The organism is Mesorhizobium sp. P2_H9 (assembly GCF_056403215.1).
Genome location: NZ_JBFUFX010000014.1, coordinates 113,908 through 165,110 on the forward strand (window position 1 = coordinate 113,908; position 51,203 = coordinate 165,110).

General features: G+C 62.3%; 49 protein-coding genes and 3 tRNA genes (1 of these 52 running past the window's edge). 18 read left to right on the forward strand and 34 right to left on the reverse strand.

Annotated features, from left to right (window positions below):
- The 4 genes from AC1DXN_RS24945 to AC1DXN_RS24960 all read left to right on the forward strand — a co-directional run.
- Window positions 1-384, forward strand: partial view of a cytochrome c oxidase subunit 3 gene (locus tag AC1DXN_RS24945; protein WP_477269922.1) — the 3' portion only. The gene continues 321 nt to the left of window position 1, outside the view; 384 of the gene's 705 nt are visible here — the last part of the coding sequence; the start codon falls outside the window, past its left edge; the stop codon is at window positions 382-384.
- Between the two features lie 13 nt (window positions 385-397).
- Window positions 398-1,120 carry a heme-copper oxidase subunit III family protein gene (locus AC1DXN_RS24950; protein WP_477247526.1) on the forward strand — a complete coding sequence of 241 codons (723 nt, stop codon included), beginning with the start codon at window positions 398-400 and terminating at the stop codon, window positions 1,118-1,120.
- Between the two features lie 9 nt (window positions 1,121-1,129).
- Entirely contained in the window at window positions 1,130-1,528 is a 399-nt protein-coding gene (locus AC1DXN_RS24955; protein WP_477269924.1) for a cytochrome C oxidase subunit IV family protein, read from the forward strand.
- 172 nt (window positions 1,529-1,700) lie between these two features.
- Window positions 1,701-2,174 carry an aminoacyl-tRNA deacylase gene (locus AC1DXN_RS24960; RefSeq protein ID WP_436260332.1) on the forward strand — a complete coding sequence of 158 codons (474 nt, stop codon included), beginning with the start codon at window positions 1,701-1,703 and terminating at the stop codon, window positions 2,172-2,174.
- Between the two features lie 53 nt (window positions 2,175-2,227).
- Here AC1DXN_RS24960 and AC1DXN_RS24965 read toward each other — a convergent pair whose 3' ends face one another.
- From AC1DXN_RS24965 to AC1DXN_RS24980, 4 genes are all read right to left on the reverse strand, one after another.
- Window positions 2,228-3,046, reverse strand: coding sequence for a DUF2189 domain-containing protein (locus AC1DXN_RS24965; protein WP_477247531.1), 819 nt, complete (start codon window positions 3,044-3,046; stop codon window positions 2,228-2,230).
- Between the two features lie 149 nt (window positions 3,047-3,195).
- Window positions 3,196-4,134, reverse strand: a complete 939-nt coding sequence (locus tag AC1DXN_RS24970; protein ID WP_477269926.1) for a heme o synthase — start codon at window positions 4,132-4,134, stop codon at window positions 3,196-3,198.
- Between the two features lie 52 nt (window positions 4,135-4,186).
- Window positions 4,187-4,567, reverse strand: coding sequence for a c-type cytochrome (locus AC1DXN_RS24975; RefSeq protein WP_477269928.1), 381 nt, complete (start codon window positions 4,565-4,567; stop codon window positions 4,187-4,189).
- Window positions 4,568-4,724: 157 nt separating this feature from the next.
- The gene (locus AC1DXN_RS24980; protein ID WP_477269930.1) at window positions 4,725-5,777 is read right to left on the reverse strand and encodes a LysR family transcriptional regulator; all 1,053 of its coding nucleotides are present in this window, start codon (window positions 5,775-5,777) and stop codon (window positions 4,725-4,727) included.
- A 38-nt stretch (window positions 5,778-5,815) separates the two neighbouring features.
- Between AC1DXN_RS24980 and AC1DXN_RS24985 the strand changes: the two genes are divergently transcribed.
- Window positions 5,816-6,742, forward strand: a complete 927-nt coding sequence (locus AC1DXN_RS24985; RefSeq protein ID WP_477269932.1) for a DMT family transporter — start codon at window positions 5,816-5,818, stop codon at window positions 6,740-6,742.
- 78 nt (window positions 6,743-6,820) lie between these two features.
- Here AC1DXN_RS24985 and tig read toward each other — a convergent pair whose 3' ends face one another.
- Window positions 6,821-8,293, reverse strand: coding sequence for a trigger factor (gene tig, locus AC1DXN_RS24990; RefSeq protein ID WP_477269934.1), 1,473 nt, complete (start codon window positions 8,291-8,293; stop codon window positions 6,821-6,823).
- 340 nt (window positions 8,294-8,633) lie between these two features.
- On the opposite strand from tig, the gene AC1DXN_RS24995 reads away from it, so the two are divergent.
- Window positions 8,634-8,716: transfer RNA gene (locus AC1DXN_RS24995), tRNA-Leu, on the forward strand.
- Between the two features lie 208 nt (window positions 8,717-8,924).
- Here AC1DXN_RS24995 and AC1DXN_RS25000 read toward each other — a convergent pair.
- On the reverse strand, window positions 8,925-9,509 hold the full coding sequence (locus tag AC1DXN_RS25000) for a GDYXXLXY domain-containing protein (RefSeq protein WP_477269936.1): 585 nt from the start codon (window positions 9,507-9,509) through the stop codon (window positions 8,925-8,927).
- Window positions 9,506-10,618, reverse strand: a complete 1,113-nt coding sequence (locus tag AC1DXN_RS25005; protein ID WP_477269938.1) for a DUF2157 domain-containing protein — start codon at window positions 10,616-10,618, stop codon at window positions 9,506-9,508. Before AC1DXN_RS25005 ends, AC1DXN_RS25000 begins: the two co-directional genes overlap by 4 nt.
- A gap of 237 nt (window positions 10,619-10,855) precedes the next feature.
- On the opposite strand from AC1DXN_RS25005, the gene AC1DXN_RS25010 reads away from it, so the two are divergent.
- The 3 genes from AC1DXN_RS25010 (at window position 10,856) to trmFO (ending at window position 12,989) form a co-directional block, all read left to right on the forward strand.
- Window positions 10,856-10,996, forward strand: coding sequence for a DUF1127 domain-containing protein (locus tag AC1DXN_RS25010; RefSeq protein ID WP_091596947.1), 141 nt, complete (start codon window positions 10,856-10,858; stop codon window positions 10,994-10,996).
- A gap of 48 nt (window positions 10,997-11,044) precedes the next feature.
- Window positions 11,045-11,185, forward strand: coding sequence for a DUF1127 domain-containing protein (locus AC1DXN_RS25015; protein ID WP_477247548.1), 141 nt, complete (start codon window positions 11,045-11,047; stop codon window positions 11,183-11,185).
- Window positions 11,186-11,570: 385 nt separating this feature from the next.
- Entirely contained in the window at window positions 11,571-12,989 is a 1,419-nt protein-coding gene (gene trmFO, locus AC1DXN_RS25020) for a methylenetetrahydrofolate--tRNA-(uracil(54)-C(5))-methyltransferase (FADH(2)-oxidizing) TrmFO (protein ID WP_477269940.1), read from the forward strand.
- Window positions 12,990-13,039: 50 nt separating this feature from the next.
- Here trmFO and AC1DXN_RS25025 read toward each other — a convergent pair whose 3' ends face one another.
- From AC1DXN_RS25025 to yajC, 4 genes are read right to left on the reverse strand one after another with little or no spacing between them, the layout of a single operon-like run.
- Window positions 13,040-13,888, reverse strand: coding sequence for a phytoene/squalene synthase family protein (locus AC1DXN_RS25025; protein ID WP_477269942.1), 849 nt, complete (start codon window positions 13,886-13,888; stop codon window positions 13,040-13,042).
- A gap of 1 nt (window position 13,889) precedes the next feature.
- The gene (locus tag AC1DXN_RS25030; RefSeq protein WP_477247554.1) at window positions 13,890-14,279 is read right to left on the reverse strand and encodes an Mth938-like domain-containing protein; all 390 of its coding nucleotides are present in this window, start codon (window positions 14,277-14,279) and stop codon (window positions 13,890-13,892) included.
- A 14-nt stretch (window positions 14,280-14,293) separates the two neighbouring features.
- A complete protein-coding gene (secDF, locus tag AC1DXN_RS25035; RefSeq protein ID WP_477247555.1) occupies window positions 14,294-16,846 on the reverse strand; it encodes a protein translocase subunit SecDF in 2,553 nt (850 codons plus the stop codon).
- Window positions 16,847-16,898: 52 nt separating this feature from the next.
- A complete protein-coding gene (gene yajC, locus AC1DXN_RS25040; protein ID WP_477247557.1) occupies window positions 16,899-17,249 on the reverse strand; it encodes a preprotein translocase subunit YajC in 351 nt (116 codons plus the stop codon).
- 274 nt (window positions 17,250-17,523) lie between these two features.
- Between yajC and AC1DXN_RS25045 the strand changes: the two genes are divergently transcribed.
- A complete protein-coding gene (locus AC1DXN_RS25045) occupies window positions 17,524-18,399 on the forward strand; it encodes an ATP-binding protein (RefSeq protein ID WP_477269944.1) in 876 nt (291 codons plus the stop codon).
- 147 nt (window positions 18,400-18,546) lie between these two features.
- Here AC1DXN_RS25045 and AC1DXN_RS25050 read toward each other — a convergent pair whose 3' ends face one another.
- The 13 genes from AC1DXN_RS25050 to AC1DXN_RS25110 all read right to left on the reverse strand — a co-directional run bounded on the left by AC1DXN_RS25050 (window position 18,547) and on the right by AC1DXN_RS25110 (window position 34,236).
- Complete coding sequence (locus tag AC1DXN_RS25050; protein WP_477269946.1) at window positions 18,547-20,067, reverse strand: peptidoglycan DD-metalloendopeptidase family protein; 1,521 nt, start codon at window positions 20,065-20,067, stop codon at window positions 18,547-18,549.
- Between the two features lie 116 nt (window positions 20,068-20,183).
- Window positions 20,184-20,837, reverse strand: a complete 654-nt coding sequence (locus AC1DXN_RS25055) for a protein-L-isoaspartate(D-aspartate) O-methyltransferase (protein WP_477269948.1) — start codon at window positions 20,835-20,837, stop codon at window positions 20,184-20,186.
- Between the two features lie 9 nt (window positions 20,838-20,846).
- Entirely contained in the window at window positions 20,847-21,608 is a 762-nt protein-coding gene (surE, locus tag AC1DXN_RS25060) for a 5'/3'-nucleotidase SurE (protein WP_477269950.1), read from the reverse strand.
- Window positions 21,608-22,912 (reverse strand): serine--tRNA ligase, encoded by a 1,305-nt coding sequence (gene serS, locus AC1DXN_RS25065; RefSeq protein ID WP_477269952.1) that lies wholly within the window; start codon window positions 22,910-22,912, stop codon window positions 21,608-21,610. The genes surE and serS overlap by 1 nt, the downstream gene beginning before the upstream one ends.
- Before the next feature lie 200 nt (window positions 22,913-23,112).
- Window positions 23,113-23,982, reverse strand: a complete 870-nt coding sequence (gene tatC, locus AC1DXN_RS25070) for a twin-arginine translocase subunit TatC (RefSeq protein WP_477269954.1) — start codon at window positions 23,980-23,982, stop codon at window positions 23,113-23,115.
- On the reverse strand, window positions 23,979-24,710 hold the full coding sequence (tatB, locus tag AC1DXN_RS25075) for a Sec-independent protein translocase protein TatB (protein ID WP_477269956.1): 732 nt from the start codon (window positions 24,708-24,710) through the stop codon (window positions 23,979-23,981). Before tatB ends, tatC begins: the two co-directional genes overlap by 4 nt.
- A 29-nt stretch (window positions 24,711-24,739) precedes the next feature.
- Window positions 24,740-24,961, reverse strand: coding sequence for a twin-arginine translocase TatA/TatE family subunit (locus AC1DXN_RS25080; protein WP_013895102.1), 222 nt, complete (start codon window positions 24,959-24,961; stop codon window positions 24,740-24,742).
- A gap of 179 nt (window positions 24,962-25,140) precedes the next feature.
- Window positions 25,141-25,908, reverse strand: a complete 768-nt coding sequence (gene scpB, locus AC1DXN_RS25085; RefSeq protein WP_477247570.1) for an SMC-Scp complex subunit ScpB — start codon at window positions 25,906-25,908, stop codon at window positions 25,141-25,143.
- Window positions 25,905-26,705 carry a segregation and condensation protein A gene (locus AC1DXN_RS25090; protein WP_477247572.1) on the reverse strand — a complete coding sequence of 267 codons (801 nt, stop codon included), beginning with the start codon at window positions 26,703-26,705 and terminating at the stop codon, window positions 25,905-25,907. Before AC1DXN_RS25090 ends, scpB begins: the two co-directional genes overlap by 4 nt.
- Window positions 26,706-26,768: 63 nt before the next feature.
- The gene (gene nagZ, locus AC1DXN_RS25095; RefSeq protein WP_477247573.1) at window positions 26,769-27,788 is read right to left on the reverse strand and encodes a beta-N-acetylhexosaminidase; all 1,020 of its coding nucleotides are present in this window, start codon (window positions 27,786-27,788) and stop codon (window positions 26,769-26,771) included.
- 134 nt (window positions 27,789-27,922) lie between these two features.
- Window positions 27,923-31,087, reverse strand: coding sequence for an SPOR domain-containing protein (locus AC1DXN_RS25100; RefSeq protein ID WP_477269958.1), 3,165 nt, complete (start codon window positions 31,085-31,087; stop codon window positions 27,923-27,925).
- Window positions 31,088-31,190: 103 nt separating this feature from the next.
- Complete coding sequence (gene argS / locus AC1DXN_RS25105) at window positions 31,191-32,948, reverse strand: arginine--tRNA ligase (protein ID WP_477247577.1); 1,758 nt, start codon at window positions 32,946-32,948, stop codon at window positions 31,191-31,193.
- 73 nt (window positions 32,949-33,021) lie between these two features.
- Window positions 33,022-34,236: a deoxyguanosinetriphosphate triphosphohydrolase gene (locus AC1DXN_RS25110; protein WP_477247578.1), complete on the reverse strand. Its 1,215-nt coding sequence runs from the start codon at window positions 34,234-34,236 to the stop codon at window positions 33,022-33,024.
- A gap of 76 nt (window positions 34,237-34,312) precedes the next feature.
- Between AC1DXN_RS25110 and erpA the strand changes: the two genes are divergently transcribed.
- From erpA to AC1DXN_RS25130, 4 genes are all read left to right on the forward strand, one after another.
- Complete coding sequence (erpA, locus tag AC1DXN_RS25115; protein ID WP_477247580.1) at window positions 34,313-34,660, forward strand: iron-sulfur cluster insertion protein ErpA; 348 nt, start codon at window positions 34,313-34,315, stop codon at window positions 34,658-34,660.
- Between the two features lie 2 nt (window positions 34,661-34,662).
- Window positions 34,663-35,055, forward strand: coding sequence for a VOC family protein (locus tag AC1DXN_RS25120; RefSeq protein ID WP_477269960.1), 393 nt, complete (start codon window positions 34,663-34,665; stop codon window positions 35,053-35,055).
- A gap of 7 nt (window positions 35,056-35,062) precedes the next feature.
- Window positions 35,063-35,857: an exodeoxyribonuclease III gene (gene xth, locus AC1DXN_RS25125; RefSeq protein ID WP_477269962.1), complete on the forward strand. Its 795-nt coding sequence runs from the start codon at window positions 35,063-35,065 to the stop codon at window positions 35,855-35,857.
- Between the two features lie 66 nt (window positions 35,858-35,923).
- The gene (locus AC1DXN_RS25130) at window positions 35,924-36,250 is read left to right on the forward strand and encodes a hypothetical protein (protein WP_477269964.1); all 327 of its coding nucleotides are present in this window, start codon (window positions 35,924-35,926) and stop codon (window positions 36,248-36,250) included.
- A gap of 209 nt (window positions 36,251-36,459) precedes the next feature.
- On the opposite strand, the gene AC1DXN_RS25135 is transcribed toward AC1DXN_RS25130, so the two are convergent.
- The 9 genes from AC1DXN_RS25135 to AC1DXN_RS25175 all read right to left on the reverse strand — a co-directional run bounded on the left by AC1DXN_RS25135 (window position 36,460) and on the right by AC1DXN_RS25175 (window position 49,007).
- Window positions 36,460-37,284 (reverse strand): tetratricopeptide repeat protein, encoded by an 825-nt coding sequence (locus AC1DXN_RS25135; RefSeq protein WP_477247588.1) that lies wholly within the window; start codon window positions 37,282-37,284, stop codon window positions 36,460-36,462.
- Entirely contained in the window at window positions 37,271-38,995 is a 1,725-nt protein-coding gene (gene ilvD, locus AC1DXN_RS25140) for a dihydroxy-acid dehydratase (protein WP_477269966.1), read from the reverse strand. The genes AC1DXN_RS25135 and ilvD overlap by 14 nt, the downstream gene beginning before the upstream one ends.
- A 290-nt stretch (window positions 38,996-39,285) precedes the next feature.
- The gene (locus tag AC1DXN_RS25145; RefSeq protein WP_477269968.1) at window positions 39,286-40,527 is read right to left on the reverse strand and encodes an outer membrane protein transport protein; all 1,242 of its coding nucleotides are present in this window, start codon (window positions 40,525-40,527) and stop codon (window positions 39,286-39,288) included.
- A 394-nt stretch (window positions 40,528-40,921) separates the two neighbouring features.
- The gene (locus AC1DXN_RS25150) at window positions 40,922-42,058 is read right to left on the reverse strand and encodes an outer membrane protein transport protein (protein WP_477269970.1); all 1,137 of its coding nucleotides are present in this window, start codon (window positions 42,056-42,058) and stop codon (window positions 40,922-40,924) included.
- Window positions 42,059-42,416: 358 nt separating this feature from the next.
- Window positions 42,417-45,200: a valine--tRNA ligase gene (locus AC1DXN_RS25155; protein ID WP_477421700.1), complete on the reverse strand. Its 2,784-nt coding sequence runs from the start codon at window positions 45,198-45,200 to the stop codon at window positions 42,417-42,419.
- Window positions 45,201-45,408: 208 nt separating this feature from the next.
- Complete coding sequence (locus AC1DXN_RS25160; protein WP_477269974.1) at window positions 45,409-46,359, reverse strand: PopZ family protein; 951 nt, start codon at window positions 46,357-46,359, stop codon at window positions 45,409-45,411.
- 212 nt (window positions 46,360-46,571) lie between these two features.
- A complete protein-coding gene (locus tag AC1DXN_RS25165) occupies window positions 46,572-47,960 on the reverse strand; it encodes a TolC family outer membrane protein (protein ID WP_477247602.1) in 1,389 nt (462 codons plus the stop codon).
- Window positions 47,961-48,150: 190 nt separating this feature from the next.
- Window positions 48,151-48,825 (reverse strand): protein-L-isoaspartate O-methyltransferase family protein, encoded by a 675-nt coding sequence (locus AC1DXN_RS25170; RefSeq protein WP_477269976.1) that lies wholly within the window; start codon window positions 48,823-48,825, stop codon window positions 48,151-48,153.
- A 108-nt stretch (window positions 48,826-48,933) separates the two neighbouring features.
- Window positions 48,934-49,007: transfer RNA gene (locus AC1DXN_RS25175), tRNA-Cys, on the reverse strand.
- A 206-nt stretch (window positions 49,008-49,213) separates the two neighbouring features.
- On the opposite strand from AC1DXN_RS25175, the gene AC1DXN_RS25180 reads away from it, so the two are divergent.
- A complete protein-coding gene (locus tag AC1DXN_RS25180; RefSeq protein ID WP_477269978.1) occupies window positions 49,214-49,420 on the forward strand; it encodes a hypothetical protein in 207 nt (68 codons plus the stop codon).
- A gap of 4 nt (window positions 49,421-49,424) precedes the next feature.
- Here AC1DXN_RS25180 and AC1DXN_RS25185 read toward each other — a convergent pair whose 3' ends face one another.
- Window positions 49,425-49,685 (reverse strand): hypothetical protein, encoded by a 261-nt coding sequence (locus tag AC1DXN_RS25185; protein WP_477247608.1) that lies wholly within the window; start codon window positions 49,683-49,685, stop codon window positions 49,425-49,427.
- A gap of 221 nt (window positions 49,686-49,906) precedes the next feature.
- On the opposite strand from AC1DXN_RS25185, the gene AC1DXN_RS25190 reads away from it, so the two are divergent.
- The 3 genes from AC1DXN_RS25190 to AC1DXN_RS25200 all read left to right on the forward strand — a co-directional run.
- Window positions 49,907-49,981: transfer RNA gene (locus AC1DXN_RS25190), tRNA-Asn, on the forward strand.
- A 636-nt stretch (window positions 49,982-50,617) separates the two neighbouring features.
- Window positions 50,618-50,764 carry a hypothetical protein gene (locus AC1DXN_RS25195; RefSeq protein WP_477421702.1) on the forward strand — a complete coding sequence of 49 codons (147 nt, stop codon included), beginning with the start codon at window positions 50,618-50,620 and terminating at the stop codon, window positions 50,762-50,764.
- A gap of 56 nt (window positions 50,765-50,820) precedes the next feature.
- Window positions 50,821-51,203, forward strand: a 383-nt coding sequence (locus AC1DXN_RS25200; protein ID WP_477421706.1) for a caspase family protein, incomplete at its 3' end; no start/stop codon positions are given.

Sequence of the window (51,203 nt, forward strand, 5' to 3'; positions counted from 1 at the left end):
GTCGCGGCGCGCAAAGGCCAACTGGACACGGTCCGGCTCGGCCTAGCCACAGCCGCGCTCACCGCCCTCGCCTTCCTGATCGGACAGCTTATGGCATGGCGGGAATTGAGCGCGGACGGCTATTGGCTGGCCTCCAATCCCGCCAACAGTTTCTTCTATCTGATCACCGGAATGCATGGCCTGCATATCGTGGGCGGGCTGGTGGGCTTGAGCAGAACAACCGTCAGTGCCTGGAACGGGGCACGACCGGAACGACTGCGTCTCAGCGTCGAACTGTGCGCCATGTATTGGCATTTCCTGCTTTTCGTCTGGTTCGCCATCTTCGTTCTTCTGGCCGGCTGGGCCGCGACGTTCATCGACATTTGCCGACAGTTACTGACCTAGGAGGTCTGGGAGCATGGCAGAGACGACACTAACGCATATCGGCCAGACGGAGCCGCGGCCGGCGGGCTGGCAAGGCATTGCCGCCGACTGGTCTTCGGATCAGCGGGCGTTCAAGAACGTGTCCTGGGGCAAGGCCATGATGTGGATCTTCCTGCTCAGCGACACCTTCATCTTCGGCTGCTTCCTGATCTCCTACATGACCGCGCGTATCTCCACCCGCGTGCCGTGGCCAAATCCCAGCGAGGTCTTCGCGCTGCGCATCGGCGGCCAGGAAATCCCCCTGATCCTCATCGCCATCATGACCTTCGTGCTGATCTCGAGCAGCGGAACGATGGCCATGGCGGTCAATTTCGGCTACCGCCGCGACCGCCGCAAGACGGCGATCCTCATGGTTTTGACCGCAGCACTTGGCGCGACCTTTGTCGGCATGCAGGCCTTCGAATGGACCAAGCTGATCACCGAAGGGGTGCGGCCCTGGGGCAATCCATGGGGTGCCGCACAGTTCGGTTCGTGCTTCTTCATGATCACCGGCTTCCACGGCACCCATGTGACGATCGGGGTGATCTTCCTGCTCATCGTGGCGCGCAAGGTCTGGCGCGGAGACTACGACACAGAGCGGCCCGGCTTCTTCACCAGCCGCAAGGGCCGCTACGAGAATGTCGAGATCATGGGGCTCTACTGGCACTTCGTCGACCTGGTCTGGGTGTTCATTTTCGCATTTTTCTATCTTTGGTGAGAGGACGATATGGCTGAAGCAACCGCAAACGGCCTGGGGCAACACGCTCTTCACCCTGCTCATGACGCGGCAGCAACCGGCGGCGCCCATGCAGAGGTTCACCAGGAACACCCGATCAAGCTCTACATGGTGGTCTGGGCATGGCTGTTCATCCTCAGCACCTGCTCCTATCTGGTCGACTATTTCGGCCTGCACGGCTATCTCAGATGGTCGCTGATCCTGATCTTCATGATCCTGAAGGCCGGGCTGATCGTCGCCGTGTTCATGCACATGGCCTGGGAGCGGCTGGCACTGATGTACGCGATCATCCTGCCGCCGGTTTTCGTGCTGGTGTTCGTGGCACTGATGCTGTTCGAAGCGGATCACACGCTTCTCACCCGTGTGACGTTTTTCGGCGCCGGGCCCTGATACGCAAACTGGATTTGGGGCTTGGTCGACCGAGGCTGCCTGCAGTTGGGGTCGGGCCGTGCTGCCTTGAAACAAGGGGCGCCTGATCCATCTTGCTATTGTCGGAAACGATCGGAGGAGAATGATTGCCCTCGTTTCCGATCCGCCGCGAACTCCAGCAGGGAGGCCGAAGATGACGATCGCAAACAGACTGAAGGACTACATTGACGGGAGAGGAATCTCCTACGACACCGTCGCCCACCATCGCACATCGACGAGCAGGCAGTCCGCTATTGCCGCGCATGTGCCCGGCAGCATGATGGCCAAATCGGTGGTCGTTCACCACGAACTCGGCTATGCGCTGGCCGTGGTCCCAAGCACGCACAGAATCGAGCTCGGTACACTGCAGGACGTGATGGACAGGCGTCTTGGGCTCGCCTCCGAAGACGAGGTGGTCTCACTCTTCGGCGATTGCGACACCGGCGCCATTCCGCCGATCGGCGCGGCCTACGATGTCCCGGTGATCCTCGACGACAGCCTCGGCGAGGCCGCCGACATCTATTTCGAGGGCGGCGACCACAGGACTCTGGTGCATGTCAGCGGCAAGGATTTCCGCAACCTGACCATGGACGCACGTCACGCCCGCTTCAGCCACGCTGCCTACTGAAAAATCAACCGGCTGCACCGGAACTCTCGCCGGTGCAGCCGAGCCGGATATCGTCAACTCGTCGGCCTGACCGGCGCCGGGGATTCCACGACCTTGCGGTAGACATGCCAGGTGGCGTGACCGAGGATAGGCAACACCACCGCCAGACCCGCGAACACCGGTATCGAGCCGATGATCAGGCAGACGGCGACGATCACCCCCCAGACAGCCATCACAATCGGGTTGGCCAGGACCACGCGCACCGAGGTGTGGATGGCCTCATAGGCGCCCACGTCGCGGTCGAGCAACAGCGGGAAAGCGACGACTGTGGTGCACAACACCACGGCGGCGAAGACGAAGCCGATGGCATGACCCAGGATAATCAGCGTCCAGCCCCGGCCGGTGGCGAATATCTCATTGATGAAACCGGATATCGATGTCGGCGGCGCCGGGCCGAAGAGAGACTGGTAGAACAGCTGCGCCGTCAAAAGCCAGGCGATGAAGATCGCAAACAGCATGATCCCGACCGCCGCGATGGATGGCAGCGCCGGAGAATTCCTGATCTCGAAAGCGTGCTTCCAGGAGGCGTCGATCCCGGCTTCCCGTCTGCGGCTGATTTCATAGAGGCCGATCGCCGCGAACGGACCGATCAGCGCAAAACCGGACACCAGCGGAAACAACAACGGCAACGCATTGGCGCCCGACGTCCAGGCAGCCAGCACGACGCCGACCAGCGGATAGATCAGGCAGAGAAAAACGATGTGAGACGGTTTGACCATAAAATCGTCGACGCCGCGCTTGAGCGCATCAAAAAGGTCGGAAACGCCGATTTTTCGAATTTTAGTGTGTTCCAGCGTCTCGCTGGCGCCTGCTATCACGTGAAAACTAGTCATGCCCGTTCCTCCAGATCAGGTCCGGTTAGGTCGCGGTTTCACGGTGCCGCCGTTTTGCATGACTGGCCACGCAAACCGCGACCTGCACCGTCATCAACATACTCTTTTGCATGGGGTTTGTCGCCCTTTTGTCGGAAGGGCCGGCAGGGTCATGCACCGGCTGCAACCGGCATGAAGGCGCGCATGGCGATGGTGTCGGCAAGCAGCATGGCAAAGATCGCGAACAGATAGAAAATCGAATAGGCAAACAGCGCCTTTGCCGGTTTCATGTCCTGGTCGGCAATGACCAGAACCTTCCAGGCCTGCCAGATGAAACCCGCGCCCAAGGCAGCCGAAGCAATCCCGTAGAATCCGCTGGCGAACCCAAACGCCCAGGGCAGCACGCCGATCGGCGCCAGTACCAATGCATAGGCGAAGATCTGCCTTCGCGTCGAAGCCTGGCCGGCCACGTTCGGCATCATCGGGATGCCGGCCGCGGCGTAGTCGCCGGTCTTGAACAGCGCCAGCGCCCAGAAATGCGGTGGCGTCCACAGGAAAATGATCAGAAACAGGATGAGGCTTTCAATGCCGACGGCGCCGGTGGCCGCCGCCCAGCCGATGACAGGAGGAAGCGCGCCCGCGGCGCCACCGATGACGATGTTCTGCGGCGTCGAGCGTTTCAGCCACATCGAATAGATGACGACGTAGAAGAAGATGGTGAAGGCCAGCAGCGAAGCAGCGAGCCAACCCACCAGCAGGCCGAGTGTCATCACCGAGAATGCGGAAAGCACCAGGCCGAAGCCGAGCGCCTCGCCCGGCATGACACGGCCCGACGGAATCGGCCGTTTTGAGGTGCGCGACATCAGAGCGTCGATATCGGCATCGTACCACATGTTGAGCGCCCCGGCCGCGCCTGCTCCAACCGCAATGGCGCCGATGGCGATCACGGCGATGACCGGGTTCATCCCGCCCGGCGCCACCATCAGACCGACGAAAGCAGTAAAGATGGCCAGCGCCATGACCCGCGGCTTCAACAGCGCAAAGAAATCACCAGCCGTCGCTTCCGAAAGGCGGACGTCGGTATCCTTGAGGCTTTCCTTGACCGACATTTTGAGACGACCAGCAGTGGAAACCGGCAGCCGAGCCGGCCGAAGAGCCAGGCTATTTTGAGAATTGCTTCAGATAGGCGATGACGTTGGCGACGTCCTCGTCCTTCTTCAGGCCGGGAAACGCCATCTTCGTGCCTTTGACCATGGCCTTGGGATCATGAAGGTAGGTCGTCAGCGTCGGTTCATCCCATTTGACCCCGGATGCGCCGGCCGCGATCATGGCCTCGGAATATTTGAAATCCGGATGCGTTCCGGCTGTCCGACCGATGACGCCGTGCAACGACGGACCGATCTTGTTCGTGTCCTCTTCTGCGATGTGGCAGACCTTGCATTTGGTGAAGACCTTCTCGCCTGCCGCAGCATCCTGGGCCTGCGATGAATTCGAGATGAAGGTTGCAACGGATATGGTGGCTAGGAATGCTATTGCACGCATGGCATCTCCTCACTGATCGCCAATATTGCCAAGACGATCTGCGCGCGCCGGTATATGCACCGACATGCGCCTTGCGCCACAGAACGGAATATCCGCTCCTCCCTTGTGGCCCTACGACATGTCAGTACCACAGAATTTGGCCGGCAGATAGAAGATGTCAGCCTTGCGCCGCGCTGCCCAACCTGCCTTCCAGAAGATCGCGTCGCTGTTGCAAGGCGTCGGAGACAAATTTGGTAAAGGCATGCACGCGTGCCGTGCGGCGCAGATCATCATGCACAAGCACCCACAAGGCCGAACCGATCTCCTCGATCAAGCCGCCGACCCGCACAAGTCCTGAAGCACCATCCCCGAGATAGCAGGGAAGCACGGCCACCCCCGTTCCGGCGCGAGCTGCATGAGACATCGTCACCAGGGAATCGGCGCGGAAGGCAATTTCGGCATCCGGCAGCGACGAACGCATCCACCGGGCAACGCCTGTATTGGCGAGACTGTCGTCAGGGGCGATCCAGCGCAACAGACCGAATCTGGGCTCTGATGGCAGCGTCTCGACATAGGACGGCGCCGCGTAGGCGGCGAAGGCGACGCCCGAAATGCGCCTGCCGACCAGAATTTCCTGCGGCTGCGATACCGGTCTGATCGCCACGTCCGCGTCGCGGTGTGTCAGATTGGCTATGGAATTCTGCGTCGTCACCTCGACCCTAATGCCAGGTTGGAGATCCCGAAACGCAGCCAGGATCCGAGGCAGCACCGACACCATCAGCGTATCCGTGGTGGTAACCCGCAATTTTCCTTCGAACCTGAGGTCCTGCCCCGACAGTTTGCGCGCCAGTTCATTGACCGTTTCAGCCATTTTGCGCGCAGCACCCAGCAATTCCTCGCCGCCGGCGGTGAGCGCGTAGCCCGTCGGCAATCTGTCGAAAAGGCGGATGCCAAGCCGCTTCTCGAACGCATTGACGCGCCTCAGCACAGTGGTGTGGTTCACACCAAGAATCCGCGCCGCTGCCGCCAGTGAAGCGCCGTCGGCGACGGCCAGCACCATGCGCAAATCTTCCCAGTCGATATGGTCGCGAGAGCTGTGCATTTCCGCAGAAAGATAGGGAAACGATTGGCAGTTGGCGAGCCAAATGCCGAATAGGCCTCTGCAAAAACGCACAACAGATGGGCAAATCGGCAGATCGATATGCGAATTCGCGCACGCCATATAGGCCATCGCAACTGTCGCGCGACCCAAAATCAAGGGCTGATAAATTGGAAATCCTCTTCATACCCCTGGCGCTAGTCGCCGGTGGCCTGCTCGCCGTGCAGGCCGGCGCCAACGCACAACTTTCAAAGGCCGTCGGCTCGCCCTTTGCCGCAACGCTACTTCAGCTCTCGGTCGGCGCCATCGTGCTGCTGCTGATCACGGTCCTCACCGGAACGATGCCGGCGCTGCTGGCCATTCGCAGGGCCGAATGGTGGCACGCGGTCGGTGGCACGGCCTCGGCTTTCTATGTCGTTTCGACCATCCTGCTCTTCCCTCGCCTCGGCGCCGTCGTGTCTGTCGGCCTGTTCATCGCCGGGCAGATGCTTGCATCGTTTGCCCTCGACACATTTGGCTGGCTCGGACTTCCTGAGGCCGGCCTGCAAGCCGGCCCCTCCCTTGGCATGCTCGTCGTGCTCGCCGGTGCGACCCTCATCGTTCTGGGACAGAAGGGGGCGGCGGACAATCTGGCGCCGTCGAAACCGGGCTGGATCGGACTGGCGCTTCTGGCCGGCGCCGTATTGCCGGTGCAAGGGGCCGTGAATGCCTTGCTGCGGCATGACCTTGGCGGCACGCCGTTCGCAGTCGGCACCATCTCATTCCTGGTGGCGACGCTGGCAATGGCCGCGGTGCTTCTGGCCGCACTTGCATGGACAAAGACTGCTCGCCCTCGCCTCGCAGGCGTTTCCTCGATGCCCTGGTGGGGCTGGCTCGGAGGGTTTGCCGGCGCGACCTATGTCACGACCGTGTTCACCGCCATCCCGGTGATCGGCGCGGCGGCAGCCGTCGGCCTCACGGTGGCCGGCCAGCAGGTCGCAAGCATTTTCGTCGACACGCTCGGCTGGTTTCACCTGCCGCAGCGGCTGGTGTCGGGCATGCGGCTCGCCGGCGTCGTTCTACTGCTAGCCGGGTGCATCATCATCAAGGCGCTCTGATCCCGGTCAGCCATCCTGCCGACTACGAGAAAGGCCGCCCCATGGGGGCGGCCTTTTTGTGATCCTGTCGTCAGGCGCTTATTCGGCGTCCTTGGTGGCCTTTTTCTTCGGCGCGGCCTTCTTCTTGGGCTCTTCCGTGTCGTCGGCCGGCTTGGCGTCAGCCTTCTTTGCAGCGGCTTTCTTCGCCGGCTTTGCCTTGGCGGTCTCGGCCTCGTCGTCGTCAGCCATCAGCTCTTCCTTGCTGACCTTGACGTCGGTGACCGAGATCTGGCCGAGCAGATGATCAACCACCTTCTCTTCGAACATCGGCGCGCGCAACGTGTTCAGCGCTTCCGGATTGCTACGGTAGAACTCAAAGGCTTCCTGCTGCTGGGCGGCCGGATAGCGGCGCACCTGCTCGAACAGGCCGCGCTGCAATTCCTCGTCCGTCACGGTGACGCCGGCCTTCTCGCCGATTTCGGCGAGAACCAGACCGAGACGCACGCGGCGCTCAGCAAGCCGCAGATATTCGGCGCGCGCCTCTTCTTCGGTCGTCTCTTCGTCGGCGAAGCTGCGGCCGGCAGCTTCGAGATCGCGATTGACCTGGGTCCAGATGTTGTTGAACTCGGCATCGACGAGCTTTGACGGTGCCTCGAACGAGTAGGAGGCGTCGAGCTGGTCGAGCAGCTGGCGCTTGACCTTCTGGCGCGTCATCGAACCGAACTGGTTCTCGATCTGGGTACGCACGATTTCACGCAGGCGCTCCAGCGACTCGAGGCCGAGATTCTTGGCCGTCTCGTCATTGATCTCCAGCGCACCGGGCTTGGACACTTCCTTGACGGTGACGTCGAAGGTGGCTTCCTTGCCGGCCAGATGCGCCGCCTGGTAGTTTTCCGGGAAGGTGACCGTCACCTGCTTCTCGTCGCCGGCCTTGGCGCCGATGAGCTGATCCTCGAAGCCGGGAATGAATTCCTTGGAGCCGAGCACCAGCGGCTGATCCGTACCGGCGCCGCCCGAGAAGGCTTCGCCATCGATCTTGCCGACATAGTCGATCGACACGCGGTCGCCTTCGGCGGCCTTGCCGGTCTTCGGCTCGTAGCTGCGTGCCGATTCGGCAACGCGCTGAACCTGCTCGTCGATCTCGGTATCCGGCACGTCGAACACCTGGCGCGTCACCTTGATGTCGGAGAAATCCTTGATCTCGATCGACGGGATGATCTCGTAATTGATGCTGAACTCGAAGTCGGCGCCGCCGGCCAGGATCTTCTCGGCTTCCTTCTCGTCCTCGGTCATGATCACTTCGGGCTGCATGGCGGCCTTTTCGCCGCGCCCGGTGATGATCGAACGGGTCGAATCGTTGAGGATCTCGTTGACCACTTCGGCCATGAACGACTTGCCATAGACCTTGCGCAGGTGCTGCACCGGCACCTTGCCGGGACGGAAGCCGTTGATGCGGACCTTGTTGCGGGCGTCCGACAGCCGCGCCATCAGCTTGGCTTCCATGTCACCCGCCGGCACGGTGATCTTGATCTCGCGCTTGAGACCGGAGTTGAGCGTTTCGGTGACCTGCATCGTAAAACCTTTTTTTCACCAATGAGGCTGCAAAACGGCTCCTGCCGTTTACAGCCTGCCGGTATAATCTTGCCGGGAATGGCTTTTGGTACGGAACCTGGCGATTTGACCGCAAAAGCGGCTCAAATTCTCCCAAACTGCGCTCCAAAATGTGAATAAGTCTTTGTTTTTCCTACTTCTTATCACATTCTGCAGAAGCGGATCGTCGCGTCCCGTCACATTTGACACGCCTTTTGTCACAGGCGCGGCTAATTTTCAACCACCTTCGCGTTGCAGCGAATGACCGCCATTTTGGCCCTGACATTGACAGAATGATGGCTACATGGGATTGCCGGGCCACGCGGGTATGGCGGAATTGGTAGACGCACCAGATTTAGGTTCTGGCGTGAAAACGTGGGGGTTCGAGTCCCTCTACCCGCACCACCCTTCGCTCTTCGAGCTTGGGGTGGCAGTCCACCAGAAGGAGTGTCCTTCGCAGCCTGGCGTAGGAGGACTGGCGGCGACGCCCTACGCTTCAAACACCTGCCCAGTAAACCACTCTGCCAACCTCGCCCAGTTCAGGCCCCAGCACGCAGTCAGTGCCGATTGGCGACACAAGCGTCGAAAACTCGGCAAACAGACATCCATTCGTCTAGTAGAGCGGTTCCTCGAACAGCGTCTTGTCGCCGTCCATCAGCGCCTTGATCTGCGCGGTGCCGTCGGCCGCGATGGCGGCGCGGATGCCGAACGGCCGCACCCGCATGTCGTTCTGGATCGCCATCCCCTCGCCTTCCGGAAGGTAGAAGCGCTCGATGCCGTAGTCGGGCCGGATCGTCGCGCCGCTCTCGCGCAGGTCCCAGCCCTCGGCGACATGGCCGACAATATCGACCTCGTCGGGTGCGGCCGGCGCCTGCTCTTGCCCGAACCAGGCGGTGGTCGGCTGCCAATAGCCCTCAGCGCCCTTTTTCAACCTGACCACGATCGACGTGTCGTCGGTTGAGAATTTGCCGACCGGAATGTTGGCTATCAGCTTCACCGGTATGCCCGAAATCTCATAGCCGAGGAAAATATAGTCGCCGCGCAGGAGGTCGCGCGGATCGATCGGCTCGACCTTCAAAAGGACTTCCTTGCCATTGCGCAGGATCGCCGCCCGTCCGGCGATGATCCAGCTCAAAAAACCGATCTGGACGAGCGCCAGCACCAGCGCCGAGATGATGAGTTTCTTGCCGGTCATCATGCGTTCGCTCCTTCAACGCGCGGCGCCTTCATGCGCTTTTCAATGCGGATGATGATCAGCGCCAGGATGCCGAGCAGAACCGCCGCCGCCAGGAAGAAGCCCGCCGTATCGAGCATCGATTGCAGCATCACGACATAGATGATGGCCAGTTCGAAGGCGAAGCCGGCATAGGCCACCCAGCGCAGGCCCCTGCTCTCGCGGCCACCCAGCATGATGGCGGCGACAATGCCGGCGAGCGCAACGACCGAGGCAAGTGCGAAGCCGCTGCTATGGGTATCCGCCACTTCGAACTGGATCATCGCCAGACCGGTGAGAAAGCCGATCAATGCGTGCAAGGGCAGCCGGCCGCCAAGCTGCACGATCCTGTCGACGGGTTCGGCGAAGAAGGTCGCCGCCGCGAAAAGCAGCGCCGAGGCGACCACCAGCGGAATGGCGACCTGCAGCGTATCGTAGTCCATGACAAACAGCACAAGGTAGAAGAGTACCGACAGGATAATCAAATGCCGCGCTGCCTGGCTGCGCGTCCAGTACGAGATGGCGAACAGCACCAGCGCCATGACGACGAAGAAATGCGGAAATTCCGTCTTGCGGAAATAGTCGAACCCTTTGAGGAACAGCCAGGCATCGGCAATGCCGACGGCAGCGACGGTCAGCGGGTTCGAGCGCAGCGCGACTGCGGCCAGCGCGGTACCGGCACCCCAGGTGATCAGGGCGGAGGCTTCGTCGCCGGACAAGTGATACATCTGGCCGATCAGCGCGATCGAGCCGCCGAACGCCGCCGCGGCCACGATCCACAGCGCCTCGCCGATCGCTGCATGGTCGCGCGTTTTCAGGACAGCACCACCGACATAGCCGGCGAGGATGATGGCAAACAGCGCCAGGACGCGCGCCAGCCGGGGAATGGCTTCCCAATTGGCGGCGACGAAAATCAGGATCGCGGCGCCGAACAACAGCGCCGCCATCATAGCCAGGATCGAACCGAAGCTCAGCGACTTGCGCTCGTTTGCTTCGACGTCGCGCGCCAGCGCATCGGCGGTTGGCGCGTCGATCAGGCCGCCCGCTCGCCAGCGTGCGATATCCGCCCTGACCCGTGACGAATAGCTCGCCATACCCCATCTCCCCCAGCCTGGTCTTTTTTTAGCCGATCCCGCCAAGCCGTTGACGCTACGGCATTTTCCGATTCGGGTTTCTTTGTGTCGAAGCCGTGAACGCGCGTTAATGTTGCATTGCACAATTTGCATTGCTGCCATGCACCAATAGCGCTTTTAAATCGTTTTTAGCCCACCTATCTTCAGGTCGTACTGAAAGACGGAATGATCCGAAAGAAAGACGAAACGAGAAATACCATGAACCTGATCCGCAACTACCGCAACTGGCGCCGCTACCGGGACACCGTTTCCGAGCTGAGCCGCCTGAGCACCCGTGAACTGACTGACCTCGGCATCAGCCGCAGCGACATCCACTACGTCGCTCGCAAGGCGGTCTAATCCTTTCGGGCCGCAAATGGTCCGAACCAATTCTAAGAGAGAACGACAATGAACCTGATCCGCAACTATCGTAACTGGCGCGTTTATCGCGACACCGTTAACGAGCTGGGTCGCCTTTCGAACCGCCAGCTCCATGATCTCGGCATCGTCCGCGACGAGATCAAGCACGTCGCCCGCAAGGCGATCTGAAGTTAAGGAATTTCGCCAGGGTCGACCTCCTCCCCGACCCTGACGGATACGGTCAGCCTTCACCTCCTCCCGAGGGTTGACCACCAAAACGGCGCCCGCCGCACCTCCTCCCGCGGCGGGCGCTGTTTCCAAAGCGAACGCAGTTCGTCTTCCAAAGGGTTTCGCCCCTTTTAAAAATGGCGAAAGAGATTTCGTCAAAGCCGACCTCCTCCCCGGCGATGACGAATACGGTCGATCTTCACCTCCTCCCGAGGGTCGACCCCAAAAACGACACCCGCCGGACCTCCTCCCCCGGCGGGTGTTGTTGTTTTCAGGGCAGGCTTCCCCTCGCCGGTCTGCAGCGCGGCAATTGCAATCGCCGCTGCAAGCGATTATTCCGGCGCTCATGAGCAAAAATCCAATCCACATCATCGGCGGCGGCCTCGCCGGATCCGAAGCGGCATGGCAGGCGGCTGAAGCCGGCGTGCCGGTAATCCTGCATGAAATGCGACCTGTGCGCGCCACCGATGCGCACAAGACCGATGGTCTGGCCGAGCTCGTCTGCTCCAACTCCTTCCGTTCGGACGACGCCGAAAACAATGCCGTCGGCCTGTTGCACGCCGAAATGCGGCTGGCCGGCTCGCTGATCATGAGCGCCGGCGACGCGCACCAGGTGCCGGCCGGCGGCGCGCTCGCCGTCGACCGCGACGGATTTTCGCAAGCGGTGACCAAAAGGCTCGAAGCGCATCCGCTGATCACCATAGAGCGCGAAGAAGTACCCGGCCTGCCGCCGGCGGACTGGGACCAGGCGATCATCGCCACCGGCCCACTGACCGCGCCTTCGCTCGCCCAGTCGATTGCCGAGACGACTGGCGCCGATGCGCTCGCCTTCTTCGACGCCATCGCGCCAATCATCCATTTCGACACCATCGACATGGACATTTGCTGGTTCCAGTCGCGCTACGACAAGGTCGGCCCCGGCGGCACCGGCAAGGATTACATCAACTGCCCCATGGACAAGGAGCAGTATCTTGCCTTCGTCCAGGCCTTGGTCGACGGCCAGAAAACCGAATTCAAACAATGGGAGGGCACGCCCTATTTCGATGGCTGCCTCCCGATCGAGATCATGGCCGAACGCGGCGTCGAGACGCTGCGCTATGGGCCGATGAAGCCGATGGGGCTGACCAATGCCCACAACCCGACGGTCAAGGCCTACGCCGTCGTGCAGCTGCGCCAGGACAATGCGCTGGGCACGCTCTACAACATGGTCGGTTTCCAGACCAAGCTGAAGCATGCCGAGCAGGTGCGCGTGTTCCGCACCATTCCAGGCCTGGAAAACGCCGACTTCGCCCGCCTCGGCGGCCTGCACCGCAACACCTACATCAATTCACCGACCTTGCTCGACGCCTCGCTGCAGCTGAAGTCGCGGCCCGGCCTGCGCTTTGCCGGCCAGATCACCGGCTGCGAGGGTTATGTCGAGAGCGCCGCCATCGGCCTGCTCGCCGGCCGCTTTGCCGCCGCCGAACGGCTCGGCCATGCGCCGTCGCTGCCGCCGTTGACCACCGCCTTCGGCGCGCTGCTCAACCACATCACCGGCGGCCACATCGTTTCCGACGACGAGCCGGGAAAACGCTCCTTTCAGCCGATGAACGTCAATTTCGGCCTGTTCCCACCGGTGGAGGCGCCGAAGACCGAGGGCAAACGCATGCGCGGCAAGGACAAGACGGTTGCCAAAAGGCACGCCATCACATCGCGCGCTCGCGCCGATTGCCGGCAATGGTTGGGGCTGCCGGCGCAAGCGGAAACAGCCGAAGCGGCGGAGTAAGGTTCGCTACTCCGCAGCCTTGATGCTGGCCACAGCTTGAAGAATTCCAGCTACGATTGACGTCTGGCTGACCAGCCTTGCGACGCGCGGCGCAACAACAGCCAATGCCGGCGCAACGCCGAAAGCCGCGCCACGCCGTTGAGCGGTGAATGGCTTTCCATCTTGCCGAGATAGGCGCGCGTCAGCGTCAGCGGCAGGAATGCCGGGCGCAGCGAGACCGGCAAAGTAGATGCTCCCTGCTCGAAAGCGGAAAGATGCTCCCGCGCCAGCGCGATCATTGCCGCCACCGCACGGTTCGCACCCGGCCCGCCATCGCCTGCAACAAACTCTTCCGGCGACGAGCCTGCCGACGCCAGGATGTCGGCCGGAACAAAACTTTGTCCCCGCTTGCGATGCAGCGGCAGCAGAAGCAGCAGGCCGGTCATCGCCTGCGCGCAACCCGCCCTGCCCGCCAGTTCGGCAAAGCGCGGCGCTTCGACGGGATCGAGCACCATCGCCGCGAACTGGATGAGGGCGGCTGCCGTCTCACCGCAATAGCCTTCGAGATCGGTGCGCGACGGCATCGGGTCGTCATAGAGATCGAAGATGCGCGCTTCGAGCATATTGTCGAATGCCGGCTTTGGCAGGCGATGAGCGGCAATCGTCGCCTTCAGCGCGTCGGCGACAGGATGGCCAACGCCATCATCGTCCGCGGCGATGACGTCGCGCCACCATTGCAGCCGCACTTCGCCCGGCAATGCTTCATGGATGCGATCGCGAATGCCTGCAATCTCGGCGTTGAAGGCATAGAGCGAAAACAGCGCGTCGCGTCTGTCCGCCGGCGCATAGAGCGCTGTGAGATAGCGGTCGTGGTCGGCGGCGCGCACCGCGTCCATGACGATCTTGCCGGCATCAGCCATCTCAGTCGACGGCGATCAGCGCGGCGGCCACGGCGCGGTCTTCCGCCAAAAGCACATTGTAGGTCCGCACTGCCGCTCCGGTCGACATCGGATCGGATGAAATGCCCGCCGCTTTCAGTGCCGCGCGCAGCGCTGCCGGTAACGGCCTGAGATCCTTGCCGCAGCCGACCAGCAGGATCTCCACCGTGCCGGCCTCGGCCAGCAACTTTTCGAAATCCGCCGCCGTCAGCGCCAGGGGGTCGGCCGGCTCCCAGCCGTAAATGCCTGAGGGCAGGCACAGCAGGGAGCCGCGATGCGACATGTCGGCGAAGCGGAACCCGCCATTGCCATAGGCCTCGATCGGCGCGCGGCCGGGGAAATGCGCCTCGCGGATGACGATGCCTTTTGCCACGAGCGCAGCGTTCGTCAGGTCGCCACGGCTTTGCCGTTGCCGACCGGCTTCTCGTCGTCAGCCGTCGTGGCCTGCGGCCGCAACTTGAACAGGATCAGCAGCGGCGCGGCGATGAAGATCGACGAATAGGTACCGAAGACAACGCCGAACAGCATCGCCATCGTGAACGAGCGGATCACCTCACCGCCGAACAGCACCAGCGCCAGCAACGCCAGGATCGTCGTCACCGAGGTCAGCGTCGTTCGCGACAGCGTCTCGTTGATGGCGTTGTTCAACAATTGCGGCAGCGGCATGCGCTTGTATTTTCGCAGATCCTCGCGAACGCGGTCATAGACGACGATCGTGTCGTTCAGCGAATAGCCGATGATGGTCAGGATCGCCGCCAGCGAGGACTGGTTGAATTCAAGCCCGGTGATGACGAAGAAACCGAGCGTCATCACCACGTCGTGGACAGTCGCGACGATGGCGCCGACCGCGAACTGCCATTCGAAACGGAACCAGACATAGACCAGGATGCCGAGCAGCGCGACCAGCATGGCGATCGTGCCTTGCTTGGCCAGTTCGCCCGAGACCGTTGGACCCACCACTTCGACGCGGCGGAAGTCGTACTGGTCCTGCAACTCGCCGCGCACCTTGTCGATGACGGTCTGCTCGGCGTTCTCGCCGCCGTCCTGCGTGCCGACGCGGATCAGCACGTCGTTCGGCTCGCCGAACTGCTGCACCTGCACTTCGCCGATGTTGAGTTCCGTCAGCCTGCCGCGGATATCGGCAAGATCGGCATTGCCGGTCTTGGCCTGCACCTCGATCAGCGAGCCGCCCTTGAAGTCGATGCCGTAGTTGATGTCGACGGTCAAAAACAGCACGACCGAGAGGATCGAAAGCGCGCTCGACAGGGCGAATGTCCAGCGGCGAATGCCCATGAACGGGATCTTCGTGCCGGCCGGAATGAAGGTCACCGGCGCCCGCGGCAACTCCTTCGGACGCGCCCGGCGCAGCCAGATCGACACCAGCAGACGGGTGAAGGTGAAGGCGGTGAAGACCGTGGTCAGGATGCCTATGGCATAGGTGATGGCAAAGCCCTTCACCGGCCCGGTGCCGAGATAGAACAGCACCACGGTAGCAATCAGCGAGGTGATGTTGGAATCGACGATGGTCGCCAGCGCCTTGGTGAAGCCGGTGTCGATCGCCTGGATCACAGAGCGGCCGTTTCGCCGCTCCTCGCGAATACGCTCATAGATCAGAACGTTGGAATCGACCGCCATGCCGATGGTCAGCACGATACCGGCAATGCCGGGCAAGGTCAGTGTCGCGCCAAGCAGCGACAACAGTCCGACGATCATCGCCACATGCACCGCCAGCGCGATGTTGGCGAGGAAGCCGAGGAAGCCGTAGGCGACGAACATGAAGGCGACGACGAGGATCGAACCGATGATGCCGGCAACCTTGCCGGCATGAATGGAATCCTGGCCAAGACCCGGACCCACCGTGCGCTCTTCGATCACCGTCAGCTTGGCCGGCAGCGCGCCGGCGCGCAGCAGCACGGCGAGGTTGTTGGCGGTCTCGGCGGTAAAACTGCCGGAAATCTGGCCGGTGCCGCCCAGGATCGGTTCGCGGATCTGCGGCGCCGAAATAACCTGGTCGTCGAGCACGATCGCGAACAGCTTGCCGACATTCTGCGAGGTCGCCTGGCCGAAGCGCGCCGAGCCCTTGGAGTCGAAGCGGAACGAAACCACCGGCTCGTTGGTCTGGGAATTGTATGTCGCCTGCGCGTCGACGAGGCTTTCGCCCGAAACGATGACGCGGTTCTCGATCAAGTAGGGAACTGGCGGATCGTCCTGCGAGTAAAGGATCGAGGAGCCTGCCGGCGGACGACCGTTGAGCGCGTCCTGCACCGACATCGAGGGGTCGACCATCTGGAAGTTCAGCTTGGCGACGGTGCCGAGCATGTCCTTCAGTTTCTGCGGATCCTGCAGGCCTGGCACCTGGACCAGGATACGGTCATCGCCTTGCCGCTGCACGATCGGTTCTGTCGTGCCCAGCGCGTTGACGCGGCGTTCGACGACCTCGATCGACTGCGCCAGCGCCGTCGCCGTGCGGTATTTGATGCCGGCGTCGGTGACGGTGAATTTGAGCAGGCCGGGCTCGCTGTCGTCCAGCGTCATTTCCTGGATGGATCCGCCGCTGAACAGGCCCGCGGCAACAGGATCGGTCAAGGACTTCAACGCCGTCTTGGCGGCTTCCACCTGCGCGGGATCGGTGATGCGGACCTGCACGGTCCGGCCCGATCCGGCAAGGCCGGTATAGCCGAGCTTGGCATCGCGCAGCAGCGTCCGGATTTCGTCTCGCGTCGTCTCCAGCCGGTCCTTGATCAGATCGTTCGGATCCATCCGGAGCAGGATGTGCGAACCGCCCTGCAGATCGAGACCGAGCGTCATCTGCCGCTTCGGCACCCAGTTGGGCAGTTGGGCCAGCGTGCTGGCGGGGAAGAGATTGGGCGCCGCGAGAAGCACTGTGATGGCCACGGCCACCCAGATCAGGATCATCTTGAAGCGCGAAAAATATAACATTGTCTATCGTCCGTTCAGGCGTACAAGCGGCTGCGTTCCGCCTACAATTCGGTTATTTCTTGGCGTTCTGGTTTGCCACCGGCTCGCCCTTGACCCGCACATCGACGATCGTCGAGCGCAGCGCCGTCACCTTGGTTCCGCCGCCGAGATCGACTTCGAGCTCATGGTCATCGATCACCTTGGTCACCTTGCCGATAAAGCCACCGCCGGTGACGACCGTGTCGCCACGGCGAACCGCCGCCAGCATGTCGGCGCGCTTTTTCAATTGCGCGCGCTGCGGCCGGATGATCAGAAAATACAAGATCGCGAAAATCGGGATAAACGGCACGATGAGGTCGAACATCGGGCCGAGCGGGGTCAGCGAGGGTGCCGCAGCCTGGGCGAATGCCGGTGTGACGAACATCAAGAACTCCTGAATACGGAAAAAAGGCCACAAAACGGCCCCGCCAAATTTGGCCGGAATATAGTCGGTAAAGTTGCCAATGCAACTGCGCGAGCCGGCAAATCGGCTGCTTTTCCGACCGGTTGACCCGTGTTAGAGCTTTAGCCCGAACAGTGGTGTCAGGTTTCCGGAAAAGAACACGCACAAACAAAAGGTTGGAGCCGGTTTTTACGCCGCCGACATCGACCGGATTTCCGCCTCGCACGCTCCTGAATGCAAAAACAAAGACGCAAAAATGACCGACAGCACCATCGACGCCCTGAACGACAAGCTCGATCGCCTGATCGAGGCGGTCTCTCGCCTCGCCCCGCCGCCGGTGCCGAAAACCGACCTTGCCGAAGCCGATTGCTTCGTCTGGCAGGCCGATCCCGGCTATCTCGAGCCGGTGCTCAAGGTCAATCGCGTCGACATTGGCCTGATCCGCGGCGTCGACCGCGTCCGCGACATCCTTGTCGACAACACAGAGCGCTTCGCCGCCGGCTATGCCGCCAACAACGTCTTGTTGTGGGGCGCGCGCGGCATGGGCAAGTCCTCGCTGGTCAAGGCAGTGCACGCCGCGATCAACGCGTCTTCGAAACTCGATCTGCCGCTCAAGCTCATCGAGATCCATCGCGAGGATATCGACACGCTGCCCAAGCTGATGGGTCTGCTGAAGGCGGCGCCCTTTCGCATCATCCTGTTTTGCGACGATCTGTCATTCGACCATGACGACACCTCCTACAAATCGCTGAAAGCAGCGCTCGAAGGCGGCGTCGAGGGCCGCCCGGCGAATGTGATTTTCTATGCCACGTCGAACCGGCGCCATCTGTTGCCGCGCGACATGATCGACAATGAGCGTTCGACCGCCATCAACCCGTCAGAGGCGGTCGAGGAAAAGGTGTCGCTCTCCGACCGTTTCGGCCTCTGGCTCGGCTTCCACAAATGTTCGCAGGATGAGTATCTCGACATGATCGACGGCTATGTCCGCCATCACGGTCTGGCCATCGACCCCGAAACGTTGCGCGCCGAGGCGCTGGAATGGGCAACGACGCGCGGCAGCCGCTCCGGCCGCGTCGCCTGGCAGTTCACCCAGGATCTGGCGGGACGGCTCGGCAAGCCGCTCAACAACTGAGCCAGACCACGATCCAGAAAAGTGGAAGCCGGTTTTCGGATAGGATCATGGTCGAAACAAACCACTGAAAAAGCCCGCTCCTAGCGGAGCGGGCTGAGCCGGCGGGCCGGACTGGAGGTCAGACGGCCTGCAAATGCTTTTTTTCTTCTATTCGAGATAGCCAGACGGGTCGACCGGGGCCGAGTTCTTGCGCACTTCGAAGTGCAGTTTCGGCGAGTCGGTGGTGCCGCTCATGCCGGACAGCGCGATCTCCTGGCCGCGCTTGACCTTCTGGCCGCGCTGCACCTCGATCGAACTGGTGTGGCCGTAGACGGTGACCAGCCCGTTTTCATGGCGCACCAGCACGGTGTTGCCGAATTCCTTGAGACCGTCGCCGGCATAGATGACGACGCCGTTCTCGGCCGCCTTCACCGGCGTTCCCTCCGGCACGGCGATATCGACGCCGTCCTTGCCGCCGCCAAAATTAGAGATCACGCGGCCACGCACCGGCCAGCGCATCTTGCCGATGCCAGTGGCGTCAGGTGCCACCGCATCGTCGTCCTCAGCCTGCTGGATAATCTTGGAGTCCTTCTTTGGCGGCGTGTAGGAGGCGAGCGTTTCCGTCGGTTTGGCCGCCGGCTGGGTGGTGGCCGTCGTCACCGGGTCAACTTTGGCCGGCTTGGCGCTGGCAACCGTCGCGGTACCGCCGGCCGGAACCTTCAGCGTCTGGCCGATCTTGAGCAGTCCGTCCTGCATGCCGTTCGCCTGCTTCAGCGCAACGGTGCTGACGCCTGTCTTCCTGGCGATGGCCGAGAGCGTGTCACCCGGCTGAACCGTATAGGTACCGGCTCCTGCCTTGGGCGCGGCCGAAGCCATCTGTGCTGCGGGCTTGCCATCCTTCGGCTTTGCCGCGGACGCATCCACCTGTGCGACGGCTTTGCCGTCCTTGACCTTTGGCTGCTGCGGCAGCACGGCCACCTTGTCCGGCGCAGTGGCCGGCTGGTCGTGCTTGCCATTTGCAGGCTTGGCGTCGGCAGTCTTTGGTGCCGAAGCCGGGTCCTTGCTCGAATAGGCATAGGCCGGGATGACCAGCTTCTGGCCGGTCTTCAGCCCCTTGGTGGCGCTTAAGCCGTTGACCTTCATGATGACATCCGACGGCACGTGATAGCGGTGCGCTATGCCGTTAATGGTCTCGCCGTCCTTGACAATGATCTCGGTAGCATGCGGCGTTCCTGCCGTCGTCGCCATTTTCGGCGCATCGGGCTGCGCGTTCTTGAACGGCTTTGCCGCCGGAGCGATGGTGCCGGTCGCGGTCTTGTCGAGATGCCTGGGCGCCAAGGCCGGAGCGGTGGCAGTGCGGACCGGATTGGCGGCAGGCGCCATTGCCGGCTGCGACTGGGCGACAGGCGGCAGTTGCTGAACTGTAACCGGTTCCAGGCTGGAACGGCTGACCGACTGGGTGTGGCTGCCATCGACCGGCGCAGCCGCGACATCGCCCGGATAGGGCTGGGCGGCATCCTGCTTGTCGATGATGGCGCGCTGATTGTTGGTCGAGGAGGTGAAGACGTCGTCGACACCGTTGAACCGCGCGACCTGGGAGCTGCACCCTGCTGCGGCGCCTGCGACCATGAGGACGGCGCAGCCACGCGCCAGATTACGCCCGTTTGCCTTCAAAACACTGAATTGCATCGCACTAACCCGCACATACCCGGTACAAACTAGGCATGATTAAAGCGCGTTAATGTTACTGGTCAGTTAACCCCTTAGAATCAGACGCAAATTTTCTTAAAATATTTTGGGTGGGCTCAAATGACCGCCGCGACGCTGCGCAGGATCGGCTGCAGGCGCACGCTGCCGATGTCCTCGCGCTCGAAACGGCTGCCGACCTTGGTCAGCTTGGCCAGCACCTGCTCGTCCTCCTCGGGGCCGATCGGCGCAATGACGATGCCGCCGCTCGAAAGCTGGTCGAGCAGGAAGCGCGGCAGGCTGTCAAAGGCCGCCCAGGCGACGATACGGTCGAACGGTCCCTCATTGGCGAGCCCGTTGGAACCGTCTGCCTGGCGAACGATGACGTTGCCGATGGCGAGCGCCTCGAAACGCTGCCTGGCCTGCTCGGCCAGCGTCTTGTAGCGGTCGATGGTAACGACCCGCGATGCGAGCCGCGACATCACCGCCGCCGTGTAGCCAGACCCGGTGCCGATCTCGAGCACACGGTTGCCCGGCTCGATAGCAAGGGCTGCGATCACCGCCGCCTGCAGGTCGGCGCCTTCGATCGCTTCCCCGCATTCGATCGGCAGCATGCCGTCCGACCAGGCGATCGAGTGGAACTGTCCGGAGATGAAACCGCGCCGCGGCGTCGCCTCGAAAGCGGCGATCAGCGCCTTCGGCACAGCACCCTGGCCACGCAAGCGGAGCAGGAAAGCGGCAAAACCTTCGCGGTCGTCGACAGCCATGTTCATGCCAAAACCTTATTCTGATAGCGCCTTGGTCAGTTGGTCGCGGATTTCGTGCGCAGTGAGGTCGAGCTGGAGCGGCGTCACCGACACCAATCGGTTGCGCATCGCATAAAGGTCGGTGCCGTGCTTGCCCTCGACCGGCTCGCGGCCGAAGCGCAGCCAGTAATAAGGCAGGCCGCGGCCGTCGCGACGCTCGTCAACCCACAGGCTGTGCACCAGCTTGCCCTGCGAGGTCACCACCGTGCCGGCGATCTCGTCCGGCAGGCAGTTCGGGAAATTGACGTTGAGCAGCACGCCGTCCGGCAGGGGCATGGCGACCAGCTTCTTGAGCAGCGCCGGCGCCAGCGCCTCCGTGGTCTCGTATGGAACGACGCGATCCTCGCCAAGATAGGAGTAGGCCTGGCTGAGCGCGATCGAGCGGATACCGAGCAGCGCACCCTCCATGGCGCCTGCGACGGTGCCCGAATAGGTGACGTCGTCGGCGATGTTGGCGCCGGAATTGACGCCGGACAGGATCAGATCGGGTGCGCCAGGCAGGATTTTTTTCACGCCCATGATGACGCAGTCGGTCGGCGTGCCGCGCACGGCATAGTGCTTCTCGCCGATCTTGCGCAGGCGCAGCGGCTCCGAGATCGACAGCGAATGCGCGTAGCCGGACTGGTCCTGCTCCGGCGCCACCACCCAGACATCGTCCGACAGCGTGCGGGCGATGCGTTCGAGCGACGCCAGGCCCTCGGCATGGATGCCGTCATCATTGGTCAGAAGAATGCGCATTACTTCGCTTCGATCTTTGTCAGGCCACCCATGTAAGAGCGCAGCGCTTCAGGAATCGTTACGCTGCCATCCTCATTCTGGTAGTTTTCGATGACAGCGATAAGCGCGCGGCCGACGGCGGTACCGGAGCCGTTGAGCGTATGCACGAAGCGGTTGCCCTTGCCGTCTCTGTCCTTGTAGCGGGCATCCATGCGCCGCGCCTGGAAATCGCCGCACACCGAACAGGACGAAATCTCGCGATAGGCGTTCTGGCCCGGCAGCCAGACCTCGATGTCGTAGGTCTTGCGCGCGCCAAAACCCATGTCGCCGGTGCACAGCGTCATGGTGCGGAACGGCAACTCCAGCCGCTTCAGCACTTCCTCGGCGCACTCAGTCATCCGCTCGTGTTCGGCGAGCGAGGAGTCCTGGTCGGTGATCGAAACCAGCTCGACCTTGTAGAACTGGTGCTGGCGCAGCATGCCGCGCGTGTCGCGCCCGGCCGAGCCCGCCTCCGAGCGGAAACACGGCGTCAGCGCCGTGTAGCGCAGCGGCAGTTTTTCGTGAGCGGTGATTTCCTCGCGCACCAGGTTGGTCAGCGGCACTTCGGCGGTCGGGATCAGGCCAAGCCGGCCATCGCCATGCTGGACAAAAAACAGATCCTCCTCGAACTTCGGCAGCTGATTGGTGCCGAACAGCACCTCATCGCGCACCATCAGCGGCGGGATGACTTCTTCATAGCCATGCTCGGTCGTGTGCAGGTCGAGCATGAACTGGCCAAGCGCGCGTTCCATGCGCGCCAGCCCGCTCTTCAACACGGTGAAGCGCGATCCGGACAGCTTTGCCGCCCGCTCGAAATCCATCATGCCGAGCGCTTCGCCGATCTCAAAGTGCTCCTTCACCCAATTCGGCCGCGTCGGCGTCTTGCCGACGATGTGCTTGACGACATTGTCATACTCGTCCTTGCCGACCGGCACATCGTCGAACGGCACGTTGGGCAGCACCGCCAGCGCGTCGTTCAGCGCCTTGTCGAGTTCGCGTTCGCGCGCCTCGCCATTCTGGATGAAGGTTTTGATCTCGCCGACTTCGGCCTTGAGCTTTTCCGCAAGCGCTGCATCGCCGGAGCGCATGGCGTTGCCGATCTCTTTCGAGGCGGCATTGCGGCGCTCCTGCCTGGTCTGCAGTTCGGTCACATGCTCGCGCCGCGCTTCGTCGCTGGCGATCAAATCATCGACCGTGGACTGCGCAGCCTCGGCCGACCACGAACGCTTGTGCAGCGCTTCGACAAGGGCCTTCGGGTTGTCGCGAATCCATTTGATGTCAAGCATGGTTTGAACGCTCCTGGGTAGCATGTCGCCCAAAAGTGCGCAGCGGTTTTGGGGCAACGACATGCTTCAAACAAAACTGAAACGCATCGCTCTGATGGCGATGCGTTTCAGCCAGAGGGCGTAAACCGCATCCTTGATCGATGCAAGACAAGGGCTCAGCGACCGTCGCCTTTTTCCGCTGGCGTGAACGGCACGGCCTACTAGGGAGTCTGCGTCGGAGGCGTGCCCGCCTTCTCCGCCGCTTCGTCCGCGGCGTCCTTGGCCTCGCGCGCCACCTTCTGCTTGTCCTGGTCACGTTCGATCAGCCGTGCCGCCCAGATCGACACCTCGTAGAGAAGGATGGTCGGAATGGCCAAACCGATCTGGCTCATCGGATCGGGCGGCGTCAGCACCGCCGCCACCACGAAGGCGATGACGATCGCCCATTTGCGCTTTTCGGCCAGCGCCTTCGACGACAGCATGCCCACCCGCGTCATCAGGCTGGTCACCACCGGCAGCTGGAACACCAGGCCGAAGGAGAAGATCAGCGTCATGATCAGGCTGAGATACTCCGACACTTTCGGCAGCAGCGAAATCTGCACCTGATCGTCGGTGCCGGCCTGCTGCATGGCGAGGAAGAACCACATCACCATCGGCGTGAAGAAGAAATAGACCAGCGACGCGCCCATCAGGAACAGGATCGGCGAGGCGATCAGGAACGGCAGGAAGGCGTTGCGCTCATTCTTGTAGAGGCCGGGCGCGATGAATTTGTAGATCTGCGTGGCGATCAGCGGAAAGGCGATGACCATGCCGCCGAACATGGCGAGCTTGACCTGGGTGAAGAAGAATTCCTGCGGCGCCGTGTAAATCAGCTCGACCTTGTGCGGGTCGAGACCTGCCCATTTGGTCGCCCATTTGAACGGGATGACCAACAGGTTGAACAGCCGCTTGGCGAAGAAGAAGCAGACCAGGAAGGCAACGAAGAAGCCGCCTATCGACCAGATCAGCCGCCGGCGCAACTCGATCAGATGCTCCATCAGCGGCGCTGACGACTTTTCGATCTCGTCCTTTTCCGTATCCGAAACGCTCACTTGGCGGCTCCCGCCGTCTTCTTGGCTGCAGGCTTTTTCGCCGCTGCCGGCGCAGGCTTCGGTTCAGCCTTTTTGACTGCGGCCTTGGTCGCGGCCGGCTTGGTCGCCTTTGCCGGGACTGTCGCCGCCTTGGCTGGCGCCTTCGCGACGGGCGCAGCCTTTGCCGGTGTGACTTTCGTCGAAGCAGCGGCCGTGGCTTTGCTTGCCTTGGGCGCAGCTGGCTTGGCGGTTTTCTTGGCCGCCGACACTTTTTGCGGCGCGGCCGGTGCCGTGACCGAGCTGTCGGTCATAACAGGAAAGATTGGCGTAGGCGGCAACGCTTCCGCCACGTTGAGACCCGGCATATCCGTGGCGCCGTTCTTCAGCGGCTCGGCCGGCTGCGGCGTCGAAGCGGCAGGCGTAGCCGGATCGACAGCCGGCTTCGGCTTTATCGCCGCATCGACCCCGGAGCGAACATCGGCTGCGGCCTGCTCGAACGGATTGAGCTGTTTGCGGATCTCGGCCGCCGGATTGAGGCTTCTGAGCGAATCGACCGACTTCTTGACGTCGTCGAGCTCGGCTTCTTTCAGCGCCTCGTTGAACTGTTTCTGGAAGTCGGCTGCCATGGCGCGCAGCTTCGCCGTCGTGCGGCCGAAGGTGCGCAGCATATTGGGCAAATCCTTAGGCCCGACGACCACGATCATGACGACCGCGATCACCAGCATTTCGGTCCAGCCGACTTCAAACATGGCACTCTGTTCCGACTAGAACCTTGGGCTCAGCTCTTGCTGGCCTTTTCCTTCACCGCCGAGACGGTCTCGTCGGCGCGGTGCTCGACGGTGCGCTTGTCTTCGGCAACGTCGTCGTCGGCCATGCCCTTCTTGAAGCTCTTGATACCCTTGGCCATGTCGCCCATCAGCTCGGGAATCTTGCCACGGCCGAACACCAGAAGCACGATCACCAGCACGATCATCCAGTGCCAAATCGAAAATGAACCCATTGTAACTCTCTCTCGAATGTTTTCCCTGGCGATGATCTATGCGTTTTCGCGTTGGGATTCAAACACAACCGCGACAAAGTTTATGAAGGCGCGGCAGATGTCACGCATTTTCAGCGATGCGGTCCGCTACCAATCGGCGCATCTACAGCCGCAAGCAGCTTTTTGACAGTGCCTTGCGGTCAATCTTCCGTGACGCGCGGCGTCAACAGGCCGAGTTCCTCGAGGTCGATGTCGGTCAGCGGATCCTCGTCGTCGGTCAGCGCATCCGGATCGGACGGCGGCATCGGAATGGAGAAATTCGACGGCATGCGGCCCGAAAGCAGCCCGGCGCCCTTCAACTCGTCCATCCCGGGCAGATCGCGGATCTCCTCCAGCGCGAAATGGTCGAGGAAGGTGTCGGTGGTGCCGTAGGTGACCGGGCGGCCCGGCGTGCGGCGCCGACCGCGCATGCGCACCCATTCCGTCTCCATCAGCGTGTCCAGCGTGCCCTTCGAGGTCTCGACGCCGCGGATGTCCTCGATTTCGGCGCGCGTCACCGGTTGGTGATAGGCGATGATCGCCAGCACTTCGAGAGCGGCGCGCGAAAGCTTCTTTTGTTGAACGGTGTCCCTGCTCATCAGGAAAGCAAGGTCGCCCGCGGTGCGGAACGCCCAGGCATCGCCGACGCGCACCAGATTGACGCCCCGGCGCGCATAGATCTGCTGCAGCTCAGCCATGGCGGCGGCAATGTTGATGCCGTCGGGCAGCCGCGCGGCAAGCTGCTTTTCGCTGACCGGCTCGGCGCTGGCAAAGACGATCGCCTCGGCCATTCGCACGGCTTCCGCCATATGCAGCCGCTCGCCAGGATTCTGGGTCACAGTCTCAGCCAAATCCTGGGCAACGGCGCCCTCCTCGGTTTCTTCGTCGACCTTGAACGGAATGACCGATGCGTTGGCGCGCTCGCTCATGATGCCACCTCGACTGCCCTGATGCCCGGCGCGCGGCCGCGCAGATAGAGCGGCGCGAACACCTCGTCCTGCCGCATTTCGATGCTACCTTCGCGCACCAGTTCCAGCGACGCCGCAAACGAACTGGCAATCGCGGTGCGCCGCTCTTCCGGGCTGGTCAGATAGTTGATCAGAAAACTGTCGAGCGCCGTCCAGTCGCGCAGCGAGCCGATCAGCCTGGTCAGGATATCGCGCGCATCCTTGAGCGACCACACACCGCGCCTGGCGATTGTCACATTGGTGATGGCCTGCTTCTGGCGCTGCTGGGCATAGGCGGTCAAAAGGTCGTAGAGCGAGGCCGAATAGGCATTGCGCTTCTCGACGATGACCATTTCCGGCATGCCGCGCGCAAACACGTCGCGGCCGAGCCGGTTGCGGTTGACCAGCCGTGCCGAGGCGTCGCGCATGGCTTCCAGCCGCTTCAGCCGGAATTGCAGTACCGCCGCCAGTTCCTCGCCGCTCTCGCCATCGTCGCCGGGCTGCTTAGGGATCAAAAGCTTCGATTTGAGGAAGGCTAGCCACGCCGCCATCACCAGATAGTCGGCGGCAAGCTCGAGCCTCAACGCCCTCGCCGTCTCGACAAAGGTCAGATATTGCTCGACCAGCGCCAGGATCGAGATGCGCGACAGATCGACTTTCTGGTTGCGGGCAAGATGCAGCAGCAGATCGAGCGGGCCTTCGAAGCCGGCCACGTCGACAACCAGCGACGGATCGCCGGTGACGCGTGAATCGTCATTTTCGGCCCACAGACGGTCCATCGGTGCAGCCTTCCCGGCTTTGCTTTCCAATGTCTCCGCCACTTGCCCTTTTTCCCTCTCGGTCTAGGCCACCGCGTCGAAATAGGTGGCAAATTCAGCACGTATCTCTGTTTCGTCGGCCCGATCGCGGTTCTTTATATAGGTCAGCGCCCGCTTTGCACGCTCGAGCGACTTGCCTTCAAGCCCGGTGGTCCGCGATGCGATGCCGGCCATCTCCTCGAAAACACCATTGCAGTGAAGGACCAGATCGCAGCCGGCCGCAAGGATCGAGGCCGCCTTTGTCGGGAAATCCCCAGAAAGTGCCTTCATCGAGGTGTCGTCGCTCATCAACAGCCCGTCAAAGCCGATCTCGCGGCGAATGATCTCGTCGATCACCTTGCCGGACGTGGTCGCCGGGTTCTTCGGGTCGATGGCGCTGTAGACGACATGCGCCGTCATTGCCATTGGCAGATGGTTGAGCTCCCTGAACGGGGCGAAATCATGCCGCTGCAGCTCGCTCATCGAGGCATCGACGGTCGGCAGCTCGAAATGGGTGTCGGCAAAGGCCCGTCCATGCCCGGGAATGTGCTTCATGACTGGCAGCACGCCGCCCGACATCAGCCCCTCGGCCGCGGCGCGGCCGAGTTCGATGACCGGACGAGGCTCCTTGCCATAGGCGCGCGCGCCGATGACGTCGCTGGCGCCTTCGATCGGTACGTCGAGCACCGGCAGGCAATCCGCCGTGATGCCATAGCGCAGCAGGTCGAAGGCATGCAGCCGCGCCATCAGCCACGCGGCGCGGGTGCCGGCATCGTGGTCGTCGCGCCACAGCGCGCCAAGCGCACCGCCGGCGGGATAGTTCGGCGCCAGCGGCGGCCGCAGACGCTGCACGCGGCCACCTTCCTGATCGATGAACACCGGCGCATCCGGGCGCCCGATGCAATCGCGCATCGAAGCCACCAGATCGCGGATCTGCTCGGTCTCGCCGATGTTGCGCGCAAACAGGATGAAGCCCCACGGGCATTCGTTGCGATAGAAACGGATTTCGTCGCGGGTGAGCGATTTCCCGGCGCAGCCGAGGATCATGGATTTTGATTCGGTCATGGACAGGAGTTTAGAGCTTCACGGCGACAAAGGGAATCGTGTCGAGCCGCAAGCCTTTCAAGGCCAAATCCCATTCCACACAAAAAACCGGCGCGGTCTGGGACCGCGCCGGTTTTGATTGGTTGGACCAGACTTTAGCGCGAAACGAAGCAGTTGCCGCCCGCGGCCTTGTAGCTGGTGCACAGATTGATCGCATCGTTGCGCGACTGCGCCGGCACCCGGACACGGTAGAAGGTGCCCTTGCCGGCGATCTCGGCCTTGACGATGTTGGCGGTGCGGCCGGCGAGCACGCTGCCGTAACGGCGCTGCAGGTCCGCATAATTGGCCTGGGCGCTTTCGACCGTCGGCTGCGACGCGATCTGCATCGACCACGAGCCACCGGCGGCGGTGGAAGCCGCCGCAGGAATGGAAGCAACCTGGTCGGGCTTGACCTCACCAACCACGTCGACCGGCTGGTCGGACGGGCGTTGCGGTGCAAGCGGAACCGACGCCGGCGTGTTGGCGGACTGGGCTTTGGCTTCCGCCTTGGGCTCGGCTGCCGGCTTGACCGGCTTGGCGGTCTCGGCCTGATCGGCACTTGCCTGATCATCGCTGGCCTGGTCGGTCGCGGGCGGCACCGTACCGGTCTGCTCCGCGTCGGCCTGGCCGGCTGGGGCCACATGCTGCGGCGCCGGATCGGCAGGCTCAGCGGCCGCCACCGGTGCAGGTGCCGGATCCTCGCGTGCAACCAATGAACCGTCGGGCTTGACCACCATGGTTTTCACCTTGCGCGGCGCAATGGCGACAACGTCGGAGTTCGTGCCCTTGTCGGCTTCCTGCAGAACCTGCGCTATGCGGTCCTCGGATTTGGGTGCGGGTGCCGCGGCGGTGTTGCCGGCGGCATCGCTGCCAGCAGCGGCATCGGTGTCGTCGGGTGAAAGATCGACAACACGGCTCTGCGGCTCCTTGGCGGTCACATCCACCGGCTCTTCTGTGTTGGTGACCAGCTTCTCCTGAACGGGCTCGGCCGGCTTGGTGCCCTTGACCACCGCGTCATAGACCTTGTTGTCCTGGTTCGGCACCACGGCGCCGCCCGGATTTTCCGGCTTGACCTTGATCGGTGCGTTGTCGGCTTTGACGATCACCGGCGCATCGCTGCCGCCCTTGCCGCCAACGGACAAGGCAAAGGCGCCAATGCCGCCGGCAATGGCCACCGCACCGACAACCGCGGCGATCAGCAGGCCGCTTCGGCGCGGCCGCCTTGAAGCGTCCTGCCCGGCCAGGCCCGGCACCGCCATCGCCTCGTCCAGCTCGGGATCGTAGTCGAGTTCGTCGACAGCGAAATCGTCGGCCTGTGACACGGGCTGGCTGCCGGGCAGATCGTCGATGTCGAAGCCGTTTGCGGCGTCGGCATAAGCACCAGCCGCTGCCTTTGCAGGCACTTCCGCCGGCCGCGCCACATAGGCGCGCTGATCGTTGCGCTCATAGCCCGGCTTGAAACCGGCGCTGTAGGAATCATCGTCATAGGCCGCGTTGCGCTGAGGCGCCGCAGCCACTTCCGTCGCGTTCATATCGGTGAGCAGGCTGGAGAACTCGGCGTCGAGATCGTCATAGGCCGTTGCTGCCGGCTCGTCCTCATCGAAGTTGAGTTCCGGAATATCGAGGTCGTCCGCCAGCGCGACGACGCGCTCGGGCACATCGACCGTCTCGACATCCGGCATCTCGTCGTAGCGCTGAGACTGTTCGGGCAGTGCCGGTGCGGGCTCCGCATAGGCAGGGACGTTTTCAACCGGCTGCTGCCGATAGGACGGTACTGCCGCGACCGGCGGCAGCGAAGCCATCGGCTGGGCTGCAAACGACGGCTGCGACTGGGCGACCGGCGTCATCCGGCTCCACGAACGGGCTGGCTCCGGCGGCGTCGAGCGCGCCGTCATCCAATCGCCGGCCGGCGCTTGCCCGGAAGCGGCCTGCGCAACCGTGCCGGCGGCTACGCCAGCACCCAGATCGATACCCTTGGCAAAAGCGGCGTCGAACGCATCGTCATCGAAATGAATGTCGGCGGCAGCCCGGGTCGCGGACGCTGTTGCAGCATCAGCCTCGAAATCCTGGCCTTCGTGCTCGTCGAGCACAAGATTGTCGAGACCAGCATCGGCTGCCTGGGCCGTTTCAGCGTGAAGCGGCTGCCCAGGCTGGTGCTCGTCGAGGTCCCAGTCCAGATCAGCGACAGTATCCGTCGGCTGACCGGCGGTGCTTTGCGCCGGTGCAACTGGCTGCTGAACCATAGCAGGCTCCTTGACCACAGGAGCGGTCCGCGCCTTCATCGTGCCTAGCAGCGCGTTCAGCTCGTCTTCCAATGTCCGTTCATCTGCCGCGGCGACTGGAGCTTCTGCCCTCTCGACCACAACGGCTGGAGCCGCGATCGGCTCGGTCGGAACGGCGGCGACCTGCACAACAGGCGCTTCGATCTCATCGGCAAGCGCATCGTCAAAGGTCAGGTCGAAATCATCGAATGCTTCTTGTGCTTCATGCGGAGCGACGTCGTGGGTTACTTGCGGAGCGACGTCTTGTGCCTCTTGCGGAGCGACGTCGTAGGCGTGGTCCTCTGCATAGACGGGCTCGGCGGCCGGTGTTTCGTCTGCCAACGGTGCATCGACCGCGACCGGCTGATCGGCGCGAACCTCGAAGTCCATGTCGACATCGGCCATCGCATCGTCGAAATGGCCGGCGAAATCCTCGTTGGAAGCCCCTTGATCCGCATCGGCGGCGGCCTCGACCGGTGCGGCCTGATATGCGGCAATCTCGGTGGCGGGACCGGCATGGTGGTCGTCGTCAGGTGAATGACTGTCGAGCGTCAGCTCGTCTTCGAGCGACATCGAGACGGCATTGTCGAAATCATCATCGAAGGCGGCTTCAACGGCTGGCGCCGGAACCTCGGGAGCAGCGGCAAAACCATGAACGGCCTCGTTAGCCGCATCATCGTCGAGCAGGAAATCCTGTTCGAGCGAAGCGGCGAGCGCATCGTCCATCGCATCGGCCGCTTCGAAAGCCGGCGCTTGAACCTCGGCAACAGGCTGCTGGACCTCGGCAACAGCGCTGACGTCGTCGGTGCCGAATTCGCCCATCAACTCCTTCTCGAGGTCGATGTCGAAATCGCCCTCGTCCGCAAGTTGATCGGCGGGTCCGGCCTTCTGTTCAGCTGGTGCCTGCGGCTTGACCGGCTGACGCGGATCGAAACCCATGATCCTGGTCAGTTCCGCGAACGGATCATCGTCGGAGATGTCGTTGTGGTCGGCTGCTTTCAGCTGGGTTCTGTCTGCCATTATTGTTCCCGAACTCGCACTCATTCGGACGCCATGGACGTCGCGTAGGGTTGGCCCTTACCAGCGCAATGTGGGCAAAAGGTGACAGGTTATTTAGTCAAACCTAACGCATTTCGGTGGGCGCATCAGCTCCGATCAACGTCAGGCCGGACGTCAAAACGTCCGAAACAGCCTGCACCAGCCCTAGTCTGGCATGCGTCAATTGTCGGTCGTTAACCTTAACAAAACGTAAGTCGGGGTTATCAGTGCCCCGGTTCCAGTGTCCGTGGAAGCTGGAAGCAAGATCGTAGAGGTAGAATGCCAGCCGATGCGGCTCCAGCGCAAGGGCCGCCGATTCAACCAGCCGCGGATATTCCGCCAGCTTCCGGATCAGCCCGATCTCGCCCTCATCGGTCAAAGCCGCCACCCCGGCCGCAAGCCTGTTGCGGTCGAAATTGGCCTCGCCCAGCTGCTCGCTCGCCTGCCGGAACACCGAGTGGCAGCGCGCCGACGCGTACTGCACGTAGAACACCGGATTGTCCTTCGACTGCTCGGTCACCTTGGCGAAGTCGAAATCGAGCGGAGCGTCGCTCTTGCGGTAGAGCATCATGAAGCGGATCGGATCGCGGCCGACCTCCTCCACCACTTCGCGCAGCGTCACGAATTCGCCAGACCGCTTCGACATGCGCACCGGCTCGCCATCACGAAAAAGCTTGACCAGATTGCACAGCAGGACGGTGAGCTTCACCTCGTCGCCGGCAACCGCGCGCGCCAACGCTTCCAGCCGCTTGACGTAGCCGCCATGATCAGCACCGAGCACATAGATCAGGTCGACGAAGCCGCGATCGACCTTGTCCTTGAGGTAGGCGACGTCGGCGGCGAAGTAAGTGAAGGTGCCGTCCGATTTGACCAGCGCCCGGTCCATGTCGTCGCCAACCGCGGTCGAACGGAACAGCGTCTGCTCGCGATCTTCCCAATCCTCCGGCTTCTCGCCCTTCGGCGGCGGCAGCTTGCCCTTGTAGATATGGCCTTTCAACGTCAGATCGTTGATCGCCGAGCGGATCTTCTTGGCATTGTCGGCATGCAGCGTGCGTTCCGAGAAGAACACGTCGTGATGCACGTTGAGCAGCGCCAGATCCGCACGGATCATCACCATCATCGCATCGATGGTCCGGTCCTTGACGATGGCCAGTGCCTCGTCGTCCGGCATCTGCAGCAGCTTGCGGCCGAACTCCTTGACCAGCGCCTGGCCGACCGGGACCAGATAGTCGCCCGGATAAAGCCCGGCCGGTATCTCGCCGATGTCCTCGCCCAGCGCCTCACGGTAGCGCAGCAAGGCCGAACGCCCGAGCACATCGATCTGCGAGCCGGCATCGTTGATGACATATTCCTTGGTCACGTCGTAGCCGGCGAAGGCCATCAGGTTGGCGAGCGCATCACCGACCACGGCACCCCGGCAATGGCCGACATGCATCGGGCCGGTCGGGTTGGCCGAGACATATTCGACATTGGCCTTCCTGCCGCCGCCAACCGTCGAGCGGCCGTAGTTGCGGCCCTCGCCGAGCAGCGCGGTCAGATGCGCCTGCCAGAACCCGTCCTTGAGCCTGAGATTGACGAAACCCGGACCGGCCACGTCCACGGCGGCGACATCGGCATCGGTGCGCAGCGCCTGCGCCAGCTTTTCGGCCAGCGCGCGCGGATTCTGTCCGGTCGGCTTGGCCAGCACCATCGCCGCATTGGTCGCCAGATCGCCATGGCTGGCGTCGCGCGGCGGCTCTACGGCGATGCGCGACAGATCGGGCGAAACGCCATCACTGTCTTTCAAATCAAGCGCTTCGACGGCTTTTATGATTCGCGCGTTGAAATCGGCGAAGATGTTCATGTCTGACTCTGGGGTCTGGCTCTGGCGGCTTTTAAGGGAATCCGGCTCGTTGGCCGGCAAAATCGAGCCCGCCCTAGCTCAAATCGGGCGTGTGGTCAAACAAACGCCTGTGCTCCTTGAGTGCGTAGGTGTCGGTCATACCGGCGAGGAAATCGGCGACGCTGCGCGCCTTGATGCGGTCTTCGGCCCGGTCGAGCCCCTCCCGCCAGCCATCGGGCATGGCGCGCGGATCGGCGAAATAGGCGTCGAACAGGTCGCGGACGATCTGCTCGGCGTCGGTGCGCACCCGCATGACCTCGCTGTGCCGGTAGAGATGCTTGTAGAGAAAGGCCTTCAATTCCTTCTCGGCCGCGGCCATCTCGGTGGAAAAAGTCACCAGCGTCTCGCCAGCCGCCCGTACCGCATCGGCGCTTTCCGGCTTGATACGCGCCAAATTGGCGGTGGTGGAGATAATGACGTCTTCGACCATCAGGGTGATCTGCCGGCGCAGCAGTTCGTGACCGGTGCGCACGGCATCGAGCGCCGGATAGCGCGCGCGCACGCCTTGGAGGATCGACCCCGGCAGCGCCACCTTTTCCAGCATCTCCAGTGTGAGGAAGCCGGAACGCAGGCCATCGTCGATGTCATGCGTGTTGTAGGCGATATCGTCGGCAATCGCCGCGCACTGCGCCTCGATGCCGGCGAAACGGTAGAGTTCGAGGTCATGCAACTCGGAATAATCGCGGATCGCCTGCGGCACCGGGCCTTTCAGGCCCTTGCCGCTGGCGTCGGTCAGCGGTCCATTGTGCTTGACCAGCCCTTCCAGCGTTTCCCAGGTCAGGTTCAGCCCGTCGAACTCGGCATAGCGGCGTTCCAACCGCGTCACCACGCGCAGCGACTGCGCGTTGTGATCGAAACCACCCCACGCCGCCATCTTCTCGTTCAGCGCCTCCTCGCCTGTATGGCCGAAGGGCGTGTGGCCGAAATCGTGCACCAGCGCGACCGCCTCGGCCAAATCCTCGTCGCCGCGCAGCGCCCGCGCCAAAGCGCGCGCGATCTGCGCCACCTCGATCGAATGCGTCAGCCTTGTGCGGTAGTGGTCGCCCTCATGCGCGACGAACACTTGCGTCTTGTGCTTCAGCCGGCGGAATGCCGTCGAATGGATGATGCGGTCGCGATCGCGCTGGAACGGCGTGCGGGTCGGGCTCTCCATCTCGTCGAACAGCCGTCCGCGCGAGAGCGCCGGATCGCTGGCATAGGCCGCGCGCGGCCGATAGCCGAATCCGATGTCGCCAAGCTCATTTGTCATGGCCGATGCCGCCGCAGTTGACTTGCCCCTTCCCGCTTCATACCTATCATGTGAAACCGAAAGCAAGGTGACGCCCATGGGCGCAGATGCCAAGACTGCCATGAAAGTCGAGATGACCGACTCCGCCGCCAAGCGGATCGCGAAAATCGTTTCGGGGCAAGCCGGCAAGACGGCGCTGCGCGTCTCGGTCGAAGGTGGCGGCTGTTCGGGCTTTTCGTACAAGTTCGACCTGGTTGACACCCGCAACGACGATGACGTCGCCATCGAGAAGGACGGCGCCACCGTGCTGATCGACGATCTCTCCCTGGTCTATATGGGCGGCTCGGTGATCGATTTCGTCGACGACTTGATGGGCCAGTCGTTCCAGATCAGGAACCCGAATGCGGTCGCCTCCTGCGGCTGCGGCACCAGCTTCTCCGTATAGCCATGCCTGCCATCGGCGCGGTCCGTCAGGTCGCGCTCTCGGCCGGGCGCGATCTTGATGTGACGCTGGCGTTCTGGCGCGACGTGCTCGGCCTGGGCGTTCACGCCCGCTACGATCCGCCGGGCATCGCCTTCATCATGGCCGGCGACGTGCGTCTGTTCTTCACCGACGGCGTGCCGGCCGGCACCGTCTATCTCGACATATCCGGTCTCAAAACCTTCCACGCCGCGGCGAAAGCCGACGGTGTTCCCTTCACCGCGCCGCCAACGCTGGTGCACAACGATACCGAAGGCCAGTTCGGTCCAGCGGGGGAAAGCGAATGGATGGCCTTCCTAAAGGACCCGGCAGGCAATACGGTCGGCCTCGTCGAACGTCTAGCGCCGGAAGATCATTGAGGCCGTCATGAAAATCGTCACCTGGAACATCAACGGCGTCCGCGCCCGCATCGGCAACCTCACCCATTGGCTGAGCGAAAGCGCCCCTGATATCGTCTGCCTGCAGGAGATCAAGACGGTCGACGAGCAGTTCCCGCGCGCCGAGATCGAGGCGCTGGGTTACAACGTCGAAACCCATGGCCAGAAGGGCTTCAACGGCGTCGCCATCCTGTCGAAATTACGCTTCGACGAGGTCAACAGAGGCCTGCCGGGCGACGACACCGACGAGCAGGCGCGTTTCATCGAGGGCGTGTTCTCGACAGACAAAGGCGCGCTGCGCGTCGCCTCGCTCTATCTGCCCAACGGCAACCCGATCGATGACGAGAAGAAGTTTCCCTACAAACTGTCGTGGATGGCGCGGCTCGAGCGCTGGGCCGAGCAACGGCTCTTGCTGGAAGAGGCGCTGGTGCTTGCCGGCGACTACAATGTCATCCCCGAGCCGATCGACGCAAAATTTCCGGAGAATTGGCTGGGCGATGCGCTCTTCCAGCCGCAGACCCGGCAAGCCTTCCGCCGGCTGAAGAATCTCGGCTTCACCGAAGCGGTGCGCTCCGTCACCGACGCCGCCGGTGTCTATACCTTCTGGGACTATCAGGCCGGCGCCTGGCAGAAGGACAATGGCATCCGCATCGATCATCTGCTTTTGTCGCCGGAAGCCGCCAACCGCTTTTCCTCGGCGTCGATCGAAAAGCATGTCCGCGCCTGGGAAAAACCCTCCGACCACGTGCCGGTGGCGATAGATCTGGCGCTGCAGCCGGCTTGATCGGGTCAAGCCCGGCGCCTGAATCCTGATATCGCCACAAATCGCGCGTTTAATCGCGCGATTATCATGGCGGCTGGGGTTCCCATGACTATCCGTAATGCTCTCTGCCCGATCGGCTGCGCGCTGGCGATGGCTGCCGCGACGCCGGCTTTTGCCGCGCAGGAATGCCTTGCCAACGGGAAATCGTTTCAGCTCGGCCAGGTCGCCTGCCTGACGATCGCCGGTCAGAGTCACCTCGCCCGCTGCGACATGGTGCTCAACAACACATCATGGACGAAGATCCAGGACGGTTGTCCCGAAAACACCCTGGCGCCACACCTGCAAAGCACGCCGATCTCGACGCCGGCGCCAATCCTGCCCTTGGCCGAACCAAGTGAGCCGACCGCGAACTGATTGATTGAGCGCTGATCTCCCCCCTTGTGGGGGAGATGTCCGGCAGGACAGAGGGAGCGTAGAGGATCGCTACCTTTGGCCCAAGCTGCGGAGCGCCGAGACTTTTACGCCAGCAGCAATGTGCAATCGACTGACAGGCCCGGAGGGACAGCGCCCCCCTCTGCCCTGCCGGGCATCTCCCCCACGAGGGGGGAGATCGGCAGTTCGGCCTACTGGTCGCCGCCGCCCTTGGTGAGGATGTCGTCGGCCAGCGAAATCGCGGTGCGGCGGTCGGCTTCGCCGGCAGCGGCAAACGCCTCTTCCTGCATGCCGCGGATCCACGGCTGGTCGGCCGGCGAGGCGCGTTCGAGCGCCGCGGTCATCATCGCCAGTCCGCGAACGATCTTGCCGCTCTGGAACAGCAGATTGCCGAGCGTCGCCTGCGCGCCGGCATGGCCCTTTTCGGCGGCGAGCTGGAACCAGCGCCCGGCCTGCTTGACGCTCGCCTTGACGCCGCCCTCGCCCTTCAGGAACATCTGGCCCATTTCGAACTGGGCATTCGGGTTGCGGTAGTTGGCGGCGGCGCGCATGTAATATTCCTGCGCCGCGACCTCGTTTTCCTCGACCGGGCTGCCGGGAATGCCCGTCCTCAGATAGTCGCCCAGCGCCACCAGCGCGTCGGAAACATAGCTTTCCTCCGGCGAGCCGGGTTCGACGTCCTGGTCGACTATTTCGGAGAAGAACTTGAAGGCCTCATAATCGTCGCGCGCGACGCCGTCGCCCTCGGCATACATGCGCGCGAGCTTCCAGGTGGCGCCGATCTGGCCGTTCTCGGCGGCATATTTGTAGGCTTCGGCCGCCTGTTCCTTGTGACCGCTCTTGTAGGCGGAGAAGCCGAACTGGAACACCGCCCACGGGCTGGACTGCGGCTTCACGCCAGTCTTGTCGTCGAACACCTTGTCGTCGAAGGCCATGGCCTGGCCCACGGCGCCCAAGGTCGCAACCGCGACCAGTGCCGAAAAGACAGACGACCTCAACACCTCAGATATCCGCATAACAATGTGTTTCTTTCGCACCACCCGGATGGGTGACCGCGCCATCGCGGGCAGGCCCTACCGTCTGTGCATATTTCCATATCGCGCCCGACTGATAGTCTGTCGTGCGCGCCTTCCATTCCTTCGCCCTCGCCGCCAGTTCGGTGTCGGACAGAGCCACCTCGATCGTGCCGTTCACCGCATCGATCGAGATCACGTCGCCGTCCTTCAGCAGCCCGATCGGGCCGCCAACAGCTGCCTCCGGCCCGACATGGCCGATGCAGAAACCGCGCGTCGCACCGGAAAAGCGACCGTCGGTGATGAGGGCCACCTTGCCGCCCATGCCCTGGCCGTAGAGAGCCGCCGTCGTCGACAGCATTTCCCGCATGCCCGGGCCGCCACGCGGACCTTCGTAGCGAATGACGAGAACCTCGCCTTCCCTGTAGTTGCGGTGCGTAACCGCTTCAAAACATTCCTCTTCCGAATCGAAGCAGCGCGCCGGGCCTGAGAATTTCAGCTCCGACATGCCGGCGATCTTCACGATCGCGCCTTCGGGGGCAAGGTTTCCCTTCAAGCCCACAACACCGCCGGTTTGGGTGATAGGTCGGTTGGCGGGACGGACCACATCCTGATGCTCATTCCAGGCAACGTGTTCCATATTTTCGGCCAAAGTGCGGCCGGTCACCGTCAGGCAATCGCCATGAAGATAGCCGTGATCGAGCAAGGTTTTCATCAACAGCGGAATGCCGCCGGCCTCGAACATGTCCTTGGCGACATATTTGCCGCCCGGCTTCAAATCGGCGATGTAAGGCGTCTTCTCGAAAATCGCGGCAACGTCGAAGAGGTCGAACTTTATCCCGGCCTCGTGCGCGATGGCCGGCAGGTGCAGCGCCGCATTGGTCGAGCCGCCGGTCGCCGAAACCACGGTCGCGGCATTCTCCAACGCCTTCAGCGTGACGATGTCGCGCGGCCGGATGTTCTTGGCGATCAGTTCCATGATCTTCTCGCCCGAGGCGAAATTGAAACGGTCGCGCATCTCGTAAGGCGCCGGCGCGCCGCAGGAATAGGGCAGCGCCAAGCCGATCGCCTCGGCGACGGTGGCCATGGTGTTGGCGGTGAACTGGGCGCCGCAAGAGCCGGCCGACGGACAGGCGACCTGTTCGATCTCGAGCAGTTCAGCGTCGCTGATCGTGCCGACAGAATGCTGGCCGACGGCCTCGAACACGTCCTGCACGGTGATCTGCCGGCCGCGATAGCTGCCGGGCAGGATCGAACCGCCATAAATGAAGATCGACGGCACGTTGAGCCGGACCATGGCCATCATCATGCCGGGCAGCGACTTGTCGCAACCGGCGAGGCCGACCAGCGCATCGTAGCAATGGCCGCGCATGGTGAGCTCGACGGAATCGGCGATGACATCGCGCGACACCAGCGACGACTTCATGCCCTGATGGCCCATGGCGATGCCGTCGGTAACGGTGATGGTGCAGAATTCGCGCGGCGTGCCGTTGGCGGCGGCCACGCCCTTCTTGACCACTTGCGCCTGCCGCATCAGCGAAATGTTGCAAGGTGCCGCTTCGTTCCAGCAGCTGGCGACGCCAACCAGGGGCTGCGCGATCTCGGCCGCCGACAGCCCCATCGCATAGAGATAGGAGCGGTGCGGCGCACGCGCCGGACCAACGGTCACATGGCGGCTGGGCAGCTTGGTCTTGGAAACGACTCTGGCGTCCATACTCTTCCTTGCCGCGGGCGGTGCGGCCTGCCTCATCGCCGAGCCTTGTGGCGCGTGTCCCGAGACAGGTTTGAGGTGCGCCGGGTTTATGGCGGGAAATAGGCAATTCCCCTGAGTCACTTTGCGGCGCGAGGGTTGTTCAGAAACTGTTGCCAAAACATCACAATCGTAAGAGGCGACGGTTGTACTGGGGATTTGCAAAGCAGGCGCCTGGCGGCTTGGCACGACGCTGCCACTGCAAAAGAAAAAGGCCGGGCAATGCCCGGCCTTTTGATCGCATTTTCAGAGGCTTAGAACTTGATCTTGATACCACCCGAAATCGCCGTGACCATATCGTTGCCGAAGTCGTAGCTGACATCGGTGCCGGCCACATAGCCGTTCTCGTCGGTCAACGTGCCCGAATGGCCGCTGGTCAGGACGCCGATCGCGCCGGCCAGGCGAATTTCCACATTCGGGGTCGGCGTGTAGGCAACGCCGCCACCCAGCGTCCAGGTATCGCTCTGCGAACCATAGCCGTGCGAGGTACCGCGATCCCAGGAAATCTGGGCAGCACCACTCCACTGGTCGTTGAACTTGTGGCCAATGCCGGTGGTGACCGTCCAACCATCACGATACATCAAGTCGAGCGAAGTCGCCCTGACCGGAGTGCCGGAAAGCAGCCCGGGCGAAACTGACGTACACTGGGCAAGACCTTTGGACGCCTCAGTGCAGATCGGAATACTCTGCAAAATGCTCCAGTTCACCCATTTTATCGAGCCGAAAGCAAGCCAATCGGGCGCAATACCCGACTGCAGCTTCAATTCGACGGAATCGGGCATTGAGGCGGCGCCGTAGACTGGAATGCTACCCATACCAATACTTGACAGGTCGAGGCTGCCCGAAATGTTGTCGAGCTTGACTTGCGAATTGTAAACAAGGCTTGCTCGCAAGGCGATCTCGGGAATTTCGTACGCGAGTCCGGCACGCCAGCCCCAGCCATTGCCATTCAGATCGACACGGCCGATCGCGGTTCCAAAGAGTGGATCCACATAGCTTTCCTTGAAGCCATAGACTTCCTGGTAGAATACGCCGCCAATAAAACGAACCTGCCCCTTGCCCGCATCCATCTTGTAGGAGCAGGTCGCCGCGTAGTTGTTGCTCTTGATGTCTGTTTCGATATTGGAAAATGAGCCGTTCCAAATACCAGGCGCGGTGTGCGCACCCCAGGGCTGCGAATAGTCGACCATGCAGTCGACGCCCGGAACGACCTGCGCCTTGAAACCGATGCGCGGCACCCAGTAGCTCTCGCTGTCGTGGGCCGTGCTCATACCCGTCAGGGTTCCGCTGGGGTCTACCGCGTTCTTGAGTTTGCGCTGCGGCATCACATAGGTCGCCTCGGCGTCTGTGGCGAACGGAGCCGGATCGAACAGCAGGTCGATGTCGTAGCCGCCCCGCTCGATGCCGCCAGCGTGCGCCGCGTTCATCGCTGTTCCTATCAAAGCCAACGAAAAGCACCCCGGCCCCAGCAGTGCCTTCAGTCGCAAATTGCGCATGGATTCTTTCCCCCGAAATACCAATGCACCAAGCTAGAACCAATTCGACGAAATGGCGCAACAACGAATTTGCGGGAGCGTACATGTACACGTTGGCCGTGCATTTTCGACAGAAGTGTCGGTCGACGCTCTCGGGCCAAAAGACGCCCGCCTGAGCGGAATCCATCGGCAGAAATTGGCAAAACCTGCCTGAAAAAGCTCAAAAATGATGCCTTTCAAAGACAATCGGCGTCATTGTTACATTATGGCAACAATGGGGCAAAAACTTCCGTTTACGTCAAGATCAACGGAGCGGGTGCCTCTTTCTCGGACCGCCACCCCCGAAGGCAATTGGAACGCCAGACAAGAAAAAAGCCGGGCAATGCCCGGCCTTTTGTTCAGCCTGTGGAAGAGCTTACCACTTGACGGCGTAGCCCGCGGACAAGGCGTAGCCCCAGCCACCCTCTACAGTGCGGTTGAGGAACGCCGGTGCATATTGGGTTTCCGACACCGAAGCGAGATAGATCGCTGCAGCGCCGATACGAAGCTCGCCGCCCATCTTGTCCTTCATCGAAAGCCCGGTGCCGAGCGTATAGCTGGCGCCCGTCAAATCCCAGCCCGTGCCAACACCACGGTCCCATGACGCGAAAACCGTTCCGGACACTTGATCGTTGAACTTGTGGCCAATACCGCCTGTGACAGTCCAGCCGTCGCGCCAGAAATACTGGTTACCGCTGACGAGTGCCAAGTCAGGAATATTGAGAATAAGCTGCTTTGTAACAGACCAATCAGTCCATTTCACGCTGCCATAGGCCAGCCACCCTTCAGCAACACCAGACTGTGCTTTGAATTCCACCGACTGCGGAAAGTTAGCTTGTCCAGTTGCTCCGTTGGGAAGATTGACCCCCAAACGAGAAGCCGTGCCGGTCGCATCGATATCGACGCCAGAGCGGTACATCAACTGCGCACGGAGCGCTATCTCTGGGATCTCATAGGCTATGCCGGCACGCCAGCCAATATTGCTGTCATGCAATTTGACATCAAGCACAGGTACACTGGTGCCGATGGGGGCGCCTGCAATGAGGCCATAGTCGGTGGTCTCATTGTATACACCGCCAAGAACCCAGATACGCCCCTTGCTGAGATCGAATTTCACCCCGCAGGTCGCACCATATTCATACATGGTGAAGTCTTCATTCAATTTGCCGAGCGTACCGCTTGAAAGGGGCCATGTGGCAGCTCCGCCGTACGATTGCGTGAGAGTGCCAGCGCAGGACAGATTTTCTGATATCTTGAACTTAACCGCGGCGGAAGGAATAACGTAGCTGTCCGCATAGTTTACGCCGACCAAATACGGGTTGAGCGTATTCACGGAGTATTTTCTGGTCGGCGAAACATACGTCACGCTTGTGCGCATATTGAAATTGCCGTCTTCAAAAATAATGTCGGTATCGGCAGTGCCGCGCGAGAAGCCGCCAGCATGCGCCGTCCCGATCAAAGCCAGCGAAAAGCACCCCGCCCCCAGCAGCGCTTTCAGTCGCAAATTGTTCATGATTGTCCTCCCGAATTCACGTGGATCAAGCTAGAACCAATTCGGGTTAATGGCGCAACAACGAATTCAAGAGGCGTACACGTACAGTTTATCCGAACGCATTTTCGACAAAGTGCCGTCGCTCGCCACAAGGCCGAAAAACCGGCTTTTGAGCACAAATCGACAGATAAGATCAGCGAAACTTACCCAAAACAGCCCAAAAACACGGCGTTTTGCAGGTATTGAGCCCCATTGTTACATTATGGCAACAATGGGGCTAAAACTTCCGTTTACGTCAACATTTACGCAACGGAATGCCTGTTTTTGCGGCAAAAGGACTGTTCCGAAGCGGCGCGCAAGACGCGCGAATCTTGACCGCTCAACCGGCCTCACGCACCCGGGTCAGCGCCACCGAAAGCTTCTCCTGAGCGTCGCTGTATTCGGCGAGTTTCTCGCGCTCGGCGTCCACGATCTCGGCCGGCGCGCTGGCGACGAACTTCTCGTTGGACAGCTTCTTGTGCAGGCGTGCGATTTCCTCGGTCACCTTGGCCAGTTCCTTCTGCAGCCGCGCTGCCTCGGCACTGACGTCGATCAGACTGCCGAGCGGCAGGCAAATGGTCGCCTCGTTGAGCACGATCTGGGCCGAGCCCTTGGGTGCCGCGTCGACCAGCGAAATGTCACCGACCCGCGCCAGCCGCTTGATCGCCGATGCCTGGCGTTCGAGCCGCTCTTGCGTCACCTTGTTGGCGCCGATCACCATCAGCGGCGCGATCGCCGCTGGCGGCACATTCATTTCCGAGCGCACCGAGCGGATGCCGGTGACAAGGTCGACCAACCAGTTAATGTCGGAGGCCGCTTCCGCATCCTCGAAATCAGGCGATGGCCACCTGGCGTGGCACAGCAGCGACGGGCGCTCCTTGCCCTCGCCGGCGGTCTGCGCCCAAAGTTCCTCGGTCATGAACGGCATCATCGGATGCAAGAGCTTGTAAATCTCGTCGAGCACGAAGGCGACGCAGGCCCGGCTCTCGGCCTTAGCGGCCTCGTCCGTGCCCATGAACACCGGCTTCAACAGTTCCAGGTACCAGTCGCAAAACAGGTTCCAGACGAAGCGGTAGGCAGCACCCGCCGCCTCGTTGAAGCGGTATGAGGTGACGCCGTCGGTGATCTCGCGCGCGGCCCGCGTCAGCTCGGTCAGGATCCAGCGGTTAACCGCCAGCTTGGCATCGTTCAGCCAGAAATCGTCGTTGCGCGCGACTTCGTTCATCTCGGCAAAGCGCGTCGCATTCCACAGCTTGGTGCCAAAGTTGCGATAGCCGGCGATGCGCGCCGGATCGAGCTTCACGTCACGCCCTTGCGCCGCCATCACCGTCAGCGTGAAGCGCAGCGCATCGGCACCGTATTCGTCGATCAGATCGAGCGGATCGATGACGTTGCCTTTCGACTTCGACATCTTCTGCCCGTTCTTGTCGCGCACCAGCGCATGGACATAGACGGTGTGGAACGGCTCCTCATCCATGAAATGCAGGCCCRTCATCATCATGCGGGCRACCCAGAAGAAGATGATGTCGAAGCCAGTCACCAGCACGTCGGTCTGGTAATAGGTCTTCAGTTCCGGCGTCTGGTCGGGCCAGCCCAGCGTCGAGAACGGCCACAGCGCCGAAGAAAACCAGGTGTCGAGCACGTCCTCATCGCGGGTCAGGATCTCGCCCGGCTTGAAATTCTCAAGCTTGTCCTCGACCCAGGCTTTCCACGGCCCTTCCAGGGCCAGATAGTATTCGACCGCGGCGCCCAGCGCCTCTTCCTCGGTCTTCTCGACAAAGACGCGCCCGTCGGGGCCRTACCAGGCCGGGATCTGRTGRCCCCACCACAGCTGGCGCGAGAYGCACCAGGGCTGGATGTTCTCCATCCAGTCGAAATAGGTCTTTTCCCAATTCTTCGGCACGAAGTTGGTACGCCCCTCGCGCACCGAGGCGATCGCCGGCTTGGCCAGTTCCGCCGCGTTGGCATACCATTGCTCGGTCAGGAACGGCTCGATCGGCACGCCGCCACGATCGCCATGCGGCACAGCATGCCGATGCGGCTCGACCTTTTCCAGGAAGCCGCCGGCTTCCATCAGCTCGACGACCTTCTTGCGCGCGACGAAACGGTCGAGCCCGTTGAGCTCGTCCCATATCGCCTGGCGCTCCGCCGTCACCTCGAGGCCGGCGAGAAAATCTTCATTGTCCCTGAGCGTCACCGTCGCTTCGATGGTCAGAATGTTGATCGCCGGCAGCTTGTGGCGCTTGCCGACCTCGAAGTCGTTGAAGTCGTGCGCCGGCGTGATCTTGACCGCGCCTGAGCCTTTTTCCGGATCGGAATACTCATCCGCCACCACTGGGATCTTGCGGCTAACGATCGGCAGCACAATGTTCTTGCCGACCAGACGCCGGAAGCGCTCGTCATCCGGGTGCACGGCGACTGCCGTATCGCCCAGCATCGTCTCGGGCCGCGTCGTCGCCACGGTGATGAACGTCTTCGGGTTTTCCGGGTCGAAGACCTCGCCCTCGATCGGATAGCGGAAGTGCCAGAGATTGCCGTTGACCTCCTGCTGCTCGACTTCGAGATCGGAGATCGCCGTCAACAGCTTCGGGTCCCAGTTCACAAGGCGCTTGTCCTTGTAGATCAGCCCTTCCTTGTAGAGCGTCACGAACACTTCGAGCACCGCCTTGGACAGGCCCTCGTCCATGGTGAAACGTTCGCGCGCCCAGTCGGCCGAGGCGCCGAGCCGCTTCAGCTGGTTGAAGATGGCGCCGCCGGATTCGGCCTTCCACTCCCACACCTTGTCGATGAACTCTTCACGCGTCAGGTCGCGGCGATGGATCTGCTTTTCCATCAGCTGGCGTTCGACCACCATCTGCGTGGCGATGCCGGCATGGTCCATGCCCGGCTGCCACAGTACGTTCTTGCCGCGCATGCGCTCGAAGCGCACCAATATGTCCTGCAGCGTGTTGTTGAGCGCGTGCCCCATATGCAGCGAGCCGGTGACGTTGGGCGGCGGGATGACGATGGTGAAGGCTTCAGCCCCCTCCTCGGCGCCGGCACCGGCACGAAAGGCGTCGGCCTCTTCCCAGATTTTGGCGATCTTGGGCTCGACGGTTTTGGCGTCGTAGGTTTTTTCGAGCATGGGAAACGGTCCGCACTGTCGGGAGTTTGTTGGGTCCGGTGTAAATCGGAAGGTTTTGGCCAAGTCAACCACAGGTGCGTGCCCGCACCTTCATCGTCGGCGATCCCGACGGCAACCTGATCGCTTTTGCGACCTCGGTCATAAGCTGATCCGCAACGAAAAAGCGCCGCTCGAGTGCGGCGCTTTGATCCGGGATAGGCTGCGATCCCTACTGCGCGCCGCGCGCCACGCGCTCGATTTCCTCGCGCACCAGCCGTTCGACCAGCGTCGGCAGATTGTTGTCCAGCCAGTCCTGCAGCATCGGCCTCAGCATCTCTTCGGCCATCTCGTCGAAGGTTTTCTTGCTGCGGCTGGCAAACGCATCGGAAAGCTCGCCGAAGGCCGCGGCAACCTGCCGGCCGGCACGTTCCGAAAGGATTGCCGCACGGGCGGAGGGTGTATCGCCAGCGGCCTGGCGCGCCAACTCGCCGCGCGTATGCGTCGGCTCACCGCGCGGAAGCGTCGGCTCGCCGCGTGCAGGCGTCGACTCACCGCGCGAAGACGCCGGCTCGAAAGCGGGCTCGGCTGCCAGGTCTTCCGCAAAGAACTCGACCTCCGGTTCGACATCGGGCATCGGCGTCTCCACCTTGTCCTGCCTGGCCACGGTCACGGTTTTTTGCTCGCCCACGGCGGCGATCTCACGCCGCCAATCGGTGACGATGCTGTCACTCGTCTCCGCAACCCGTGCTGTCGCGGGCTCGTCGGCGCTTGCTGCCGGGGCGGACTCGGCGGCGATCCTGGCGCTCACCTCGGCCAGGGTCGTTGGGGCAACGGTAGCAGCAGCAGGAGTGTTGGGGGCAAGCATCTCCGGCGCCTTCGCCGGGGCAAGGTCGAAGCGCACCGGTGTTTCCATGCGCGCGATCACCGGCTCGCCCAGTTGCGCCTGCACCTCCGCCAGCGTAACCGGCTTCCTGGTAGCGGTTTCGGCATGCAGCTCGCTGCGGAATGTATCCACATCCGATGCCGGCCCGGCCGACGGCGCCGGCTCGAGATCCTGGCGCAATTCCTCTGCTTCACCCGGCTGCTTGCGGCCGGAGTCGCTGTCTTCGATGATCCGCCTGATGGAAGCCAATATCTCTTCCATGGAAGGTTCGCGCTGTGCGCTGCTTGCCGTCGCCATCGTCACATCCGCCGCCCTTGTGACCCGTTGCAGATTTCCTGTCCGGCAAAAGCCGGACACGAATCATGGCGACAGCGTAACCGACTGATCGTCATCGGAGAATCCCCAATCTGGGGAGATGTTGGATTTCAACAGATTAGAGCGCCGGCGTCTTCACGACGCACAGCGCTCTAACACCTTGAATCCGGGGCAGGATTTGAACAGGCTTGGGATCAGCGACCGTCCGGCGTACGCAGGCCGGTCCACTTGTCCTTGACCGCCTTGTAGTGCTCTTCAGGCTTGTATTTCGTCACCTGCAAAGCGAGACGATCGACCGACAGTCGGCCCATGGCCGAAAGGATGGCATAGCTCGCCACCACCACATCGCGCTCGGACGTCGCAAGGTTGATCTTGGCGCTGATGACATCGTTCTGGGCGTTCAACACGTCGAGCGTGGTGCGCTGGCCGACATTGCGCTCTTCGATCACGCCGTTCAGAGCCAGCTGCGCGGCAGCGATGACCTGCCGGTTGGCCGCGACGCTCTCTTGCGCGGCGGTGTATTGCGTCCATGCCGAAGTCACGGCCTGACGCACCTGGTCGCGGCTGACATCGACTTCGATCCGGGCCTGGCCAAGCGATTCCTTCGACTGGCGAACCAATGCCTCGGTGCGGCCGCCCGAATAGATCGGTATGGTAAGCGTCGCCCCGATGCTTGCCGAATTGGTCGTGCCGTCCTGCGTGCTCAGGGCGCCGGGTACGGTGTTGCGATAGGCGCTGGAAACGCCGGCGGAGGCGGAAAGCTGCGGCAGTAGTGCGCCTTCCTGCGACTTCACCGAAAACGCCGCCGCGTCGACAAGATGCTGGGTGGAGAGGATGGCCGGATGCTCGGCCGCCGCGATCGAGATCGCCGCATCGAGACTCCGCGGCAGAAGCTTCGCCAGTGGCGAAGCGCCTTTGAGCTTGCCCGGCTCATCGCCGACGATCTGGTGGTAGGTCGCCGCACTTGCCAGTGCCTGGGCACGGGCGGCGCTCAACTGCGCCACCGCGGCCGAACGCGAGGCGTCGGCCTGGGCGACGTCGGTGCGCGTGCCTTCGCCGACCTCGAAGCGCGAGCGCGCCGCGCGCGCCTGCTCGGTCAGGAACTGCAGGTTCTGTTCGGTCAGCACAGCCACCTGCCGGTCACGAATCACGTCCATGTAGGCGCTTGCCGCGTTGAACAGGATGTTCTCTTCAGTGTTGCGCAGGCTCTCGACCGAGGCGCTGACCCGTGCTTCGGCGGCGGCGACGTTGTTCCTGGTCTGAAACCCGTCGAACAGCGTCTGATTGATCTGGACGCCAAAATTGCCGGTGGTCAACCGCGCGCTCGAGTTCGTGCCGTTCACGTGGCTGCTCGAGTAGTCGATTGACGCAGACCCATTGATGGTCGGGCGCCAGCCCGACTTGGCGATGGCCACGCCTTCGTCGGTGACACGCACGCCGGCGCGGGCGGAGTTCAGCTGCGAATTGTACTGGTAGGCCTTTGAAAGCGCGCCGGTGATGGTTTCCGCGGAAGCAGCCAACGGCGAAAGCACGGTCGCGGAAAGAAGAAAGGCGGTAAAAAGGCTCTTTCGAAAGGACGGCACGTTATTTCCCTCATTCGTTTTGCATGGGAACTGCGCCACGCCAGCCTCTCTTACGATCAGCCGGCGCCGCGCATTTATCATCTATCGTTCCCCCGCCGATAGCCCCCCGGAGTACCCGGTGATGCAAATCAGCAACGATGGTTCAAATGCAAGCGAACATGACAGCGCTTTTGCTGCAAGGCAAAATCACTCAGAATTCGAACGCGCGAACACGTTCAAATCCAGGTAGTGGCTTAATTGCCGCATTAAATGCCCGTCTTCCGGTTACAACCCCCCCGTTTTTGAAAAACAGCCGGGCCACGCCCGCATTGCCCTGCCCCTCTACGGCGACCAGACGGCCACCTTCTGCGAGTTGGTCAAGCAGCGCCGCCGGCACGTCCTCGACGCTGCCGCCAATGAGAATCACATTGTAGGGCGCCTTGGCGGCATAACCTTGCGGCAGCGGCCCGGTGACCACGGTTGCGTTGTCGCAGCCCTGCGCCGAAAGTGTCGCTTTGGCGGCTTCCGCCAGCGTCGGGTCGCTCTCCAGCCCCACCACGGACCTTGCCAGCCGCGACAGCAAAGCGGTGGAATAACCGGTCCCGCAGCCGACATCGAGCGCCGAATCGCTGGCGTCGATTTCGGCCAGCTGCAGCAGCTTGGCAAGCGGCGAAGCCTCCATCAGGTAGCGCGCACCGCCACCATCGGCGCCGTCGGATATGCGGATGTCTTCGTCGATATAGGCGAGATCGCGTTGGCCGGCGCCGACAAAGGCCTCGCGCGGCACCGAAAGCATGGCGTCCAGCAGTGGCGCGTTGGTCACGTCGGTTGTGCGCACCTGGCCGTCGACCATCTTCACCCGGCGTTCGGAAAAATCAGCGCTCATGTTCCAACCAATCCGCCCAAAAACCATTGCGCTTGCCGCGCCAAGACCGCGGTTCATTTCGACCGGAACTTCAAGCTCCCGGCGCTGACGCGCGGGAGCTCGGGCATTTGGAGGCCTCGCCCGGAATCGAACCGGGGTGCAAGGATTTGCAGTCCTCTGCGTAACCACTCCGCCACGAGGCCTCGTTGCTCCCGGCGTTCCACCCGGTTCCAATAGGTTGCGGCGAAAATGCCGTCAAGCGGCCACGGCGCATTCCGTGTCTCGAATTGTCGCCGCCCAGGCCGCGGCCGCCACTTTAGGCAATTGTTAAACATGCAAAGCGTGGCCTGCAGTTGCCAAGAAACTCGAAACCGCAATCTTGCGTTAGGTAAACAGGAGGGAGCCGCCCATGCGTCGGGCCGTGGCAGACCGGGAAACGACCGCATCGCGCAGATTGGCGCTGCTGCGATGCGAGGAGCTTGCGCGTCACGCCATTGACCGCCTCAGCATCGAAGGCGCGAGCCGCCTTTCGCCGCACGATCGCGCGCGCCTGGCTTCAGTCGCGGCTGTTCTCAAGGAAATCTGCGAGGGCCTGGAAAAGCGCTCGGGCCACTAAACGCTCAGTTCGGCCGCCGCCGCCGCTCCCACCATACGACGAACCGGCGCCGCTGGCGGCGCACCAGGGCGAACTCGTAGGAAAGCACCAGCAGGCCGAGCGGGATCATCCAGAAGCCGAGGATCGGCAGGAAGCCGAGAATGCCGAAGAAGACCAGCACGACGCCGATCGCGATTCGGAGGCCACGCGAACGCGGCATGGTGAACTCACGGCCGAACACCGTGATTTTCCGCGCCGGTGCCTGGTTGTCGCCTGCTGCAGTCATGTCGAAAGTTGATCCGTTTCCCAAGGAATAAAAGTCATCTGCGGGTAAGGCGGCAATCGCCTTTTCGGTTCCGTTCCCCTGCCAAGACGGCTAATATGAGGGCAGCAGTCGACGATTGCGAGAAACCGCCGGGCGAAAAAGCCGCGAAAAAATGCGAAATGCTGCTTTGCAAAGCCGAAAAGGGCAGCTATAGGCTGCGCCACTCACATGAGAGCCTCTGTTCCCCGGTAGCTCAGTGGTAGAGCAACCGGCTGTTAACCGGTTGGTCGCTGGTTCGAATCCGGCCCGGGGAGCCAACATTTCAAAGACTTAACAGTGATGCGGGAATGCCGACTTTGGCGTTAGGTACGGTATAGGTACGCCCGGCGCATTCGCTTGCCTTTGAACCCTCGTCGCGGCCGCAGGTCGTGGAAGGCTTCAGCGCTAGTGCATAGCAGGCAGGCGCCTATGCTTTGCCGTGCTCCACCTTTTGCTGCTTCCCTCGTTCAGACTGATAAGCCCCAATTATATTAGCAAAGGTATATATATTAGCCAGCCGGACGCGCGCCCATCCTCAAGGCCGCTGCCGGTCAGGCCCAGCGGCCTTCCGCTGCCAGTCCCCCTCGCAACCAAGCCGCTGGGCCGCCCGCCCTAGGTGCTTTCGAAAGTCGGCTTCGAGTCGCGGTTCCTGCGCTTGTCGGAGGTAGACTGGCGGCGTTTCGTTCGTGAAACGTCCATCAACCGTTCGTACGAAATCCCTTTGGCGCCACCCGTTTCCCTGCTGCCCCGAACGCGGTAGAATGGCGAAGTTTTTAGGGCGCCTCGAACCAATCCCGTGGTCGAGATCACATACGCCCAAGAGCCATTTTGGCAGAAGCGACTTGTGTCGCTGATTAAATTTAGCATGAGCAGACATCAATAGCGCGCCCCCGGATGGGGTGGAGGACTGGTCGATGAAAGCGTACGCCGTCTTTCTGAGCGGACTCATCCTGTTTGTCATCGCCTCGCTTGGCGCCCAGGCTGCCACGCCCGACGCCAAGCGCGTCGCACTGGTCATCGGCAACAGCAAATATGTCCATGCCGTTGCCTTGCCTTCCTGATCCCGGTCGACGCCGAACTGACATCGCCGGCCTATCTCAAGACCCGCACCATTCAGATCGACGATTTCATGGCGGCGTTGCCGCCTGAACCGGCGGTTGGCATCATCATCCTCGACGCCTGCCGCGACAATCCGCTGGCCAGGACGCTTGCCGCCTCGCTGCCGAAGTCGCGCTCGTTGGGCGCTGGCCTGGCCCCGGTCGAAGCGAAATCCGACGGGGTTGGCACCGGCGGCCTGCTGATTGCCTATGCAACGGATCCGGGCGCCATCGCATTCGACGGCAACGGCGTCGACAGCCCCTACTCCACGGCACTGGCCAGGCACCTGACCGAACCCGGCGTAGAAATCCAGAGCGCGCTGACGCGTGTGCGCGGCGAAGTGACCGAGACCACGCAAGGACGGCAGCGGCCCTGGCACAACGCCTCGCTGGGACGCGAGGT

Coding starts and splice junctions, on each gene's coding strand:
- AC1DXN_RS25185 (WP_477247608.1), bottom strand. CDS start 49,685: ATGACTGCAGCAGGCGACAACCAGGCACCGGCGCGGAAAATCACGGTG.
- AC1DXN_RS25025 (WP_477269942.1), bottom strand. CDS start 13,888: ATGGCTGATGCCGGCAAGATCGTCATGGACGCGGTGCGCGCCGCCGAC.
- AC1DXN_RS24955 (WP_477269924.1), top strand. CDS start 1,130: ATGGCTGAAGCAACCGCAAACGGCCTGGGGCAACACGCTCTTCACCCT.
- AC1DXN_RS25055 (WP_477269948.1), bottom strand. CDS start 20,837: ATGAACATGGCTGTCGACGACCGCGAAGGTTTTGCCGCTTTCCTGCTC.
- tig (WP_477269934.1), bottom strand. CDS start 8,293: ATGCAGGTCACCGAAACGCTCAACTCCGGTCTCAAGCGCGAGATCAAG.
- AC1DXN_RS25000 (WP_477269936.1), bottom strand. CDS start 9,509: ATGATGACCGGCAAGAAACTCATCATCTCGGCGCTGGTGCTGGCGCTC.
- erpA (WP_477247580.1), top strand. CDS start 34,313: ATGGGCGCAGATGCCAAGACTGCCATGAAAGTCGAGATGACCGACTCC.
- serS (WP_477269952.1), bottom strand. CDS start 22,912: ATGCTTGACATCAAATGGATTCGCGACAACCCGAAGGCCCTTGTCGAA.
- AC1DXN_RS24950 (WP_477247526.1), top strand. CDS start 398: ATGGCAGAGACGACACTAACGCATATCGGCCAGACGGAGCCGCGGCCG.
- AC1DXN_RS24970 (WP_477269926.1), bottom strand. CDS start 4,134: ATGTCGGTCAAGGAAAGCCTCAAGGATACCGACGTCCGCCTTTCGGAA.
- AC1DXN_RS25090 (WP_477247572.1), bottom strand. CDS start 26,705: ATGGACCGTCTGTGGGCCGAAAATGACGATTCACGCGTCACCGGCGAT.
- secDF (WP_477247555.1), bottom strand. CDS start 16,846: ATGTTATATTTTTCGCGCTTCAAGATGATCCTGATCTGGGTGGCCGTG.
- AC1DXN_RS25110 (WP_477247578.1), bottom strand. CDS start 34,236: ATGACAAATGAGCTTGGCGACATCGGATTCGGCTATCGGCCGCGCGCG.
- AC1DXN_RS25130 (WP_477269964.1), top strand. CDS start 35,924: ATGGCGGCTGGGGTTCCCATGACTATCCGTAATGCTCTCTGCCCGATC.
- AC1DXN_RS25145 (WP_477269968.1), bottom strand. CDS start 40,527: ATGCGCAATTTGCGACTGAAGGCACTGCTGGGGCCGGGGTGCTTTTCG.
- AC1DXN_RS25010 (WP_091596947.1), top strand. CDS start 10,856: ATGAACCTGATCCGCAACTACCGCAACTGGCGCCGCTACCGGGACACC.
- surE (WP_477269950.1), bottom strand. CDS start 21,608: ATGCGCATTCTTCTGACCAATGATGACGGCATCCATGCCGAGGGCCTG.
- AC1DXN_RS25050 (WP_477269946.1), bottom strand. CDS start 20,067: ATGCAATTCAGTGTTTTGAAGGCAAACGGGCGTAATCTGGCGCGTGGC.
- scpB (WP_477247570.1), bottom strand. CDS start 25,908: ATGAGCGAGCGCGCCAACGCATCGGTCATTCCGTTCAAGGTCGACGAA.
- AC1DXN_RS25135 (WP_477247588.1), bottom strand. CDS start 37,284: ATGCGGATATCTGAGGTGTTGAGGTCGTCTGTCTTTTCGGCACTGGTC.
- AC1DXN_RS24975 (WP_477269928.1), bottom strand. CDS start 4,567: ATGCGTGCAATAGCATTCCTAGCCACCATATCCGTTGCAACCTTCATC.
- ilvD (WP_477269966.1), bottom strand. CDS start 38,995: ATGGACGCCAGAGTCGTTTCCAAGACCAAGCTGCCCAGCCGCCATGTG.
- AC1DXN_RS25195 (WP_477421702.1), top strand. CDS start 50,618: ATGAAAGCGTACGCCGTCTTTCTGAGCGGACTCATCCTGTTTGTCATC.
- AC1DXN_RS25100 (WP_477269958.1), bottom strand. CDS start 31,087: ATGGCAGACAGAACCCAGCTGAAAGCAGCCGACCACAACGACATCTCC.
- argS (WP_477247577.1), bottom strand. CDS start 32,948: ATGAACATCTTCGCCGATTTCAACGCGCGAATCATAAAAGCCGTCGAA.
- AC1DXN_RS25170 (WP_477269976.1), bottom strand. CDS start 48,825: ATGAGCGCTGATTTTTCCGAACGCCGGGTGAAGATGGTCGACGGCCAG.
- AC1DXN_RS24980 (WP_477269930.1), bottom strand. CDS start 5,777: ATGGCCTATATGGCGTGCGCGAATTCGCATATCGATCTGCCGATTTGC.
- AC1DXN_RS25080 (WP_013895102.1), bottom strand. CDS start 24,961: ATGGGTTCATTTTCGATTTGGCACTGGATGATCGTGCTGGTGATCGTG.
- yajC (WP_477247557.1), bottom strand. CDS start 17,249: ATGTTCGTCACACCGGCATTCGCCCAGGCTGCGGCACCCTCGCTGACC.
- nagZ (WP_477247573.1), bottom strand. CDS start 27,788: ATGACCGAATCAAAATCCATGATCCTCGGCTGCGCCGGGAAATCGCTC.
- AC1DXN_RS25120 (WP_477269960.1), top strand. CDS start 34,663: ATGCCTGCCATCGGCGCGGTCCGTCAGGTCGCGCTCTCGGCCGGGCGC.
- AC1DXN_RS25160 (WP_477269974.1), bottom strand. CDS start 46,359: ATGGCGACGGCAAGCAGCGCACAGCGCGAACCTTCCATGGAAGAGATA.
- AC1DXN_RS25180 (WP_477269978.1), top strand. CDS start 49,214: ATGCGTCGGGCCGTGGCAGACCGGGAAACGACCGCATCGCGCAGATTG.
- AC1DXN_RS24965 (WP_477247531.1), bottom strand. CDS start 3,046: ATGACTAGTTTTCACGTGATAGCAGGCGCCAGCGAGACGCTGGAACAC.
- AC1DXN_RS25005 (WP_477269938.1), bottom strand. CDS start 10,618: ATGGCGAGCTATTCGTCACGGGTCAGGGCGGATATCGCACGCTGGCGA.
- AC1DXN_RS25045 (WP_477269944.1), top strand. CDS start 17,524: ATGACCGACAGCACCATCGACGCCCTGAACGACAAGCTCGATCGCCTG.
- AC1DXN_RS24960 (WP_436260332.1), top strand. CDS start 1,701: ATGACGATCGCAAACAGACTGAAGGACTACATTGACGGGAGAGGAATC.
- AC1DXN_RS25150 (WP_477269970.1), bottom strand. CDS start 42,058: ATGAACAATTTGCGACTGAAAGCGCTGCTGGGGGCGGGGTGCTTTTCG.
- xth (WP_477269962.1), top strand. CDS start 35,063: ATGAAAATCGTCACCTGGAACATCAACGGCGTCCGCGCCCGCATCGGC.
- tatB (WP_477269956.1), bottom strand. CDS start 24,710: ATGTTTGAAGTCGGCTGGACCGAAATGCTGGTGATCGCGGTCGTCATG.
- trmFO (WP_477269940.1), top strand. CDS start 11,571: ATGAGCAAAAATCCAATCCACATCATCGGCGGCGGCCTCGCCGGATCC.
- AC1DXN_RS25015 (WP_477247548.1), top strand. CDS start 11,045: ATGAACCTGATCCGCAACTATCGTAACTGGCGCGTTTATCGCGACACC.